At 70.6% G+C, this 57,671-nt stretch carries 49 protein-coding genes, 2 tRNA genes and 2 pseudogenes (1 of these 53 running past the window's edge); 30 read left to right on the plus strand and 23 right to left on the minus strand.

Annotated features, from left to right (window positions below):
• The 4 genes and pseudogenes from ASD90_RS24715 to ASD90_RS11845 form a co-directional block, all read right to left on the minus strand.
• Positions 1–261: PKD domain-containing protein (locus ASD90_RS24715; protein WP_369793609.1), on the minus strand; the 261-nt coding region annotated here is incomplete at its 3' end.
• Between the two features lie 61 nt (positions 262–322).
• Positions 323–709 (minus strand): annotated as a pseudogene (locus ASD90_RS24720) (PKD domain-containing protein); the annotation flags it as partial.
• A gap of 2 nt (positions 710–711) precedes the next feature.
• Positions 712–3,946, minus strand: a pseudogene (locus ASD90_RS24725) (PKD domain-containing protein); the annotation flags it as partial.
• A gap of 228 nt (positions 3,947–4,174) precedes the next feature.
• Positions 4,175–4,633: a MarR family winged helix-turn-helix transcriptional regulator gene (locus ASD90_RS11845; RefSeq protein ID WP_056756477.1), complete on the minus strand. Its 459-nt coding sequence runs from the start codon at positions 4,631–4,633 to the stop codon at positions 4,175–4,177.
• Between the two features lie 62 nt (positions 4,634–4,695).
• Between ASD90_RS11845 and ASD90_RS11850 the strand changes: the two genes are divergently transcribed.
• The 6 genes from ASD90_RS11850 (at position 4,696) to ASD90_RS11875 (ending at position 10,379) form a co-directional block, all read left to right on the plus strand.
• On the plus strand, positions 4,696–5,064 hold the full coding sequence (locus ASD90_RS11850) for a VOC family protein (RefSeq protein ID WP_056756481.1): 369 nt from the start codon (positions 4,696–4,698) through the stop codon (positions 5,062–5,064).
• Between the two features lie 276 nt (positions 5,065–5,340).
• Positions 5,341–6,042: a 5-oxoproline transporter, DUF969 family subunit gene (locus ASD90_RS11855; protein ID WP_056756483.1), complete on the plus strand. Its 702-nt coding sequence runs from the start codon at positions 5,341–5,343 to the stop codon at positions 6,040–6,042.
• Positions 6,035–6,967, plus strand: coding sequence for a DUF979 domain-containing protein (locus tag ASD90_RS11860; RefSeq protein WP_056756485.1), 933 nt, complete (start codon positions 6,035–6,037; stop codon positions 6,965–6,967). Before ASD90_RS11855 ends, ASD90_RS11860 begins: the two co-directional genes overlap by 8 nt.
• Before the next feature lie 25 nt (positions 6,968–6,992).
• The gene (gene pcp, locus ASD90_RS11865; RefSeq protein ID WP_056756488.1) at positions 6,993–7,640 is read left to right on the plus strand and encodes a pyroglutamyl-peptidase I; all 648 of its coding nucleotides are present in this window, start codon (positions 6,993–6,995) and stop codon (positions 7,638–7,640) included.
• Positions 7,641–7,742: 102 nt separating this feature from the next.
• Positions 7,743–9,176, plus strand: a complete 1,434-nt coding sequence (locus tag ASD90_RS11870; RefSeq protein ID WP_056756491.1) for an anaerobic C4-dicarboxylate transporter family protein — start codon at positions 7,743–7,745, stop codon at positions 9,174–9,176.
• Between the two features lie 828 nt (positions 9,177–10,004).
• Positions 10,005–10,379 (plus strand): hypothetical protein, encoded by a 375-nt coding sequence (locus ASD90_RS11875; protein ID WP_056756494.1) that lies wholly within the window; start codon positions 10,005–10,007, stop codon positions 10,377–10,379.
• A 69-nt stretch (positions 10,380–10,448) separates the two neighbouring features.
• Here the strand turns inward: ASD90_RS11875 and ASD90_RS11880 are convergent, their stop codons facing one another.
• The 3 genes from ASD90_RS11880 to ASD90_RS11890 form a co-directional block, all read right to left on the minus strand.
• Complete coding sequence (locus ASD90_RS11880) at positions 10,449–11,129, minus strand: GAF domain-containing protein (protein WP_056756496.1); 681 nt, start codon at positions 11,127–11,129, stop codon at positions 10,449–10,451.
• Positions 11,130–11,293: 164 nt separating this feature from the next.
• Positions 11,294–12,037: a GAF and ANTAR domain-containing protein gene (locus tag ASD90_RS11885; protein ID WP_056756498.1), complete on the minus strand. Its 744-nt coding sequence runs from the start codon at positions 12,035–12,037 to the stop codon at positions 11,294–11,296.
• A 111-nt stretch (positions 12,038–12,148) separates the two neighbouring features.
• On the minus strand, positions 12,149–13,603 hold the full coding sequence (locus ASD90_RS11890) for a DUF2252 domain-containing protein (protein ID WP_082588677.1): 1,455 nt from the start codon (positions 13,601–13,603) through the stop codon (positions 12,149–12,151).
• A gap of 192 nt (positions 13,604–13,795) precedes the next feature.
• On the opposite strand from ASD90_RS11890, the gene ASD90_RS11895 reads away from it, so the two are divergent.
• Positions 13,796–14,467: a 4'-phosphopantetheinyl transferase superfamily protein gene (locus ASD90_RS11895; protein ID WP_056756504.1), complete on the plus strand. Its 672-nt coding sequence runs from the start codon at positions 13,796–13,798 to the stop codon at positions 14,465–14,467.
• Positions 14,468–14,473: 6 nt separating this feature from the next.
• Here the strand turns inward: ASD90_RS11895 and ASD90_RS11900 are convergent, their stop codons facing one another.
• Both ASD90_RS11900 and ASD90_RS11905 read right to left on the minus strand, forming a co-directional pair.
• Positions 14,474–15,835 (minus strand): M1 family metallopeptidase, encoded by a 1,362-nt coding sequence (locus ASD90_RS11900; RefSeq protein ID WP_056757589.1) that lies wholly within the window; start codon positions 15,833–15,835, stop codon positions 14,474–14,476.
• The gene (locus ASD90_RS11905) at positions 15,832–19,869 is read right to left on the minus strand and encodes a Pls/PosA family non-ribosomal peptide synthetase (protein WP_056756507.1); all 4,038 of its coding nucleotides are present in this window, start codon (positions 19,867–19,869) and stop codon (positions 15,832–15,834) included. Before ASD90_RS11905 ends, ASD90_RS11900 begins: the two co-directional genes overlap by 4 nt.
• A 206-nt stretch (positions 19,870–20,075) precedes the next feature.
• Here ASD90_RS11905 and ASD90_RS11910 point away from each other — a divergent pair, with 206 nt between their 5' ends.
• From ASD90_RS11910 to ASD90_RS11925, 4 genes are all read left to right on the plus strand, one after another.
• Complete coding sequence (locus tag ASD90_RS11910) at positions 20,076–21,212, plus strand: aminopeptidase P family protein (RefSeq protein ID WP_056756510.1); 1,137 nt, start codon at positions 20,076–20,078, stop codon at positions 21,210–21,212.
• Positions 21,213–21,414: 202 nt separating this feature from the next.
• Positions 21,415–22,878, plus strand: a complete 1,464-nt coding sequence (locus tag ASD90_RS11915; RefSeq protein WP_082588678.1) for an APC family permease — start codon at positions 21,415–21,417, stop codon at positions 22,876–22,878.
• A complete protein-coding gene (locus tag ASD90_RS11920; RefSeq protein WP_056756513.1) occupies positions 22,875–23,318 on the plus strand; it encodes a hypothetical protein in 444 nt (147 codons plus the stop codon). Before ASD90_RS11915 ends, ASD90_RS11920 begins: the two co-directional genes overlap by 4 nt.
• 6 nt (positions 23,319–23,324) lie before the next feature.
• A complete protein-coding gene (locus tag ASD90_RS11925; protein ID WP_082588679.1) occupies positions 23,325–24,671 on the plus strand; it encodes a dipeptidase in 1,347 nt (448 codons plus the stop codon).
• Positions 24,672–24,727: 56 nt separating this feature from the next.
• Here ASD90_RS11925 and ASD90_RS11930 read toward each other — a convergent pair whose 3' ends face one another.
• On the minus strand, positions 24,728–26,281 hold the full coding sequence (locus ASD90_RS11930) for an MFS transporter (RefSeq protein WP_235506607.1): 1,554 nt from the start codon (positions 26,279–26,281) through the stop codon (positions 24,728–24,730).
• A gap of 187 nt (positions 26,282–26,468) precedes the next feature.
• Between ASD90_RS11930 and ASD90_RS11935 the strand changes: the two genes are divergently transcribed.
• A complete protein-coding gene (locus ASD90_RS11935; protein ID WP_056756520.1) occupies positions 26,469–27,794 on the plus strand; it encodes a threonine/serine exporter ThrE family protein in 1,326 nt (441 codons plus the stop codon).
• A gap of 26 nt (positions 27,795–27,820) precedes the next feature.
• On the opposite strand, the gene ASD90_RS11940 is transcribed toward ASD90_RS11935, so the two are convergent.
• From ASD90_RS11940 to ASD90_RS11975, 8 genes are all read right to left on the minus strand, one after another.
• Positions 27,821–29,116, minus strand: a complete 1,296-nt coding sequence (locus ASD90_RS11940) for a sodium:proton antiporter (RefSeq protein WP_056756522.1) — start codon at positions 29,114–29,116, stop codon at positions 27,821–27,823.
• A 16-nt stretch (positions 29,117–29,132) separates the two neighbouring features.
• Positions 29,133–30,494, minus strand: a complete 1,362-nt coding sequence (locus tag ASD90_RS11945; RefSeq protein WP_056756525.1) for a M20/M25/M40 family metallo-hydrolase — start codon at positions 30,492–30,494, stop codon at positions 29,133–29,135.
• A gap of 42 nt (positions 30,495–30,536) precedes the next feature.
• Positions 30,537–31,892 carry an anaerobic C4-dicarboxylate transporter family protein gene (locus ASD90_RS11950; protein ID WP_056756528.1) on the minus strand — a complete coding sequence of 452 codons (1,356 nt, stop codon included), beginning with the start codon at positions 31,890–31,892 and terminating at the stop codon, positions 30,537–30,539.
• Positions 31,893–31,924: 32 nt separating this feature from the next.
• Positions 31,925–32,347, minus strand: coding sequence for a hypothetical protein (locus ASD90_RS11955; protein WP_056756531.1), 423 nt, complete (start codon positions 32,345–32,347; stop codon positions 31,925–31,927).
• A gap of 6 nt (positions 32,348–32,353) precedes the next feature.
• On the minus strand, positions 32,354–33,493 hold the full coding sequence (locus tag ASD90_RS11960) for a M20/M25/M40 family metallo-hydrolase (protein WP_056756534.1): 1,140 nt from the start codon (positions 33,491–33,493) through the stop codon (positions 32,354–32,356).
• Positions 33,490–33,870 carry an SHOCT domain-containing protein gene (locus ASD90_RS11965; RefSeq protein ID WP_056756537.1) on the minus strand — a complete coding sequence of 127 codons (381 nt, stop codon included), beginning with the start codon at positions 33,868–33,870 and terminating at the stop codon, positions 33,490–33,492. The genes ASD90_RS11960 and ASD90_RS11965 overlap by 4 nt, the downstream gene beginning before the upstream one ends.
• Before the next feature lie 126 nt (positions 33,871–33,996).
• Positions 33,997–34,224, minus strand: a complete 228-nt coding sequence (locus ASD90_RS11970; RefSeq protein WP_157610822.1) for a hypothetical protein — start codon at positions 34,222–34,224, stop codon at positions 33,997–33,999.
• 120 nt (positions 34,225–34,344) lie between these two features.
• Positions 34,345–36,942 carry a LuxR C-terminal-related transcriptional regulator gene (locus ASD90_RS11975; protein WP_056756542.1) on the minus strand — a complete coding sequence of 866 codons (2,598 nt, stop codon included), beginning with the start codon at positions 36,940–36,942 and terminating at the stop codon, positions 34,345–34,347.
• A 156-nt stretch (positions 36,943–37,098) separates the two neighbouring features.
• On the opposite strand from ASD90_RS11975, the gene ASD90_RS11980 reads away from it, so the two are divergent.
• From ASD90_RS11980 to ASD90_RS11990, 3 genes are all read left to right on the plus strand, one after another.
• Positions 37,099–37,320, plus strand: coding sequence for a hypothetical protein (locus ASD90_RS11980; RefSeq protein WP_235506609.1), 222 nt, complete (start codon positions 37,099–37,101; stop codon positions 37,318–37,320).
• Positions 37,321–37,433: 113 nt separating this feature from the next.
• Complete coding sequence (locus tag ASD90_RS11985) at positions 37,434–37,886, plus strand: DUF6325 family protein (protein ID WP_056756548.1); 453 nt, start codon at positions 37,434–37,436, stop codon at positions 37,884–37,886.
• An 82-nt stretch (positions 37,887–37,968) separates the two neighbouring features.
• Positions 37,969–38,265 carry an SHOCT domain-containing protein gene (locus ASD90_RS11990; RefSeq protein WP_056756550.1) on the plus strand — a complete coding sequence of 99 codons (297 nt, stop codon included), beginning with the start codon at positions 37,969–37,971 and terminating at the stop codon, positions 38,263–38,265.
• Between the two features lie 100 nt (positions 38,266–38,365).
• Here ASD90_RS11990 and ASD90_RS11995 read toward each other — a convergent pair whose 3' ends face one another.
• The gene (locus ASD90_RS11995) at positions 38,366–39,196 is read right to left on the minus strand and encodes a class II glutamine amidotransferase (RefSeq protein ID WP_056756552.1); all 831 of its coding nucleotides are present in this window, start codon (positions 39,194–39,196) and stop codon (positions 38,366–38,368) included.
• A gap of 220 nt (positions 39,197–39,416) precedes the next feature.
• Between ASD90_RS11995 and ASD90_RS12000 the strand changes: the two genes are divergently transcribed.
• From ASD90_RS12000 to ligD, 3 genes are all read left to right on the plus strand, one after another.
• Positions 39,417–39,743, plus strand: coding sequence for a putative quinol monooxygenase (locus ASD90_RS12000; protein WP_056756555.1), 327 nt, complete (start codon positions 39,417–39,419; stop codon positions 39,741–39,743).
• A 97-nt stretch (positions 39,744–39,840) separates the two neighbouring features.
• A tRNA-Gly gene (locus ASD90_RS12005) sits at positions 39,841–39,913 on the plus strand.
• Positions 39,914–40,025: 112 nt separating this feature from the next.
• Positions 40,026–41,000 carry a non-homologous end-joining DNA ligase gene (gene ligD / locus ASD90_RS12010; protein ID WP_056756559.1) on the plus strand — a complete coding sequence of 325 codons (975 nt, stop codon included), beginning with the start codon at positions 40,026–40,028 and terminating at the stop codon, positions 40,998–41,000.
• Between the two features lie 9 nt (positions 41,001–41,009).
• On the opposite strand, the gene ASD90_RS23995 is transcribed toward ligD, so the two are convergent.
• Positions 41,010–43,490 (minus strand): CHAT domain-containing protein, encoded by a 2,481-nt coding sequence (locus ASD90_RS23995; RefSeq protein WP_082588680.1) that lies wholly within the window; start codon positions 43,488–43,490, stop codon positions 41,010–41,012.
• Between the two features lie 191 nt (positions 43,491–43,681).
• Here ASD90_RS23995 and ASD90_RS12020 point away from each other — a divergent pair, with 191 nt between their 5' ends.
• From ASD90_RS12020 to ASD90_RS12055, 8 genes are all read left to right on the plus strand, one after another.
• A complete protein-coding gene (locus ASD90_RS12020) occupies positions 43,682–44,164 on the plus strand; it encodes a glutathione peroxidase (protein WP_056756562.1) in 483 nt (160 codons plus the stop codon).
• A gap of 16 nt (positions 44,165–44,180) precedes the next feature.
• Entirely contained in the window at positions 44,181–45,233 is a 1,053-nt protein-coding gene (locus ASD90_RS12025) for a chorismate-binding protein (RefSeq protein ID WP_082588681.1), read from the plus strand.
• A 52-nt stretch (positions 45,234–45,285) separates the two neighbouring features.
• Positions 45,286–46,131: an aminotransferase class IV gene (locus ASD90_RS12030; RefSeq protein ID WP_056756564.1), complete on the plus strand. Its 846-nt coding sequence runs from the start codon at positions 45,286–45,288 to the stop codon at positions 46,129–46,131.
• Entirely contained in the window at positions 46,128–46,607 is a 480-nt protein-coding gene (locus tag ASD90_RS12035; protein ID WP_056756567.1) for a TIGR02611 family protein, read from the plus strand. Before ASD90_RS12030 ends, ASD90_RS12035 begins: the two co-directional genes overlap by 4 nt.
• 125 nt (positions 46,608–46,732) lie before the next feature.
• Positions 46,733–46,806: transfer RNA gene (locus ASD90_RS12040), tRNA-Val, on the plus strand.
• A gap of 182 nt (positions 46,807–46,988) precedes the next feature.
• A complete protein-coding gene (locus ASD90_RS12045) occupies positions 46,989–48,740 on the plus strand; it encodes a SulP family inorganic anion transporter (RefSeq protein ID WP_056756569.1) in 1,752 nt (583 codons plus the stop codon).
• Entirely contained in the window at positions 48,737–50,095 is a 1,359-nt protein-coding gene (locus ASD90_RS12050) for a diacylglycerol kinase family protein (RefSeq protein WP_056756572.1), read from the plus strand. The genes ASD90_RS12045 and ASD90_RS12050 overlap by 4 nt, the downstream gene beginning before the upstream one ends.
• A complete protein-coding gene (locus ASD90_RS12055; protein ID WP_200958614.1) occupies positions 50,092–50,724 on the plus strand; it encodes a phosphatase PAP2 family protein in 633 nt (210 codons plus the stop codon). Before ASD90_RS12050 ends, ASD90_RS12055 begins: the two co-directional genes overlap by 4 nt.
• A gap of 25 nt (positions 50,725–50,749) precedes the next feature.
• Here the strand turns inward: ASD90_RS12055 and ASD90_RS12060 are convergent, their stop codons facing one another.
• Both ASD90_RS12060 and ppk2 read right to left on the minus strand, forming a co-directional pair.
• The gene (locus tag ASD90_RS12060) at positions 50,750–51,352 is read right to left on the minus strand and encodes a phosphatase PAP2 family protein (RefSeq protein ID WP_162260203.1); all 603 of its coding nucleotides are present in this window, start codon (positions 51,350–51,352) and stop codon (positions 50,750–50,752) included.
• Positions 51,353–51,576: 224 nt separating this feature from the next.
• Positions 51,577–52,437, minus strand: a complete 861-nt coding sequence (gene ppk2 / locus ASD90_RS12065) for a polyphosphate kinase 2 (RefSeq protein WP_056756577.1) — start codon at positions 52,435–52,437, stop codon at positions 51,577–51,579.
• 222 nt (positions 52,438–52,659) lie between these two features.
• Here ppk2 and ASD90_RS12070 point away from each other — a divergent pair, with 222 nt between their 5' ends.
• From ASD90_RS12070 to ASD90_RS12085, 4 genes are read left to right on the plus strand one after another with little or no spacing between them, the layout of a single operon-like run.
• On the plus strand, positions 52,660–54,387 hold the full coding sequence (locus ASD90_RS12070; RefSeq protein WP_056756580.1) for a SulP family inorganic anion transporter: 1,728 nt from the start codon (positions 52,660–52,662) through the stop codon (positions 54,385–54,387).
• Between the two features lie 53 nt (positions 54,388–54,440).
• Positions 54,441–56,066, plus strand: a complete 1,626-nt coding sequence (locus ASD90_RS12075; protein WP_162260204.1) for a SulP family inorganic anion transporter — start codon at positions 54,441–54,443, stop codon at positions 56,064–56,066.
• A 49-nt stretch (positions 56,067–56,115) separates the two neighbouring features.
• Entirely contained in the window at positions 56,116–56,463 is a 348-nt protein-coding gene (locus tag ASD90_RS12080; protein ID WP_056756587.1) for a hypothetical protein, read from the plus strand.
• Positions 56,460–56,981: a flavin reductase family protein gene (locus ASD90_RS12085; protein ID WP_056756589.1), complete on the plus strand. Its 522-nt coding sequence runs from the start codon at positions 56,460–56,462 to the stop codon at positions 56,979–56,981. Before ASD90_RS12080 ends, ASD90_RS12085 begins: the two co-directional genes overlap by 4 nt.
• Before the next feature lie 73 nt (positions 56,982–57,054).
• Here the strand turns inward: ASD90_RS12085 and ASD90_RS12090 are convergent, their stop codons facing one another.
• Positions 57,055–57,671, minus strand: partial view of an acyl-CoA dehydrogenase gene (locus tag ASD90_RS12090; RefSeq protein ID WP_157623172.1) — the 3' portion only. It continues 1,387 nt past the right edge of the window; the window shows 617 of its 2,004 coding nt (coding positions 1,388–2,004); its start codon lies off the right edge, out of view; its stop codon occupies positions 57,055–57,057.

A 57,671-nucleotide genomic window follows, 5' to 3' on the forward strand; every position in this document is an offset into this window, starting at 1 on the left:
TGGGTCGCTGGACGCGGACGCGTCCGCGGTGACCGGCAGGGGTGTGGTGCCGCTGGTCGGGTTCATGSTGAGCCGGGCGACCGGAGCCTGGATCGGCGCGGTGGTGGTGACGGTTTGCTGGGCGGTGGCGGTTCKCCCGGAGYTGTTGGTCACGGTGAGGGTGGCCGTGAAGGTGCCGGTGGTGCTGTAGGTGTGGGTGGCSGTSGGGCTGGSTTGGGCGGGCACGGTGGTTCCGTCGCCGAAGTCGAAGGCGTAGGTCAGGCTCTGGCCTTGTGGGTCGCTGGACGCGGACGCGTCCGCGGTGTTGGGCGGGCACGGTGGTTCCGTCGCCGAAGTCGAAGGCGTAGGTCAGGCTCTGGCCTTGTGGGTCGCTGGACGCGGACGCGTCCGCGGTGACCGGCAGGGGTGTGGTGCCGCTGGTCGGGTTCATGGTGAGCCGGGCGACCGGAGCCTGGATCGGCGGCGGGTCGCTCACGGCAATGGTGGTCGCGGCCGTGTCGCTCAGCCCGCTGACGTTCCGGACCGTCAGCGTCACCAGGTACGACCCTGCCGCTGTGTAGGTGTGCGTGGCGGTGGGGCTGGGTTGGGCGGGCGCGGTGGTTCCGTCGCCGAAGTCGAAGGCGTAGGTCAGGCTCTGGCCTTGTGGGTCGCTGGACGCGGACGCGTCCGCGGTGACCGGCAGGGGTGTGGTGCCGCTGGTCGGGTTCATGNCGGTGGTTCCGTCGCCGAAGTCGAAGGCGTAGGTCAGGCTCTGGCCTTGTGGGTCGCTGGACGCGGACGCGTCCGCGGTGACGGGCAGTGGTGCCGTGCCGCCGGTCGGGTTCATGCTCAGCGATGCGGCGGGGGGCTGGACGTTCGGGGCCGTCGTCGCCGTCACCGTGGTGCCGGCGATGCCGGTGAGCCCGCTAGCACTCGCCACCGTGACCGTGGCCGAGAACGTGCCCTGGCTCTGGTACACATGGGTCGCCGTGGGGGAGGTCTGCGCAGGCAGGACCGTCCCATCCCCGAAGTCGAACGCATATGTCAGCGCGGCGCCCTGGGGATCGGTGGAGGCGGACGCGTCCGCCGTCACCGGCAGGGGCGCAACCCCATCGGTCGGTGTGACGGTGAGCACCGCGGTGGGTGGCAGTACGGGTGGCGGTGGGGCGTTGACCGTGACGGTCCCGCTGGCGGTGCCGGTGACGCCGGAGGTGTTCCGCGCGGTGACCCTGACGGTGTAGACCCCGCTGTTGAGGTACGTGTGGCTGACGGTTGGCTGGGCCTGCGGCGTCACGGTGGCGCCGTCACCGAAGTCGAACGCGTAGCTCAGGACCTGCCCCTGAGGGTCGACAGAGGCGCTGGCGTCTGCGGTTACCGCGAGGGGTGCGGTGCCCTGCGACGGGGTGAGGGTCAGGCCGGCGACCGGCGGCTGGATGGGGACGGGCACGATGTCCGGTTGCAGCTCGTAGGCGCCGAGGTCGTCATACAGGCGCGGTCCGGCCGCGAAGGCATTGCTGACGTTGGGGTCTCGCACTCGTGGGTAGCTCAGGATGTCGGTGGTCTGCTCACCCGGCACCCCGCTGTCGGCACGGTCGATGGCGGGCGATCCCTCCTTGAGCTGCAGGTTCCAAGACGGCTTGTCGAGGAACACGGGGTCAGCCTGTATCCCTGCGGCCTCCTGCCCGGACGCCGACTTCATCGCGGTCAGGGTGCTGTACGTCGTTCCCCACGCGTACATCACTCCCGACTTGCTCAGGTAGACCAGGTTGTGGTCCACCAACGTGGAGTTCTGGGCGCCGTCCCATACACCGATGTTGCCGGCGCGGCGAGCGCAGGCGATGCCTGAATACGCTGGGTAGACGGCGTTGTCGACGGCGATGTTGTTGGCGATGCGGTAGCTCCCCGACGTCGCGCCTTCGAGGTTGATGCCGCTCGTGCAGTTGTGGAAAACGGTGTTCCCGACGATCGTGCCGCCGGTCACGTTGAGGTTGTCGATGCCGTGGTCCCCGTTGTTGTAGGTGACGTTCAAGGTGACCAGGTTGTTGTTGGCGCCGGTGTAGAGCTGGACACCCGTGTCCTCGTTGTCGTGGGTGACGTTGCGGGTGATGGTGTTGCCCGGACTGGTGACGTTGATGCCGGTGGCGTTGCGTTGCCACCCCTGCGCGTTGTAGCTCGACTCGTTGCTGCTGATCGTGTTGCCGGTCGACGTGTTGGTCACGTAGATGCCGGTGTCGCTGTTGTGGGTGGTGTCGTTGTTGGACACCACTGAGTTGTTGGTGGCCCGGATGCTGATCCCGGGGGCCGTCGCTCCCTGCACCTGCCGACCGGTGTTGGTGACGGTGTTGCCGGCGACGGTGATGTGGTCGCTCTTGGTGACATAGACCCCGTCACCAGTGGTCGCCGTGAAGGTGAGGTTGGACAAAGTGATGTAGCTCTTGTTCGAGATGTAGGCCCCGTTGGTCACACCATTGCCGATCACTGGGCTGCGGCCCGGCCAGCTGGTGATCGTGACCGGTGCACTGGCCGTGCCTGACACGGACGGCTTGATCGTCTCGGCGTAGCTCCCGTCTCCGATGTAGAGGGCGTTGCCAGGCTGCAAGCGGGCCACCCCCTTGGTGACCGTGCAGAACGGCGCCTCCTTCGATCCGAGCCCCGAGTCGCTGCAGGCCGAGCTCGTCTTGTCCACGTAGAAGTCGCTGGCAACCGGCAGGGCCGGTGGAGTGCCGATGACGAACTCGTCGATGACACTTCCGGCACTGCACGTCAGGTCCTCACCCGGTGTGGACTGGTCGCAGATCGCCTGCAGCTTGATCCCGGTGTCGCCGACGTCGACCCGCAAGTGAGACAGGTGCATGGCCCGGTTCGCGGTCCGCGCGTCTGTGCTGGTCCACGGCTGCTCGAGTGAGGAAGGCGCCCCCACCGTGACATGGGTGACGCCCTGGATGGGCTCGAACCGCTCGTAGTCGTGCGAGTGGCCGTTGATGTTCAGCACGTACTTGCTGTACGCCGCTCCGAAGCCGCCCAGAATGGACGCGATCTGCGTCTCGCCAGCGTGGTAGCCGGTCGAGTACGCGGGACGGTGACCATAGGTGACGATGTACTTGATGTTCGGGTCGTCCTGGGCCTGGCGCATCACCGGTCCGGCCTTGGACTGCCAGTCGGTCCACGCGCCGGTCCACGGCTCCGGGTAGGAGATGAACCGCACGGGCCCGGAGTCGAACCACCCCCAGTCGTCGCCGCAACACGAGATCGCCGGAGACCCGGGGGAGGCGGCGGCATTCGGCAGCAGCAGGCGACCCTTGTAGTTTCGCAGGTCGTCTGATCCCGGCACGTCGTACTCGTGGTTGCCCCAGGCGGGCATGTACGCGGCCCGTACGCTCCAGCGCATCACGTCGTTGAAGTGCGTGTCGACGGCACTTTGACCGCTGCTCCCGCTGTTGGCATACGTGAGGTCGCCCACCATGAGCACGAACGACGGGTCATCCGCGCTGATGTTGTCCAGCGTGGTCCCGAGCTTCCCGAAGTGCGCTGTGTCACCGATGTCCCCGATGGCATCGAACCGGTAGTTCGTCGTCGGCGGGGCATGGAAGGTGTAGTCCGGGCCTCCGCCGATCGAGTAGTGGTACGTGCTGCCGGCACTGAGCCCCCCGATCTCCAGCTGCCAGAACGGACCGGGTGACGACCATGGCATCCAGGCGGGCGCCACTCCCGTGGCGGAGTTTCCGTAGTCCGTCGTCGTCCCCCAGCGCACGTCGTTGGCCTGACCGCGCCAGTCGATGGCGACAGAGTTGGAGCCCGTGAACGTGTAATGCACCTCGTCAGACACTGTGGCGGCCCACGTCGCCGAGGGGCTGCCGCCAACGGCGAGCACCATCGCCGCGACCAAGCTCATCCCGGCACTGCGCAGAGCCAGACGTACCCGGGAGGTCCCCGGGCGCGAAGGCCGGGATGGTGGCCACGGAGTCATGCTTGAAACGCTATGGACTCGACCCTCACTCGTGGCCCGCCGAATGCCCGACCTGCTTCTACGACATTTGGATGACGCCGCAACAACCCGCAACTGAGGTCCGAACGGGCCTCGATGCTCAAGTGTGTTGTCAGGCAGTGCAGGGCCAGGCTCGCCTGCCCGCGGCGAAGTCGTTCGCCGTGCCCGACCACACGACGGCTTCCACCGGGACTGCAGGCGGGCAAGCCCTTAGGCGCCGTCGTTGCCGTCGCGCAGGGCTTGGATCATGCTGCGCAGGATGCGGAAGGCGTCCTGGTGCTCGGTCTCGGTCATACCCCCCAGCATTCGCACCTCGACGGACCGAACCGCCACCGTGGCCTTCTCCAGGCTCCGTCGGCCGCGAGGCGTCAGTCGCGTCGGAAGAGCCTTGCCGACGGGTGCCTCCGCGGGCCGGGTCACGTAGCCCTCCCGTTCAAGGGCTTGGAGAAGCACGTTCATCGACTGGCGGGTCACGAATGCTCCTCGGGCCAGCTCAGAGTTCGACAAGCCCGGGCGCTGAGCCAGCAGCTCGAGGCACGAGTAGCGCGTCACGCTCATCCCGAGCGGCCGCAGCACGTCCTCCATGGCGGCGCGGAGGGCGCTCGACGCCTCTTTCAGCAGGTAGCCCAGTGACGTCTCCAGGTCGACGCCGACCCCGTGTTGACTCATGTCAGTAGTCTGACATACCGTCGTGCGTGTCAGCATCCTGACACGTAGCCAAGGAGGCAGTCTTGCCCGTCACCGGTCCCGATTTCATCTCACTCCAAGCAACCGACCTCAACGCCTCCCGGGAGTTCTACGAGCGGTACCTCGGTCTGGTCCGCTCGCAGGCCGGGCCGCCGCATGCCGTCGTCTTCGAGACCACGCCGATCGCATTCGCACTGCGCGACCTCGTGCCCGGTACCGAACTCGCCTCTGTTGCCCAGCCCGGCGTCGGTGCCGCGATCTGGCTCCACGCCACGGACGTCCAGGCCATCCACGATGCCCTGGACGCCGACGGTCACACCATCGTCTCGGCGCCCATCGACGGCCCTTTCGGCCGCACGTTCACCTTTGCGGACCCCGACGGCTACCACGTCACACTGCACGACCGCGCCTGAGGCCAACCGCCACAAGACGTTCGGGGTTCTCCGGGGAATGGGTTGCCCGTAGAGCCTCTTGGGGCTGACGTGCGCGAGAACGGTTCGGCCCCAGCGGTTCTCGGCAAATCTGGGATCCCGGGATCGCTGGACCTCAACCACCATCTGGCTCGGCTTCTCAACCCGGAAGAGTGAGGTCGAGCCCGTCCTGCCGGTGCCACCGTGGTCGAGCGAGATGGACGTGGTTCGTGGTTTGTGCGGAAGTGCCCGGGCAGGTCAGGAGATCAGGAGTTCGCCATGCCGGAGTGGTTCGTGCTGGTCGGTGTGTTGGTCATCGTCGTCGGTTTCCTTCTGAAGCTGGACGTCATCGCTGTCGTCATCGCCGCCGCACTGGTGACGACACTCGCGGCGGGCGAGTCCTTCCTCGCGTTCTTGGATCTCCTCGGCAAGGCGTTCGTCGACAACCGTGCGGTGTCGTTGTTCCTCCTGACGCTGCCGATGATCGCTCTCTCGGAGCGGTACGGGCTCAAGGAGCAAGCCATCAACCTCATCAGCAAGCTGCATGCGCTCACGCCAGGCAGGTTCCTGACCATCTACACCGTCATCCGGCAGCTCACGGGCATCTTCGGGATCCGGATCAGCGGCATGGTCCAGTTCGTCCGGCCGATCGTGCACCCGATGAGCTCGGCCGCGGCGAAGAGCCGTGGCTCGAGCTCCGAGTCGGACACCGAGCTGGTCAAGGCGGAGAGCGCGCTGTCGGAGAACATCGGGAACTTCTTCGGGCAGAACGGCTTCGTCGCCGCCTCCGGAGTCCTGCTGATCGTCGGCACCCTGACGGAGGCCGGCTACGACGTCACCCCGGAGCTCATCGCGGCCGCGTCGCTGCCGATGATCCTGATCGCCGCCATCGTCGCCGCCGTCCATTTCTGGAACATCGACCGCCGGCTCACCAAACACACCGCGGACGCTGAGGGGAGCGAGGTGGCCGGCGATGAGTGACCTCGGACCGGGGCTCCTCGAAGCCACCTTCGTGCTCATCGGCGTCCTGCTCGCCGTCACCGGCATCCGGGCGTTCCTCGACCACTCGAACCCGCGCCGGGTCACGACGGCAGCGTTCTGGCTGCTGCTCAGCATCACGTTCGCGTTCGGCGCCGTGCTGCCCGACCGGCTCGCCGGCATCATCGTCCTGGCCGTCGGCGCGTTGTCCTTGGCACGAGGTGTCAAGACCGGCACCTTCGACGAGGGCACACCGGAGGACCGGGGAGCGCACGCCCGACGGCTCGGGAACTGGCTGTTCGCGCCGGCGCTGTCCCTGGCCGCGATCGCGGTCCTGATCTCGACGTGGGCGCCGTTCGGTGACCAGTCGGGCTCGATCGCGATCGGCATCGCGTCGGTCCTCGCCCTGGTCATCGCCTGGGTCCTGACCCGTGCTCCGGCCCCGGTGGTCGTGGCGCAGTCCGACCGGATGATCCAGCAGGTCGGCCCGATCGGCATGCTCCCGCAGTTCCTCGCGATGCTCGGTGTCGTCTTCACCAACGGGGGCGTCGGCGAGGTCGTCGCCAACGGCATCGCCAAGATCGTGCCGGAAGGCAACCAGCTGGCCGGCGTCATCGCCTACTGCGTCGGCATGGCCCTGTTCACCATCATCGTCGGCAACACGTTCGCCGCGTTCACGGTGATCACGACCGGCATCGGGATCCCGTTCGTCATCGCGCTCGGGGGCAACCCCGTCATCGTCGGCGCGATCGCCATGACGACCGGCTTCTGCGGCACCCTGGTCACCCCGATGGCGGCCAACTTCAACGCTCTGCCGGTCGGCCTGCTCGAGATGAAGAACACCTACGGCGTCATCAAGGCGCAAGCACCACTGGCAGCAGTCCTGTTCGTCATCCAGGTCGTCCTGATGTACGTCTGGGCGTTCTGACCCAGGGAAGATGGAGGCACGTCTCATGAAGATCCTGGTCACCGGCTTCGAGCCGTTCGGCGGCGAGCCCATCAACCCCTCGTGGGAGGCGGTCCGTCACCTTCCCGACACGATCTCGGGCGCCGAGATCATCAAGGTGCAGATCCCCGTGGTGTTCGGTCGGTCGGCCGACGTCGTCCATGAGGCGATCGTCGAGCACGACCCGGACGTCGTGCTCCACGTCGGGCAGGCCGGCGGCCGGTTCGAGGTGACCCCCGAGCGCGTCGCCATCAACGTCGACGACGGCCGTATCCCGGACAACGACGGGAAACAGCCCATCGACACCCCGATCCGGGAGGACGGACCGGCCGCCTACTTCACCTCGCTGCCCGTCAAGGCGATGGTCACCGCGATGCGGCGGGCGGGGATCCCGGGGCGGGTCTCCAACACGGCCGGCACTTATGTCTGCAACCACATCATGTACCAGTCCCTCTACATGAGCGATCACGAGTTCCCCGGCAAGAGAGCCGGTTTCGTCCACGTGCCCTACTCGCCGCAGCAGGTCGTCAACCAGCCTCCTCAGCCGTCGATGGGAATCGACGACATGACGACGGCTCTGGCCGCGGGTATCGGCGCCATCGTCGAGTACGCCGACAAGCCCGACGAGCGCACCGTCGGCGGGTCCATCCACTAGTCGCAGCCCCGAACCGTCAGCTTCGGTTCCCGGGTTCATCGCGCGTCACAGGTGGACCGCGATCCGCACCCGGGAACGTCGTATCGAGAGGCAGGTCCAAGCATGGACGGCATCATCTTCGTGCTGGAGGCGCTGGTCGTCCTCGGGTGCATCCTCATGGGCACCCGGGTCAGCGGCGTCGGTGTCGGGCTCTGGGGCGGCCTCGGCGTGTTCGTCCTCGTCTTCGTCTTCCGTGAGGCTCCGGGCGAGCCGCCCGCGGCAGCCATCGCCATCATCCTGGCCGTCGTGACGGCCGCCTCGATGATGCAGGCGGCCGGCGGGATCGACTGGATGGTGCTGGTGGCCGCCAGGATCATCGAGAGCCGACCGAAGCAGATCACCCTGATCGCCCCGCTCACGGCCTTCCTCTTCTCGGTCGGGGCGGGGACGAGCAACATCCTCTACCCCCTCCTGCCGGTGATCTACGACGTGTCGTACCGCAACGGCATACGTCCGTCGCGACCGATCAGCGTCAGCGTGGTCCAGTCCGGCGTCGCCCTGGCCGCCAGCCCGGTCTCGGCAGCGATGGCGGCCATGCTGACCCTCACCGACACCCCGACGTACGGCCTGGGGCTCACCCAGATCCTGCTCATCACCTTCCCCGCCTGTGTCATCGGCATCGTCGTGACGTCGCTCGTCGTCAACCGAATGGGCGCCGAGCTCGCCGACGACCCCGAGGTGCAGGAGCGGATCCGCGCCGGGCTCCTGGCCGCACCCGGACAGCCCGGTGCGGCAGCCACAGCCGCAGCGCCCCCGGCGAGCACCGGCGCGGGCGCGACGGATGCCCAGGCCCTTGGGACCGAGGCTCCCCTGGAGCCTGCGTCCGCGCGGCTGACCGCGACCAAGGAAGGGCGCAACGCGGCCATGGCGTTCCTGACGGGCGTGCTGCTGATCGTGGTGCTGGGCCTCTTCCCGGACCTGCGCCCGGCGTTCGACTCGGGCGAGGGTCCCGTCCCGATCGACATGACCACCACGATCGTCATGGTGATGTTCGTCGTCGGTGTCGCGATCCTCTTCCTGGGCAAGCCATCGGTGAAGACGGTGCCCGACCAGTCCGTGTTCAAGGCCGGCATGATGTCGGCCATCGCCCTCTTCGGCATCGCCTGGCTGACCGCGACGTTCATCGCGGCCAACGAGGAGGTCATCGTCGAGACCGTCGGTGGGTGGGTCAACGACTACCGGTTCGTCTTCGCGCTGTCGGTCTTCATCGTCGCCGCCCTCACCACCAGCCAGTCGACCGCCACGCGGACCATGGTCCCGATCGGCCTGGCGGCCGGCCTCCCGCCGGGCATCGTCACCGGCATGTGGGCGGGCGCCATCGGCGGCGTCTACACGCTGCCGACGGGTGGTCCGCAGATCGCGGGCGCGAACTTCGACCTGTCTGGCACCACGAAGCTCGGCACCAAGCTGGTCGACCACAGCTACTTCGTCCCGATGCTGGTCCTGTCGGTGACCACCGTCGTCGTCGGCACCGCCATCGGAGCCGTCTTCTTCTAGGGGAGTCGAACGGCGGTTCGTGCGTCGACGGCAGGGCCCGAACGCATCTCCTCACGCAGGTGACGCACGCCGATCCCTCCCGTTCAGCACCGAGGTTCGTGAGTCGCTGTCGTGCACCGTGTGCTGTTTCGACGGGCGGCAGGACCGACCCGTGGACTACGGGCCCAAGTGGGACACCATGGCCGAGCTGGAGAGCGGCACGCTCGAGAGCGAGAACCACCCCGGTGTCAGGTTCGACGCGAAGCCTGGGAACAGCGCTCTGCCAGGGAGAATCTGCCACCAAGTTCGGACCGCCGTGGCAACGCGATCGGCAGCCTTGAGGCCGTGCCGGCCGTCGGGCGTGGCGTCACCGATGAGGCTTGGTTGAGGAGCTAGTCCGTTGCGTGGCCCGGGGCCAACGGGTCACCGTCACCTGCGGTGCTGGTGGTCCAGCTCTCGAAACGTGCACCGCACGATGCGCACGTGTAGACGGCGAGGGCACCGTCCCCCTGCTTGTACGGAATCGCCTCAGGGCTACGGGTCGCTCCGCAGCTCGGGCACGTGGGGTGAGTGCTGCTGGTCGAGGGGTTTTCCATGAGTCGTCCGTCTGTGTTCGGCGTGGTGCCGATACAGACTCTCCTTCCGCTGGAGGGTCGGATGGGATGGGCCGAGTCCGAGGGTCCTTCTTCGCCCATACCCACGTCAGCAGGTCGTTCACCCCGCCTGCTGGCGGTCATGACAGTCGCCTCACGAGCGGCAGGGCGAAATGCGTGGATCGTCGTAACCGTTAGAGGCACCGAGACCCGGGTACGAGCCTGACGCACAAGCACTCCAACGAAGGGAGAAGCCATGACGATCCACGACTGGGACGCGTGGAACTACCGGGAGAGCACGGGGGTCTCGGACCGTCAGGACGACCTGACGGGCTTCAAGGTCCATGCCGCAGACGGTGACATCGGTCGGATCGACGGCGCCACTCGTGACGTGGGCGCCGGCTACGTCGTCGTTGACACCGGACCCTGGATCTTCGGCCGCAAGGTCATGCTTCCGGCCGGGACCGTGGAGCGCGTCGACTGGGACGAGGGGAGCGTCTACATCGATCGCAGGAAGGACCAGATCAAGGACTCGCCCGAACTGGGAGAGGACGACGTGAGCGATCCTGCGTATCGCGATCGACTGGGGACCTACTACGGAGACACCTACGACGAGCGCAACCCGCTCTGACCGTCTTCGTCCCACGATCGGGCGTGCTGTCGACCTCGGGTCGGCAGCACGCCCACTGTCGCGGTCTGATCACGGGGTCGAGGAGCCGTCACTGTCCCCGATCACCATGTGGGCCAAGGCGATCACGGGTATGCCGGCCTGTGCCGCCGCCTCGTAGAGCTTCGTCTCCGCCATCTGGGCACTCACGCCGCGCTCGTTCACGAGGACCTGCACCGCGGCGCGCACGGTCTCGAGATCATGCAGTCGCCGACGGGCTCGGGTCGCCTCGAGTCGCGTGCTGAAGCTGAGGTCGGCGTTGCTGACTGCGCCGGCCGCCCAGCCGCCGACGATGGTGGCGACCTCCTCGTGCCGACCCTCGAACGTGCTCGCAGTCCGGCCGTAGAGGTTGACGCCTCCGACGACTCTGCCGGCGTCCATGACCGGGATCGACAGCGTGCTGTGGATCCCCGCGGCGGCGCTGCTCTGGGCGAACAGCTGCCACCGGCCCTCGTCGAGCAGCTCGTCGTGGTCGACGGCCACGACCCTGCCCGTCCGTGCGGCCTCCTCACACGGGCCGTCGTCGGCGTACTGTGCCGCGTCGAGACGCGCGGCGTCGAGCTGGGTCGTCACATAGGTCAGCGTCAGCCCACGCCGAACGACCCCGACACTGAAGGCGACGACGTCCGGGACCCTCCTCGTGAGGCGGTCGTTGACCAACGCCAGCTGCTCGCCGATCGACACCTCGCCCTCCATGGCCATGCGGGTCAGCACGTCACGTGTTTCTGCTATCGGCTCCACGTACCGCACGTACCCACCACCCCGGCGCCGCCGTCGTCCGCCGGACAGAGTGCTGGCGTGACGGTCCCCAGGACCGCTGAAGGCCGGGTGTGCTGAGTCGCCGTGGCCTCAAGGCAGGCGGTGTGGTCCAGCACCGGTCATCGCACCTGGGGGAGCGCACCGGTGTCGACGAGCTCCTGGGCGACGTCGACGAGCTTGCGGTTGTTGTGCTGACTGATGCCGCGCAACCGCTCGAAGGCTTCGTCGGTGCAGATCCGGTGACGCTCGACGAGGATCCCGATGGCGGCGCCGATGGTGCGGCTGTTGCGCAGCGCGAGCTCGAGGTGCTCCGCCCGGTCGTCCGTGCGCGCGGCCTCGATCGCGATGGCCGCGTGTTCTGCGACGAGCACGGCCCGGTCCACTGCCTCCGGGTCGAAGGCCCCGGACGCGCGGCTGTAGAGCGTCAGGACGCCGAGAGGTGCCTCGTTCATGCGCAGGGGCACCGACAGCACGGCCCGGACGGGGGTGCGGGCGACCATCTCCCGCGCGTACTCGGGAAAGCGGCACTCCCGGTCGAGGTCGTTGCAGACCACCGGGTCGACCGCATGCAGGGCCACGATGCCGGGACTCGTGCCGGCACGGCCGGCGATGTCGGCCACGGCCGCCATCAGGGTCTCGTCGGTCGAGTCCGAAAGGCGAGCCCGATGGGCGGTGAAGCGTTCCGCGACCGCGACCGCCGCCCAGTCACAGGGCACGAGGTCCAGCGATCTTCTGGCGACCTGTCCGAGGGTCGGCATGAGACCCGAGGTCTCGGCCAGCGCGCGGGCGAGGGTGGTGAGGTCGGACGCTGCCCGTATGCCGTCAGCAGCGCCCGCGGTCGTGTCCGGGCGATACGTGGTCATGACGACATGATGGCACCGGGATGACGCCGTCGGGAGAGAGCGCGCGGGCCCGTTCACCCGAGCCCTGCGCCGCGTTCGGCCCGGATCCCGCTGGCATCACTCGTCCGTCGGTCACATGCCGGTCTGCGCCTCGAGTCGTCCGGACTCGACCGCGTCGACGAGCGCGGCGTAGTCGCGTTCGTTCTGGTCGGCGTAGGCCGACGAGAAGGCGGCGATCGCCCGGTCGAACGTGTCGCTCGTGCCCAGGTAGGACGCGATCGCGATGCGGTCGCCGGAGCGGGCATGGGCGCGGGCCAGGGTCGCGCCACAGACCCGGGCGTACGCCGTCATCGGGCCCGAGCCCATGCTGTCGACGTCGGCGGACCCCTTCCAGTCACGCAGCTGACGGAGGTAGAAGTCGCGCACCTGACCGTCGAAGCCCTTGACGCGCTGCCAGCCGAGGAAGATGTCGCTGGCCGCCTGCATCAACCTCTGGCCGGCGACGACCCGCTGCCCGTGGTTGACGTACTTGCTCTTGCCGACAAACCTCTCGAGGACGGACTCCTGAGCCTCCTTCGCCTGGAGGAAGAGCGGGTCCTGCCCGTCCCGTCCGAGGAGGAGGACGATCCAGGCCCGGGTGCCGACGCTGCCGACACCGACGACCTTGCGCGCGGCGTGGACGTAGTCGAAGGACTCCAGCAGCTCGCGGCGGTCGGTCTCGAGGGTGCGGCGGTACGACCTGATCAGACCGCGCAGCTCGCCCCCGACGTCGTCATGCCCCGTACCCGCCGCCAGCTCCTCGATCGGCACGATGAGGGGGGCGTCGGAGATGATGCGGCGATGCCCGTCGACGTCATGGGTGAGCTTGGTGAAGGCCTGCATGCTGTCTCGCGTGCGAGCCTTGGCCACGTTGGCCTCGGCCTTGGCCTTCTGCTTCTTCGTCACGCTCGTCTTCAGGAGCTCGAGCAGCTGCTCGACCTCGATGTGCGCGTACCAGACGTCGAGGTTGCGCGCGGCGGCGAACTGCTGCATCCGGCTCCGGTACTCGGCGACGCACGCCGTGACGATCGTGCGCCGGTCGGCGGGCGCGAAGCCACGGTCCCGCCCGGCGATCTCGAAGCTGGCCGCGAGGCGTTTGACGTCCCACTCCCACGGGCCGGGCAGCGTCTCGTCGAAGTCGTTCATGTCGAAGAGCAGGCGGCGCTCGGGGGAGGCGAACACGCCGAAGTTCGAGAGGTGCGCGTCACCGCAGATCTGGCTGATGAACCCCGAGCGCGGGGTGGGGGAGAGGTCGTTGGCCATGATCAGGGCAGCGCCGCGGTAGAAGGTGAACGGTGAGACGAGCATGCGTCCGTAGCGCAGCGGGACGAGCTCGGGCACCCTGCTGGTCGCCTGCTCCTCGAGGAGGGCGATCGGGTCCAGCCGGTTCGTCGCCGGCGCCCACCCGGCATGACTGCTTCTCGGCGTCTCGTTGCGGGCGGCCTTGCCGCGGGCCACGCGCTCCTGGGGAGTCAGGTGGGCCACCCTCCGGGCCGGCTGCCCCTCGCGTGCTCCCGATGTCGTCGATGACTGGGTCTCGCTACTCACGGTGTCTCCTCCGGGGCGTGACGCTTCGGGAAGGAATGCGTCGCTGGCTCTCCTCGACGGTGCCACCGCGACGTGGAGCACGCATCACCTCGTGAGGGCGATCTCCGGGCGGCGCCTCCGGGGACGGCCGGTTGCGGGCGCGGGCCGACCCACGGATCCTTGGCGTGTGGACGCCCCGACGGATCGACGGTCATGACGGTCGCGACCGTCGACGTCTGGCTGCGCGAGACACCGCCGGCGAGGGGAGCGGCGGGCATCGGGCCAGAGACGCTCGACGGACTCGACCCGCACGAACGCGAGCGGTGGGCGCGGCTCGCGGACCCGCGCGACGCCACGGCATACCTCGCGCTCCACGTACTCGCCCGTCGGGAGATCGGGCGGCTCGTCGGCCGGCCTCCGGAGTCGCTGCGATTCGACCGCACGTGCCCCGACTGCGGTCGGCAGCACGACGTCCCACGCCTGCTCGACGACCCCGGGATCCACCTGTCGCTGAGTCGCACCCGCTCGGTCGTCGTGCTCGCTCTCAGCCGGTCCGGGCCCGTGGGCGTCGACGTCGACCTCGTCGATGCGACCCGGTTCGGCGGTTACGAGGACGTGGCACTCCATCGTGACGAACGCGGCGACGACACAAGGACATTCGCCGAGGCGACGACGTGGGTGCGCAAGGAGGCCGCCCTCAAGGCACTGGGGGTCGGGCTCCGTGTCGACCCCACCACCTTCGTGACGCCGAGGTCGGGCGTCCCCGCCGCGGTGGTGCCGGGGATGTCGTCCGTAACGGTCGTCGACCTCGACGTGCCGAGGCCGTATGCCGCCGCCGTCGCTCTGGCGTCACCCGCGGGAGCGCTGCGGGTCCGGCGCCACTGACACAGGTCAGCCGCCCGCGACGACCCGGGGGAGGGGAGTGGCCCAGAGCCACCTTTCGAGCAGCTCACGTGCGCGTCCCGCGGCCGCCTCGCCCGATCCAGGCGCCATCTCCCTCACGAAGGTCTCGACGTGCTCGACGAACTCGTCGGTGGACACCGACCCGTGTCGGTGGGTCGCGACCCAGTCGCGCACGAGGTCGAAGAAGGCGACGTCACCGAGCTGCAGCCGCAGGGCGTGCAGGGTCAGGGCGCCACGCTTGTAGACGCGGTCGTCGAACATGAGGTCGGGCCCGGGGTCGGCCAGGACGACGTCCTGCCGAAGCCTGGTGAGCCGGGACCAGTGGGTCGCGGCGTTGACCCGGACGGGCACTCCGTCGGCGTGCTCGGCCCAGAGCCACTCGGCGTAGCAGGCGAACCCCTCGTTGAGCCAGATGTCGGCCCACGTCTCGGGGGTGAGGCTGTTGCCGAACCACTGGTGGGCGAGCTCGTGCGCGACGAGGCGCTCGTGACGGCGGCGCCCGTCGAGCCAGTTCGGACCGAACGTGGCCATGGCGTGGGCCTCGAGGGGGATCTCGAGGTCGTCGGCCGTGACGACGACGGTGTAGTCGTCGAACGGGTATGGCCCGAAGAGCGCCTCGTAGAGGCGGGTCATCTCGGGCAGGCGGCCCAGGTCGTGCAGGACGTCGCGCTCTTGCTGCACGGGAAGCACGACGGTGATCGGCACGTCGGCCGGGGCCAGCGCACGCCGGACGTACCGACCGACGTGCACCGTCGCGAGGTAGGTCGCCATGGGAACGCCCTGCTCGAACACCCGCCGCGTGCGGCTGCCCCGGGTCCGGGCCGCGACGAGGGCGCCCGTCGCCACGACGTCGTAGGGCGAGTCGCACTCGAACGCCAGTCGGTACGTGGCCTTGGTGCGCGGGTGGTCGTTGCACGGGAACCAGGTCGCGGCGCCGTTGGGCTGCGCGGCCACGAGCGCGCCCTCGGAGAGCTCCTCCCAGCCGACGTCGCCCCAGCGCGTCGCGACGGGACCGGGCGTGCCGGCATACGTGATCACGACCTGGGTGCGCTCGCCGCGCGTCAGCGGCCTCGACGGGGTCACCACGACGCGGGGGCCGCGGTGGACCCACTTGGCTGCGGCTCCGCCGACCGACACCTTGAGGACGCGCAGCCCGACGAGGTCGACGACGAGCCGCCGCGCGTCCTCGAGGGCGGTGACGTCGAGGACGGCGCGACCGGCGAGGCGGTTGGTCGACACCTTGTAGTCGAGGTCGAGGTCGTAGTGGGTGACCTCGTAGGCCGGGTCACCACGGTCCGGGGTGTACGGGTCGGTGAGCGCGGGCACCTGCTGGGCGAGACCGCCCGTCATCGTGCGCCGACCTCGAGGTCCCCGGAGGCCGGCCCGGCAGCCGGCCCGGAAGCCGGCCCGGACGCAGGCCCGGACGCCGACGCGGAGGCCGGCCGGGACGCGACGCCGCTCCACGGCGCGATCGGGTTGCCCGTCCAGCGCGTCCCGCTCGGCACGGCCTCACCCCGGAGCACCAGCGAACCGGGCCCCACGGTCGCGGCCGACCCGATGCTGGCCGCAGGCAGGATCACCCCGTTGGGGCCGAGGGTGGCTCCGTCCTCGAGCGTGACCGTGTCCATGCTCATGATTCGATCATGGAAGAGATGGGTCTGGAGGACGCAGCCCCGGTTGACGGTCACACCGTCACCGAGGGTCACGAGGTCCGCCTCGGGCAGCCAGTAGGTCTCACACCAGACACCATGCCCGATCCGGGCCCCCAGGCTTCGCAGCCAGACGTTGATGGCGGGCGTGCCCGTCGCCGTCCAGGCGAACCACGGGCCGGCGACCATCTCGACGAACGTGTCGACGACCTCGTTGCGCCACACGAACGAGCTCCACAGGGGGTGCTCGACGGCGCCGATGCGGCCGACGACGACCCACTTCGCGAGGGTCGTCACCGCGGCGGCGAGGGCTCCGGCTGCCGCGAGGACGACGCCGCCCAGGGCTGCTGCTCCGGCGAGGCCGACGAGGTCGACAAGCCACTGGAGCGCCACGAGGACGCTGACGCCGATGGCGACGGTCACCATGACGGGGATGATCCGGCACAGCTCGACCAGCCCACGGACCACCTTGAGCCGCAACGGAGGTGCGAAGGTCCTCTCGTCGTCGGACCCCTGCGGCGGTCGTCGCAGCCGCACCGGGGGACTGCCCAGCCAGCTCGACCCGGCTTTCGACTTCTGCGGTGCGGCCGAGAGCACCGCGACGAGTCCGTGCTTCGGCACGCGCCGACCCGGGGCCGTCATGCCGCTGTTGCCGAGGAAGGCCCGCTTGCCGATCTTCGCGGGGGCGATGTGCACCCACCCGTGGGCGAGCTCGTAGCTCGCCACCATCGTGTCGTCGGCGAGGAAGGCACCGTCGGCGACCGAGGTCATCGACGGCAGCAGGAGCACGGTCGAGGCCTCGACGTCCCGTCCGACCCGCGCGCCCAGGGCGCGCAGCCACATCGGTGTCACGAGGCTCGCGTAGACGGGGAAGAGCAGCGTCCGGGCCTGGTCGAGCAGGCGCTCGGTCGCCCACACCTGCCACCCGACCCTCCCGCGCACCGGGTAGTAGCCCTCGCGCAAGCCTGTGCCGAGCAGGCGCACCAGCACGATCGTGATGGCGGCGAGCGAGACCACCCCGAGCACGGTCAGGACGGGCACCGCCGCGTATGCCGTCACGACCGCCTCGCGCGAGCCCGTGGCCCGGGCGACCGCCCCGCCGACGAGGAACACGCCCGGGACGAGCGCCAGGAAGGGCAGGACCGACAGGAGGACGCCCGACAGCCCGTAGACGGCGAGCCACGCGGGGGCGTTGGGTGGGCGCGTGGCGGGCCAGCCCGCATGGCTCGAGTCGGACACCCGCTGGGCGGGGGAGCCGGCCACGACCCGACCCGGGCGCACGGACCGCAGGACGGTCGAGCCGGCCTCGACGACCACCCCGCGGCCGATGTGCACGTCGGGACCGATGGTGCTCCGAGCGCCGATGACGGCCTCCCGCCCGATGTGGACCAGGCCGACGTGCACGACGTCGCCGTCGATCCAGTAGCCCGAGAGGTCGACCTCGGGTTCGATGCTGGCACCGGAGCCGATCGTCAGCATGCCGGTGACCGGCGGCACCGAGTGCAGGTCGACGCCCGTGCCGACCGAGGCGCCGAGCATCCTCGCGTAGTAGATGATCCACGGGGCGCCGGCCATCGTGATGGCGCCCATGGCGTCGGCGAAGCGCTCGGCGGCCCAGAGGCGCATCTGGACGCTCCCACCGCGCGGGTAGCTGCCGGGCTGCACGCCGGCGAGCAGGGTGCGAGCGGCCACCGCGGACAGGCCCATCCGCCCGAGCGGGGTGATGAACAGGAGCCAGCCGAACGCCAGCGCCCACCACGAAACGGGCTGCGACCAGTCGGCGAGGTCGGCGAGACGGAGCAGCTCGGTCAGGGTCGCGAGGCCCACGAGCCACTGCAGCCCCTTGACCGTGAGCAGGACGAGCGACACGGCGGTCTGCACGAGCTGGGTGCGGCGCGGGATGCGGCGCACGGTGCGCTCGATCCTCGACCCGTCGGCGGTGTCCATCGTCTCGAGGAGCTCGGCCTGCGCGCCGAGGCGAGGATGGGTGTGGATGTCGGCCACGGTGACCGTGGGGTAGCGCTCGCGCAGCAGCGACACCAGTCGGGCCGACGACAGGCTGCCGCCGCCGTGGTCGAAGAAGTCGGCCTCGACCGAGCGCACCTCGGTGCCGAGCACCGCGGTCCAGTGTTCGGCCAGCCACGCAGCGGTGCCGGCGAGGTCGCTCGGCCCGTCGTCGGCGGTCCCGGGCAGCGGCCACGGCAGGGCCGCGCGGTCGACCTTGCCCGAGGTCCGGGTCGGTAGCGCCTCGACGACGGCGAGCACCGGAACGAGCGCCGACGGCAGCTCCTCGTGCAGTCGCGCGAGAGCAGCAGTGCGGTCGAAGTCGCCGGGGATGACGTGCGGGTCGACCTGACCGCGTTGCTCGGGGACGACGTAGCCGACGAGCACCTGGCTGCCGGCACTCGTGGTCTTGACCGCTGCGGCAGCGCCCGACACCCCGGGCAGGGACTGCAGCGCGGCGTCGACCTCGCCGAGCTCGATCCGCCGGCCGCCGAGCTTGACCTGCTCGTCGGCCCGGCCGACGAAGACGAGGCCCTCCGGGTCGTTCACGACGAGGTCGCCCGAGCGGTAGGCGCGCGTCCATCCCAGGGTCGGCATGGGCGCGTACTTCTCCGCGTCCTTGGCCGGGTCGAGGTAGCGGGCCAGGCCGACCCCGCCGATGATGAGCTGGCCCGTCTCGCCCGTCGCGACCGGACGATCGTCGGGGCCGACGACGGCGAGGTCCCAGCCGTCGAGGGGTAGGCCGATCCGGATCGGGGTCGTACCGTCGAGCCGGGCTCCGCACGCGACGACGGTCGCCTCGGTCGGACCGTAGGTGTTCCACACCTCGCGGTCAGGCGCGACGAGCCGCTCGGCGAGCTCGGGCGGGCACGCCTCGCCGCCGAAGATCAGCAGGCGCACCGGCTCGAGCGCCTCGGCGGGCCAGAGCGCCGCGAGCGTCGGGACGGTGGAGACGACCGTGACGTCCTGGGCCACGAGCCACGGCCCGAGATCCATGCCGGTGCGCACCAGGCTCCGGGGGGCCGGGACCAGGCATGCCCCGTGGCCCCACGCGAGCCACATCTCCTCGCAGGAGGCGTCGAAGGCCACCGAGAGCCCGGCAAGCACCCGGTCACCGGGCCCGATCGGACTGTCCTGCAAGAACATCCGGGCCTCCGCGTCGACAAAAGCGGCTGCCGAACGGTGCGAGACGGCAACGCCCTTGGGCACGCCGGTCGACCCGGAGGTGAAGATCACCCACGCGTCGTCGTCCACCCGCACGTCCGGCAGGGGAGTGGGCTGGTGGCGACCCTCGCGCGCCCCGCGCGGTGCGGGTCGGCGTACGGTCCTCACGGACGACGAGCCCGACGAGGGCACCGAGATCTGGCGACGGGCCCCGACGACGGCTGCCACGGCGGCCTCGGAGAAGACGAGGTCGGCTCGCTCCTGCGGGTCGTCGACGTCGACGGGGACGTAGGCCGCTCCCGCGTGGAGGATGCCGAGCACGGCGACGTAGAGGTCGGTCGTCCCCGAGGGCACCCGGACGCCGACCCGGTCGCCACGGCGTACGCCCGCAGCCTTGAGCTCCTTGGCCATCCGCCGCGCCTGCTCGGTCAGCTCGGTATAGGTCAGGACGGTCACCGTGTCGTCGAGCGCCGGCGCGTCGGGGTGGCACGCGGTGACGTCGGCGAGCACGTCGACGAGCGTCCGGGGCGTGGCGGCGCGGTCGCCGGCCAGCAGGGGGTCCACCACGCGCGCTCCTCGTCAGGGTCGCCGCGGACGCGTCGACCACACTGCCGAACCTAACGCTGCCGGGTGAACGATGGGTGCAGGTTCGACGACGTCGGCGCGTATGTGGCGGTGGCCGGCGAGCGGGGAAGGATGTCATCCCGATCGGGTGAGCAACCCTCTGGTGACGCAGACCTAGCATGGGGGCGCGCTACCCAAGGGAGACAGCCATGAGCCCCGTCGACGTGCAGCCACCATCGCCGTTCACCGTGGACGACTACCTGGCGCGTGGGCGACGCGTCGTGGCAGCCGCTGCAGAGGCCGGCCTCGCCGGCGTCCTCGTGACCCCCGGACCCGACCTCGTCTGGCTCACGGGCTACCAGCCCACGGCGATCACCGAACGGCTCACGGTGCTCGTGCTCGCGCCCGACCAGGAGCCGACGCTGCTGGTCCCGGCCCTCGAACGGCCCGACGCCGAGGCGGCCGAGGGGGTGCGCGGCATGAGGGTGCTGGACTGGGCCGACGCCACCGACCCCTACCGAGCCGCCACGCCGTTGCTGCGAGCAGACGGCACGTACGGCGTCTCCGACTCGGCATGGGCCCTGCACCTGCTCGGTCTCCAGGGTGCCCTGCCACGCACGACGTACCGGTCACTCACCCATGGGCTGCCGATGATGCGGGCGGTCAAGGGAGCCGACGAGCTGGCGCGGCTCACGGTGGCGGGTGCTGCGGCCGACGCGGCCTACGGGGAGATCGTCAAGGTCCGCTTCGCCGGACGCCGAGAGACCGAGGTGGCCGCAGACCTTGCCGGGCTGCTGCGTCACTTCGGGCACGAGCAGGTCGACTTCACGGTGGTGGGGTCAGGTCCCAACGGTGCCAACCCGCACCACGAGGCCGGCGAACGCGTGATCCAGCAGGGCGACGCGGTCGTCCTGGACTTCGGCGGCCTGATGTTCGGCTACGGGTCCGACACCACCCGCACGGTGTGCGTGGGGGAGCCGACCCAGCAGATCCGCGACGTCCACGAGATCGTGCGGCTCGCGCAGGAGGCCGGTGTCGCCGCGGCCCTCCCGGGCGCGAGGTGCCAGGACGTCGACCGCGCGGCGCGAGCCGTCATCACGGGCGCGGGCTACGGCAAGGAGTTCATCCACCGGACCGGTCACGGCATCGGGGTGACGACCCACGAGCCCCCCTACATGGTCGAGGGCGAGGAACAGCCCCTCGTGCCGGGGATGTGCTTCTCGGTCGAGCCCGGGATCTACCTCGCCGGACGCTTCGGGGTGCGCATCGAGGACATCGTGACCGTGACCGAGACGGGCGCCCTGCGACTCAACAACACCGACCACGGGCTCGCCGTCGTCGAGTGAGGTCTGACCCGGTATCAACCCAAAGGAGTGAGGCCCGTGGACGACTTCGCGCAGGAATCTGGAGGTACGTGCAGGGATCTCAGGAGTGGACGGTGGTCGGCATGGAGATGGGCGTGAGGGCGTACGGAGGCAACACGCGAACGATGCACGAGCGCGGCTCGGGCGCAGGACTGCTCACCACGACCAGGCCGGGGGTGCGGTCATGAGTGCCATGGACGCGTCGGCCGACGAGCCCGTCGCCGCCACCACGAGGCGCACCAGGGCACCGGCCACGGCCTACATCTCGTGGATCGCCCTGGCCATGATGACGACCAGCTCCGTCGCCAGCCTCCGGGCGGCCCCGACGATGGCGGTGTACGGCCTGGCGTGCGTCTTCCTGTACATCGTCCCGGCGATCGTCTTCCTGATCCCGACCTCCCTGGTCTCGGCGGAGCTCGCCTCCGGGTGGGACGGTGGCGTCTACAACTGGGTGGCCCGCGGCATCTCCAAGCCGATGGGGTTCCTCGCCGTGTGGTGCCAGTTCGCCATGACGATCTTCTACTACCCCAGCCTGCTGGGCTTCGTCGCGAGCACCTTGGCCTACGTCATCAACCCGGCGCTCGCGTCCAACGGCGTGTGGACCGCCTTGGTCATCGTCGTCGTGTACTGGTCCGCCGTGTGGGTGTCGTCGCGTGGGACCAAGGGCGTCTCCGGCCTCGCGAGTGCCGGGCTCATCATCGGGACGCTGATCCCAGGGGTTGTCCTCGTCACGTTGGGCGCCGTCTTCCTGGGTCAGGGCAACCCGTCCGCCGCCCCGATGACCGCGGACAACCTGCTGCCCGTCTGGGCGGGACTCTCCAGCCTCGTGCTCATCGTCAACAACTTCCTGTCGTACTCCGGCATGGAGATGAACGCCGTGCACGTCGGTTCGCTGAAGAACCCGGCCAAGGAGTTCCCGAAGTCGATGTTCCTCGCGATGGGGCTGGTGCTGACGATCTTCATCCTCCCGGCCCTGGCGATCAGCTGGATCGTGCCCGCCGAGGAGCTGTCGCTCACGGCCGGGGTCATGCAGGCCTTCGACGCGGTCTTCGCCAACTTCGGCGCACAGTGGCTGACCCCGATCGTCGGGATCATGCTGGTGACCGCGTCGCTCGGCGGCATGCTCACCTGGCTCGCCGGCCCGTCGAAGGGTCTGCTGCTCATCTCGCGCCAGGAGGGCTACCTGCCACCGGTGCTGCAGAAGCTGAACAAGAACGGCGTCCAGCAGAACATCCTCGTCGCCCAGGGCATCATCACGACGATCATCGGGCTCGGCTACGCCCTGATCCCGAACGTGTCGAGCGCCTACTGGATCTTCTCGGTCATCACGACGCAGGTCTACCTCATCATGTACCTGCTGATGTTCGTGGCCGCGGTTCGCCTGCGGCGCAACGACCCGGACCACGCGCGCGGCTACCGCGCGCCGATGCTCGGGGCGCTCTGCGGCATCGGTTTCGCCGCCTCGCTCGCGGCGCTGCTCATCGGGTTCGTCCCGCCCTCGCAGTTCGGATCGGGCAGTCCCGCAACGTATCTCGTGATCGTCGCGGCTGGCGCGCTCGGCCTCGGTCTGCTCGTCCCGTTCCTCTTCTACAAGATGCGCAAGCCGTCATGGAAGCAGCCTGAAGGGGCGGAGGTGAGCTCGTCATGAACATCACGGAGAGCGCCACGTACCAGCAGAACCGGACGACCTACATCGTCGCCGGCATCGCGGTCGTGGCCCTGACGGTCATCGCCCTGCTGACCTTCCACTCGGGCAAGACGTCCCAGCAGGCCGACCAGAAGGCCACGCAGCTCATCGCGGCCCTCACGGCTGCCGGAGCCCGTGCGCCGAGCAAGGACCAGGTCGTGCGGCTCCTCGGGGACGACGGTGGTGCGGTGTGCGACGACCCGAACGGGTCCTTGCGCAAGGGCGTCCTCCTCGGCCAGCTCATGAACGGCGCGGCCGGTCCGGGGATGCGACCGATCATCTCGGACAACCGGGTGGTCAAGGGACAGCTCCTCGTCCTCAAGATCTACTGCCCCGACGAGGTGCCGAGCTTCCAGGAGTTCGTCGGCAGTCTCGAGCTCTCCGACACGGTGAAGGGCTGACGACTCGTGGAGCTGCGTGAGCGTGTTGCCGGGCTGATGGGACAGGCCCGATCGGACCTCGCCGAGCTCGTGTCGATCCCGTCCGTCGCCGACCCGCGGCAGTACCCGCCGGAGGAGTGCGCCCGGGCGGCCCAGTGGGTCCTCGACGCCTTCGCTGCGGTCGGCTTCGCCGACGCGCACCTGGCCGAGACCTCGGACGGGAGCCAGGCGGTCGTGGGGTCACGGCCGTGCGCAGACCCCGACGCCGTCACGGTCCTGCTGTACGCCCACTACGACGTGCAGCCACCCCTGGACGAGGACGCGTGGCGCACCCCGCCGTTCGAGCTGACCGAGGTCGACGGCCGGTGGTACGGCCGCGGCACGGCAGACTGCAAGGGCAACATCGTCATGCACCTGACCGCCCTTCGGGCGCTCGGCGACGACGTGCCGGTCAACCTCAAGCTCGTCGTCGAGGGCTCGGAGGAGCAGGGGACCGGTGGCCTCGAGGACTTCGTGCCCAAGCACGCGGACCTGCTCCGCGCCGACGCCGTCCTCGTCTGTGACACGGGCAACGCAGCGGTCGGACGACCGGCTGCCACGGTGAGCCTGCGCGGCATGGTCAACGTCGTCGTCACCGTCGAGGCACTTGCCTCGGAGGTCCATTCCGGCATGTTCGGCGGCGCCGCCCCGGACGCGCTCGCAGCGCTCGTCGCGATGCTGGCGAGCCTGCGCGACGCCGAGGGCAACACGACGGTCTCCGGCCTCGACAACAGCCAGGAGTGGCCGGGGGCCACCTATCCCGAGGACCAGTTCCGCAGCGACGCCGGCGTCGTCGACGGGGCGTCGCTGCTCGGCAAGGGGAGCGTGTCCGACATGCTCTGGGCGCGGCCGTCGCTGACGATCCTCGGCATCGACTGCCCGCCGGTCGTCGGGTCCGCGGCAGCCATCGTGCCCCGGGCTCGTGCCCGCCTCAACCTGCGCATCCCCCCGGGCACCGACCCGGCTGTGGCCGAGAAGGCGCTGACGGACCAGCTCGTCGCCGCTGCCCCCTGGGGCGTGCACGTGAGCGTCGAGACGGAGGCGACGGGATCGCCCTTCTCGGCCCAGACCGACGGACCCGCCTACCGCGCCATCGCGTCCGCGATGGAGGAGGCTTTCGGTACGCCGATGGTGGGCCTGGGCCAGGGCGGCTCGATCCCGCTGTGCAACGTCTTCGCCGAGACCTACCCGGGTGCCGAGCTCATCCTGATGGGCGTGGAGGAGCCGCTGGCCCTCATCCACGCCCCCAACGAGAGCGTGCACCCGCAGGAGATCGCGGACATGGCGCTGGCCGAGGCACTCTTCCTCCGACGGCTGACACGCTCCGACGCCTGACTGGCTCTGAGCTCGCGAGGAGGGACTGAAAACCTCGCGACAAGGGACGTGCGTCCTCAGGCGCCCTTCACCGCAGCACCCGTGGCTGCGGTGCCGGTCGCCGTGGTGCGCAGGGTCATGGCGGTTGATGCCGCGGCGGCAGCCGAGTCGTGGATCGTGCCCTTGGCGGCCTGGTGGCGGCCCATCAGGACGGCCATCAGCACGCCGAGGAAGCTGAAGACGGCCATCACCCAGGACGCGGTCGCGAGGCCCGAGGCGAGGGCATCTCCCGCGGGCTGTCCCTCCGCCGTTCGGTCCGCGATGACGGCTCCGTAGATCGTCGCGGCCAGCGCGGTGGCGACCGCCGCCCCGACGTAGCGCGCCATGTTCGACACCCCGGACGCAGACCCGACCTGCTTCTCCGGCACGCACGCGGTGGACGCCGATGACGCCGGCCCGTTCGACAGACCCATCCCCACCGCGACGGCCAACAGCGGCAGCAGGAAGGCACGGTAGGCCCAGTCGGCGTCGGCGAAGCCGAGGGCGGCGAAACCGACGGCTGTCAGGAGGAACCCGATGGCGACCACCTGGCGACCTCCGAGGCGCGCGGTGAGGCGCGGCACGAGGGCGGCGATGGCGACGAGGCCGACCGTGGCCGGCAGCGTCGCCAGGCCCGCCTGGAGGGTCGTGAAGCCGAGGGCAGCAGGGTCCTGGAAGTAGAGGCTGAGGAGGTACATCAGCGCGTTGATGGTGCCGGCACCGATGAGGATGGCGATCGTCGACCCGACGAGGACGCGGTTGCGCAGCAGACCGAGGTCCAGCATCGGGACGGCCACGCGTCGCTCCACGGCGACGAAGGCGAATCCTGAAGCGACACCGATGGCGACACAGGCGAGCGTCGCGACCGAGCCCCAGCCCCAGTCACCGCCCTTGCTCAGGGCGAGGATCAGCGGAGCGAGGGTCAGCGCGATGAGCAGCGACCCCGCGTAGTCGATCGACCGCGACCGGGTCGTGTCACGCGACTCCGAGACCTGACGGGCCGTGATGAAGATGCAGACGATCGCGATCACGGCGTCGACCCAGAACAGTCCCTGCCAGCCCATCACCGACACCAGCACCCCACCCATAAGGGGGCCGGCAGCGGCCCCGACAGCGGCAGCGGCACCCCAGAGCGACACGGCACGCAGCTGCGCCTGGCCGTCGTTGGCCACGGACAGCAGGCTGAGGCCGCAGGCGAGGATGGTGGCCCCGGCCGCTCCCTGGATGACCCGGCCGGCGATGACGGCGCCGCCGGACGAGGAGAGCGCGATGAAGATGCAGGACACGACGAAGAGCATCAGGCCGAGCTGGAAGACGCGCTTGCGGCCGAAGACGTCACCGAGCGAGCCGGACGTCACGATGACAGCGGCACCCACGAGCGAGTAGCCCGTGACGGCCCACTGCAGCGTCGTGACGTCCATGCCGGTGTCGGCACTGATGGCCGGCAGGAGGATGCTGACCGCCGAGGTGTTGGCGTTCACCACGAAGGTCGACAGGCAGGTGGCGGCCAGCACCCCGCCCGCGCGAGCCGCGGCCTGCGCTGCTGCCTGCCCGGAACTCCCGGACCCGGCTGACGAACTCGTTCCGGCCATGGTTGCGCTCCCTCCGCCAAGCACACGCGCCTGCCGCGCTCCTCGAATCTAGGACGCCCGCCGCGGGCGAGAGTCACCCGTGGAGGATGACTCTGACGACCGCTGCGGCTGTCACGCTGGTGACGTGTCCAGCGATGCTGACCCGGTGTCCGGGGGGCTTGTCACACCGGGTGCACGAGTGCGGTCGGTGAGCCGCCGCTGGTGGTCGCGCGTCGCGGAAGTCGCCCAGGGGCACCTCGCACCTCTCGGCCCCGCCTCGGACCCCGAGCCCGAGAACTTCGAGGCGCCGCCCCCCGAGGCCGTCCTCGACCTCCTTCGGCACCTCGGCGTCGTCATGTCCCGGGCCGGTGACGCGACGGAGCGCGTGACCCAGATCCTCGAGGAGGTGGCGGTGGTGTACGCCGCCACCGGCGTCACGTTCTTCGTCGTGCCGACCGGGGTGTTCGTGCGCATCGACACCGGGGACTCCAGCCGGATGGACTTCGAGGCCGGCAGCAGCGTGCCCCTGCGGCTCGACCAGGTCGACGCCCTCTACCGGCTCATCGACGACATCCGCCACGGCACCGTCGACGCGGGCGTCGCACGTGAGCGTCTCGATGCGCTCGTCGCCGCAGGGCCACGTTTCGGCGGCGGCGTGTCCGTCCTCGCCAGCGGCGTCCTCACCGTCGGCCTCGGCCTCATGCTCAACCCCACGGCCAGCGCCCTGCCGGCGTTGCTGCTCATCGGATTCCTCGTCGGCGGCCTGCGGTGGTGGGCCGACCGTGAGCCCATGCTCTCGCTCGTGCTCCCCGTCGTCACGGCGACGGTGGTCACGGCCGTCGTCTTCCAGTGGGTGGCTCCGGCGCTCGACTCGCCTCCGCTGGAGATCGTCATCCCCGCGCTCGTAACGTTCCTGCCCGGCGCCGCACTGACGATGGCCACCGTGGAGCTCTCGACAGGAGACATGCTGGCTGGTTCGGCTCGGCTCGTCTACGGGCTAGAGCGGCTGTTGGTCCTGAGCTTCGGCATCGCGATGGGGGCCGAGATCGCCGGTCTGCCACCGGCACTGGAGCAGGCTCCTGCCGCTCTCGGGGGATGGGCGCCCTGGGTGGGGGTCCTCGTCTTCGGAGTCGGACAGTTCGTCGCCTCGTCCGCGCCGCATCGGACGCTCGCATGGCTCCTCGTGGTCCTCTACGTCGCCTACGGCGTCCAGGCGCTGTCCGGTCGCGCCTTCGGCACCCTGGGCGCGAGCTTCCTGGCTGCAGCCGTCGTGCTGCCCGTCTGCTACACGATCCAGAGCCGCAGGAGCGGGCCACCGGTGCCGGTGACGTTCCTGCCCACGTTCTGGCTGCTCGTGCCGGGGGCGCTCGGCCTCCAGGGGGTGGCGCGGATCGTCGGAGCCGACCAGGCCGCCGGCCTCGGCGACTTCGTCAACGCGTTGCTGTCGATCGTTGCCATCGCCGTCGGGGTGGTCGTCGGCTCCGGTCTGTCGGAGCGCATCGGCCGCGCCACGTCGACCTGGCGCGGGATCTAGGCAGGGATTCCCGGTGACCCGGAGCGTCACCGTGGCGGCGTGCCTTCTGCGTCCCGCGGCCCGTACGTGGTGTGCCCGCCCACCGACCGGCGCACCGCCAGCGGCTCTGCCGCAGGCTGGGTCTCGACCGTGGGACGGGTGCGCTGGGCCCAGTCGCCGTACCGCTGCGCCCAGGGCCCCGCTGTCAGGCCGTGCAGGACGACACTGAGGAGCACCGTCGTGGCCACTGCGCCGATGAGGGTCTGGACGGCGGGGTCCGCGGCGCCGAGGCTCTGGTAGGTGATGAGCGCGAACACGACGGAGGCGAGTCCGCGCGGCCCGAACCAGCCAACGAAGAGCACGGTGGGTCGTCGCAGTCCCGTGCCGACGAGACACAACGCGACGGGCAGCATCCGCAGTGCGGTGAGGGAGAGCGCCGCGAAGAGCAGGCTCTGCCACCGCACCATCCAGTCGAGGTGGTGCGCGACCGTGATCCCGAAGAGCAGCCACACGGCGAACCCGAGCAGAGCGGAGAGCCGGTCGGTCAGCTCCAGGCCGGCGTGCGTGTGTCTCGACTCCCTCTGGGCGGCGGCATAGGCCGTCCCGGCCAGGAAGGCTGCGACGAAGCCGTTGCCGCCGACCTCGACGGCACCGTAGTAGGCGAGCACCGGCACGGAGAGGGTCGCGACGGGCAGCAGGGCGGACTCGGCCCAGCCGGCCCTCCGCGAACGCTCGATCAGCCGGCCGGACGCATACCCGGCCGCGATGCCGACGAGCCCCCCGATCGCCAGCTCGCGCAGAGCGTGCACGAGGGCATCCTCGGGCGCGCCACCGGCAGCAGCGGCAACGGCGAACAGCACCACGGGAGTGGCCATCCCGTCGTTGAGACCGCTCTCCACGTTGAGGATGCGCCGGACCCGCACCGGCACGACGGGGTTGAGCACGGTGGCCGCGCCGAGCCCGGCGTCGGTGGGAGCCAGGGTCGCCGCGAGCAGCAGCGCCAGCCAGACGCTGGAGCCGGGAAAGATCCCGCGGGCCACCAGGTAGCCGGCCCCGATCGTCAGGGGGAGACCGATGAGGAGCAACCGGCCGGTGAAGACCGAGTCACCGCGCACCTCGCGCGGCTGCAGCTGCGCCGCATCGTGGAAGAGCGTCAGTGCCAGTGTCACCTCGGCGATGGCGCGGCTGGTCTCGGTGTCGGCCCCGCTCGTCAGGACGAGGCCGACACCGATGCCGGAGGCGACGAAGACGATGGGTCCGGTCAGGTGGGCCCGGCCGACCCGCGTCGACTGGCTCACGAAGACGATGACCAGCAGCGCGAAGACCGCTACGACGCCCGTCATGCGCGGGCCCCGTGGTCTACCCGGACCCGACCCCGGCGCCGTCGGCGAGGCGCTGGAGCAGGAGGGCCTGGGCCACGATCATCTTCTCGATCTCGCTGGGGTCGACGCTCTCGTCGGACGCGTGAATCCGTGAGGCCGCGACGTCCTCCGGTCCCCACAGCACGAACTCCGAGCCGGGAGCGGCCTTCTCGAGCGTCCGCAGCAACGGGATGGACCCGCCGCAGCCGGCCTCCCCGGCCGGCCGGCCGAAGGCCTCGGCCAACGCGTCGCGCGCTGCGGCATACCCCGGCCCGTCCGTCTTGCAGAGGAACGGAGGAGCGGCCTTGGTGCGCTGCACCTCGACCTTGGCCCCCCAGGGGGCATGCGTCTCCAGGTGCGCCACGAGGGCGTCGAGCTCGGCGTCCGGCTCGGACCCGGGGACGATGCGCATCGAGATCTTGGCCCTGGCCTCGGGGATCAGCACGTTCGAGGAGGTGGCGATGTTGGTCATGTCGACCCCGATCGCGTTGACCGACGGGCGAGCCCACAGCCGGTCTCCGATCCGGCCGCTGCCGGTGAGCTCGACACCGTCGAGCACGTCAGCGCTCGACCGGAGGTCGTCCTCGGTGAGGTCCGCGCCGTCCCACACCGTCGTCGAGGCGCCGGCGATGGACACGTTGCCGTCGTCGTCGTGCAAGGTCGAGAGGAGTCGGGCCAGGGCCATCATGGCGTCGGGCGCCGGGCCGCCGAAGACGCCGGAGTGCAGCGGGTGCTCGAGCGTGCGCACGGTGACGACGCACGCGACGTCGCCGCGCAGGGCTGTCGTCAGGGCCGGCTCGCCGACACGCAGGTTGCCCATGTCGCAGATGACGAAGAGGTCGCAGGCGAAGAGCTCGGGGTGGGCCTCGACGAACGCCTCGAGGTTGCTCTCGGTCTCCTCCATGCCCTCGAGGATCAGCTTGACCGTGCACGGTGGCTTGCCGTCGAAGACCCGCAGCGTGCCGAGGTGGCTGACGAGCCCGCTGATGTCGTCGGCGGCACCACGTCCGTAGATCCGGCCGTCGTCCTTGTGCGTCGGCGTCCACGGGTCGCTCGTCCACCCCTGCTCGGGTGGAGCCGGCTGCACGTCGTAGTGCGCGTAGAGCACCACGACCGGCGAGCCCTCCGGCCCCTCGATCTCGGCATAGATCGGCGGGTAGCCCGAGGGCACCTCCATCAGCTGGGCGTTGGTGAACCCGACGTCGCGGAACATCTGCAGCGTCGTGGCCCCCATCCGCTCCATGGGCTCCGAGGGATATCCGGGGAACGCGATCGACGGGATCGCCACCAGCTTCTCGAGGTCTTCCACGACCCCGGGCATCAGGGCCCGGGCCTTGTCGGCAATCTCCTTGGCCTGCATGGTCTCTCCTTCGTGGTTGTCAGGGGGCACGGTCAAGCGGGGTCAGAAGAAGACCCCGCCGATCAGCGCGCCGACGGCGATGGTGACCACGGACATGACGAGCATCGGGATGAAGAAGCTGTGGTCGAGCAGCTTCGTGCCGAGCTTGGTCGTGCCGGTGAGGTCGAAGTTGGCCGCGGCGATCTGCGTGCCGTTCGCAGGCAGGGTGTAGACGCCGCTCAGGGCGCCGGCCCACATGCCCGTGACGACACCCACCGGAAGGCCCGCAGCCAGGCCGATGGGGACGATGGTCCGCGTCGCCGTCGACTGGCTCGTCGTCAGGGCGGCGACGAGGAAGACGGCGAGGGCGAAGATGAACTGCCAGCTCGTGACCCATCCGCCGATGGTGCTGACGATGTAGTCCTCGTGGGCCGAGATGAAGGTGGCCGTCAGCCAGGCGATCCCGAAGAGGGCGATCGCCGAGATCATGCCGGCCTTGAACACGGACTGGTCGGGGACCGTCTTCACGTCGGGGCGCCCGAGGAAGAGGATCGCCACGCCGACGACGAACATCACCATGACGATCGTCGTCGTCATGTCGATGGGCACCGCGGCCTCGCCCTCGGCGGCGAACGCGGGTCGCAGCTGCGGGAAGAGGCCGAAGACGACGATGAGGATGACGCCGGCCAGGAACGCGAGCGCGGAGTTGCGCCCCTCCTTGGTGTAGGTCAGCCTCGAGGCGGCGGACTCACCTTCGACGGCGTGCTGGGGTGCGACGAGCTCACCGGAGGCGATCTTGGCCTGCACCTCGGGGTCGTCGTCGAGGTTCTTCCACATCCGGTTGACGACGAGCGAGGTGACCACGATGCCGATGACGCACGACGGGATGGTGATCGCGAGGATCTGCGTCAGCCCGAGGTTGTAGGGCGCCACCTCCGTGAGCGTCAGCATCGCCGCCATCGCCGCCGAGACGGGCGATGCCGCCAGGGCCATGCCCGACTGGACCACGGTCACCGTGAGCGGCCGCGCGGGGCGGATGTGGTTCTTGTACGAGACGTCGTAGATGACCGGCAGCAGCGGGTAGATGATGTTGCTCGTCCCGGCGCCGATGGAGAAGAGGAAGGCGGTCAGTGGGGCGATGATGGTGATCTGCTTGGGGCGCTTCTCGATGACGCCCGCCGCGACGTAGACCATCCAGTCGATGCCACCTGCGGCCTGCATCATCGCGGCTGAGGTCACGACGGCGAGGATGATCGCGAGGGCAGCTGCCGGCGGCTCACCGGGCGGCTCCCGGAAGACGAAGACGAGCACGAAGGTGCCGAGGCCGCCCCAGAGGCCGACCCCGACTCCGCCTGCGCGGGTTCCCATGACGATCGCCCCGAGCACCACGAGTGCCTCGAGCACGAAGCTGACGCTCATGTCGTTTCCTTCCTAGCGAGGTGCACGATCGGTCAGCCGGCCGGGCACTGGGTGGCGAGGGACTCGCTGAGTGCCGCGTACGCCGAGCGGACGTCCTTGAGGGACGTCGTGAGCTGCGGTGCCGCGGCGGTGAACGCCTCGTTGCTCGCGGCGGCCAGAGCCTGCCGGAAGCTGTCGAGGTTCGCGCGCAGGGTGGAGACGGCGGAGTCGAACCGTCCTTCGGTCACGGCCTGGAACTGGTCGAGCTTCGCCAGGGCCGCATCGACCTTGGCGGTGAGTGCGTCGACCTTGGTGCCGTCGGGCTTGAGGGCGCTCATGTCCTGGACGGCGGTCGAGAGGTTCTTGGCGTTGGTGCACAGGTCCTGCACCGCGGGGTCGGTGCCGCACCCGCCGACGACGAGGGTCGCGGAGACCGCAAGGCCCGCCGCGACCCGGCGCACGTACTGGTATCTCATGTCCGCTCACTCCTCCTGGACCGGTTGGGTGACGATCGCGACGAGGGTCTGGCACGCCAGCACCATGTCGTCGATCGCGATGTGCTCGCTCGTGGCGTGCTCGTCGACCATGCCGGTCGGCAGCGCCACGCACGGGATCCCCTTGGCGTTGAAGTAGTTTCCGTCGGTGCCACCACCGGACTTGCGGGGTGAGACCTCGAGCCCCAGCGACCTGATCGCGGCGGCCGCCTCCCGGTAGGGGAGGGCGTCCTCGGCGATCCGGTACGTCTGGTAGATCTCCTCCGCGACGAAGTCCACCGTCGCGCCGTTGGCGTCGGCTGCGTGCTCGCAGGCCGTCCGCATCGCCGCCAGCTGACCGTCGAGCTTGTCCTGGTCGTGGCTGCGGGCCATGCCCTCGAGCACGACCGTGTCGGGGATGATGTTGCGGGCCTCCCCGCCATGGACCGTGCCGATGTTGGCGACCGTCTCCTCGTCGATGCGGCCGAGCGGCATCGACGCGATGGCCTGCGCCGCGACGCGGACGGCGCTCACGCCCTTCTCGGGCTCGACGCCTGCGTGGGCCTTGCGACCGTGGAAGGTGACCGTGAGGTACACCGAGGTCGGTGACCAGTAGGTCACCGACCCCATCACCCCGGCGGTGTCGAGGACGAACCCGTGGGTCGCCGCCAGCCGGCCCACGTCGAGATGACGTGAGCCGACCAGTCCGCGTTCCTCCCCGACGGTCGACACGAACTCGATCGTCGGGAAGGACCAGTCAGGGTTCTCCTTGAGCAGTCTCAGCAGCTCGAGGCAGGCGGCGAGACCGGACTTGTCGTCGGCTCCGAGGATCGTGGAGCCATCGGTCCGGATGATCCCGTCGTCGCCCATGATGGGGACGATCCCTCGGTCCGTGCCGGCCGTGTCCATGTGCGTCGACACGAGGATCGTGCCCGCTCGGGTGCCCGGAAGGACGGCGACGATGTTGCCGATGTCGTCCTTGGTGGTCGTGCACCCCAGCTCGCGGTAGCGCTCCTCGAGGACCCGCCCAATCGACTCCTCGTGGCCCGTGGGGCTGTCCACCGCCACGAGCCCGAGGAACGTGGCCAGCAAGCGGTCACGGTCGACGGCCCCGGCCGGCCGAAGCGCGCCCGGGGCGGTTGGGGTCATGCCAGAGCTCGCGACTTGATCTGTGCGAACTCCTCGGGCGTGATGGCGCCGGCGTCGAGCAGGGCCTTGGCCTGCGTCAGCTCCTCGATGGACGACGTCTTGGGCGCGGCGACGGTGCGGATGTAGTCCTCCTGCGCGGCCATCGCCTCCGAGTTGCGCTTCATGGTGCGCTCGGCCATCCCTCGGCCACGCACGATGACGTAGACGAGCGCGGAGATCAGCGGGAAGAAGATGAGGACGATGACCCACAACGCCTTGGCGACGCCGCCGAGTGACTCGTCGCGGAAGAGGTCCCCGAAGATCTGGAACAGCATCATGAGGTACGCGACGAAGAAGAAGGACCAGACGAGCAGCCAGAAGAAGCTCCAGAAGTCCATGGTGATGACCGCCCTTTCGGTGCCGCCGGTTGTGGCGGCGTTCGTGTGGATTGACCTGCTGTCGAGCCCTACGTTCATCCTCCGGACCGGGCCCAGCATCGCTCTCCGAGAGCGAGATGGGAGCGGTCAGAGGGCCAGTCCGGGGGGGTCGTGAGCACCCGGCTCGTCGAGGAGCCGGGTGGAGGTGACCTCGAGCCCGAGCGCGGTGAGCGCAGTGAGGACCCCGACGAGCTCCTGGCTGTCGTGGACGTGGATGCTCAGAGTGGTACTCGTCCCGTCGCTGTCCGACCAGACGGCATACGGCCACACGTCGCGCTCGTCGACGTCACCGGCCACGACAACGACAGCACGCATGTCGTCCGCCTCTCCCGTCGGGTTCTCAGCCACCTCTTCGTCGCAGCATGTCGCGGCGTCGGTCGACGCGCGTCATCCGCTGAGGTGGAGATGCGGGTTGGCTGGGTCCGTCGAGCCGGCTCAGTAGAGGTCGAGGTCGGCGGCGCGACGGATGGCCGCGCGACGGCTGCCGACGCCGAGCTTCTGGTAGATGTGCGCGATGTGCGTCTTCGTCGTGTGGAGCGAGATGTACTCCGCCTCGGCGATCTCGGCATTGGTGAGGTTGGTGGCGAGGTACTGCAGGATGACCCGCTCGCGGTCCGTCAGGCGCTCACCCCACCCGGGAACGCTGTGCTCGTGCTGTCTCGCCAGACGCGCCAGCACCTGCGTCAGTGCCGCCGGGTGGCTGGTCCCGTGGCGCAGATGGGCCTTGAGCAGGTCAGCCATCCTCTTTCCGCCCGCGACGAAGGGGCCGTAGAGCTGGTCGGGCTCGGCAGCCGCCAGCGCGAGCTCGAGCGACGCGTGGGCGTCGGTCCGCCCCAAGGCGGCCCGGGCCTCCGCCTCGATGCAGCGCGAGAGGCAGGTGATGTGCACGAACGTGCCGCTGACCGGCGCCCGGTCGAGCTCCGCGAGCGCGGCGGCAGGGTCCCCGGCTCGCAGGAGCACCCGCGCACGGTGAGCGGGGGCGAGTCGGTACTCCGGCTCCGTCGGAGCGGAGGACGCCAGCGCGACGGCCTCGCGCGTCCTGCCCTCGGCGACCAGGGCGAGTCCTTCGAGCCCGGCGAGCATCGAGGGCCACCACGGCGGGACGGACGCCGACCGGCTCATGCCGCTGATCTCCGACATGCTGGCTCGAGCGGCCTTGACGTCGCCGAGCGACAGGCAGGTCTTCGCGTGGAAGTTCAGCGCGAGACCGCGCAGCTCCGCGTCGAACGGGAGCACCATCGACAGGCTCCGTTCGAGCTGTGACCGGGCCTGCGTCAGGTTGCCCTTCCAGTAGTCGAACCAGCCGAGATAGGCGATGGCGGGGCTAAGGGTCACCAGTCCGACCCACCCGCGTTCGGCGGCCCGGGCGAGCACGTCGACGGCAAGGTCGTGCACCTCGGTCAGACGACCCTCGGAGATCGCGGGGATGCAGGACTCGGCCAGCGCGGTCAGCTCGAGGGCCACCAGACCCGTGTCGTGCGCGGTGGCGGCCGACGCGCGCAGCATCTCGAGGGGGAGCTCGAGGTGGCTCTGGAGGCGCGCCTCGCCCATGCCCACGAAGACCTGCAGGGCCGCGTGGATCGCCGGGTCGCGCGCGCGCCCGGTCCGAGCCAGCCGCTCCAGGAGAGCCTGACCGGTCTCCACGGCGGCGCCAAGTCCCCGGTCGTAGCCGGTGAGGAAGAGCTCGACGATCGCCGTGCGCTCGTCGAAACCCTCCTCGAGCGGCCCGGGCACGGACGCGGCGGCCTTCCGGGCTGCGGCGACCTCGGCGCGGGCGGCGTCGAGCCTGCCGCCGCGCACGAGGACCAGGGCCTTGGCCAGGTGCGCCTCCCGGTGGTCGGCCAGGGCGTGAGGAAGGTGCTCGATCGCGTGCATGACCGCGTCGACCCGGCCCTCGAGGAAGAGCTCCAGCCAGTGCTCCGAGAAGATGCGCCCGGCGGTCTCTCCGTCGCCGCCGGCCACGGCGTGTCGGATCGCCGTCGGCGCGTCGACAGGGACCCACCAGGCCGCGGCCGCGGCGTGGAGCTGCGCGGCGCGCTCGGGCAGGTCGGTCGCCAGGCGCCGTTGGATGTGGGTGGCGAAGAGGGGGTGCCAGGTGAACCACGGCTCGTCCGTGGGCGCGGTGCCGCGTGAGAGGAAGATGCCCTCGGCGAGACACTGCTCGAGGAGCATCTCCGCGGTGGTCGTCCCCCGGATGCTGTCGATGAGCGAGGGGCAGACCTGCTCGTCGAGACAGCTGTCGAGCACGAAGTCCCTCAGCTCGTCGGACAGGGACGCGAGCACCTCTGTCGCGAGGTAGTCGGCAAGCGCCTGGTCGCGACGCAGCTCCGACGGCACGTTGCGGGGCCGGTCGATCTGGCGGGCCGCCAGGATCGCCATCCGCACGCCGGCCGGCCAGCCACCGGTCGCATCGTGGATGGAGTCGGCGGTCTCCTGGTCGAGGTCGAGTCCGGCTGCCTTGACGGCCAGGGCGGTCTCGTCGGGGCTGAAGGCGAGCTGGTCGTGGGCGAGGTACGAGAGGCGGTCGTCGAGCCGGAGTCGCTGCAGTCTCAGGGGCGGCACGACGCGCGCCCCGATGACGACGCGCATGTTGGCCGGTGCCCACCGCAGGAGGTGGTTGACCACGGCTGCCGATGCCTTCGACCCGGTGAGGTGCTGCGCGTCGTCGAGAGCCAGGATCAGTGGCTCTGCGGTGTCGTAGAGCGCCTCGAGCAGCGAGTCGACGAGGGTGAGCGGCTCAGCGCGCAACGACGACGTGCGCAGCGGAGCGATCGCGGCGGTGAGCTCGTCGATCCCGGCCAGGCTGGCGGCGGACAGGAGGTCCGACACCAGGCGCACCGGGTCCCGGTCGGAGTCGTCGAGAGTCAGCCAGAGGGCGGCCCCCCGGACCTGTTGCCGGCGCATGGTCGCGGCGAGCAGCGTGGACTTGCCGAACCCCGCCATGCCCGCCAGCACGGCCACGGGCCGTTCGTCCAGCAGGGGCACGAGCCGCGGGCGGTCGATGACCCCGGCCGAGGGCAGGGGAAGAGTCATCCGCGCTTGGCGTGGACCGGGCATGAGGGGAGTCCCTGTCTCCGAGAGGTCATCCCCGTTGATGGATGCGGGGGATGACTGACTCTCCGAGAGTAACCATGAGGGGAGCCAGAAAGCATCATTTCCGCGTGTCCGGGATGTGAGGTCACCATGCAGGTGTACGAGATCGTCGTCGACGGAGAGCTGTCCGCGGACCTGGCCGACTCGCTCGGTCCCATCCGGCGAAAAGACGTCGGCGGCGCCACGGTGCTCAGTGTGACCATGGATGCCCCGGACGCCCTGGCGCGCGTGCTGGCTCTCCTCGAGACCCTGGGCATCGGCGTGACCGCCGTGCACCAGGTGGCGGACACCGGGCCGGATCATGATGCGGACGGCTAGCACCGGCCGCGTGCCGGCAGGGGACCGGCAACTCATCCTCCCGGAGCGATGCCGCGGCATCGCTCCGGGACGGAGTCTCGGGGTGTCAGTGGAGAGTCGCCAAGGAGGCAGACATGAGTGTCAACGTCGACGTCGGACCGATCGACTACCTCGCGCTGGAGTTTCCCGGCGCCCGGCTCACGGGTGAGGGGATGGCGGAGCTGATCAGGCTCGTCGACGCCGGCGTCATACGGGTCCTCGACATGAGGGGCCTCGTCCGCGATGCCGACGGGACCGTGACCGCCGTCGCCATCACCGACCTCGACGGGGACGGCACGCTCGACCTCGCGATCTTCGAGGGCGTCGAGTCCGACCTGCTCGACGAGGAGGACCTGGCGGCCGCGGCCGACCTGGTGCAGCCCGGCAACGCCGTGGCCGTGCTCGTCTACGAGAACACGTGGGCGGGCCCCTTCGTCTCGGCCATGCGACGTGCCGGGGCCGAGGTGGTCGCCAGCGTCCGCCTCCCGGCGGACGCGGTCATCGCTCGCCTGGAGGCCCTCGAGGCAGCCGCCGAGGCCGCCGAGTAGTCGGACGGGAACCGCACCCGTCGGTCGAACCGGCGTGCGTGCACGAGGACGAACCGCAGTCGAGAAGAAGAAGGAGAACACGATGGGACTTCTACGTGGAGTGGCCCGGACGGCCGTCGTCGCCGGCACTGCGACAGCGGTGTCCAACCGGGTGTCACGGCGTCAGGCCGGCCGGTGGGCTTCGCAGGAGGAGCAGCAGGTCCAGGAGCAGGCGCCGCCGCAGTATGCCGCGCCGCCTCCGCCCCCGCCGCCCCCGCCCGCGGCGCCCGACCCTGACGCCGACCTGGCCCGTCTGCAGCAGCTCGGCGAGCTGCGCGCCTCCGGGGTGTTGACCGAGCAGGAATTCCAGACCCAGAAGTCCCGGATCCTCGGCTACTGACCAGGCTCACCCTGCCCTCGGCGTCCATCCGGCCCGTGCACTCCGTCAGGGGCTGCACGGGCCGGATCACACCGTCAGCGAGGGCGTCAGGCCACCGTCGTCAGGCGACGTGAGTCGGGCGGATCGGCTCGAAGGGACGGATCTCGTCGTCGCCGGGCTGGATGATGCCGCAGGACGACTCCGGGACCTCCACCCACGCGCCCGGCAGGTCACGGATCGGCTCGGAGACGACGAACCGCGTCTCGTCGCCGAGCGTCCGAAGCATCTCCACCTCCGGGTGGAGGTCCCGCAGCTGGGCCACGTTGGTGGAGTGGAAGAGCGTCCTGCTCTGGTGCTGCGAGGAGTAGCGGAAGGCCCACACGCTCCGACCGTCGCTGGCCGCCATCGTCGCCTGGACGGGATTGCTCATGCCACGTCGCTCGGCGAGGTCCTCGACGAAGCCGATGGCGCGGGCGACGCCGCCCACCGGGTCCTCCCGCAGGCCGAAGGTCAGGGCGAGGAAGAAGAGCGCCTCGGAGTCGGTCGAGCCCTCGACGTCGGGGTAGAGGGAGGGGTCGATCGCGAACATCAGGTCGCGCTTGAGCTCGTGGAAGCCGAAGACGGCCCCGTTGTGCATCCACAGCCAGTCGTCGTGGCGGAAGGGGTGGCAGTTGCTCCGCTGGACCGGCGTGCCCGTGGAGGCCCGCACGTGGGCGAACATCAGGCGAGTGCGGACCTGTGCGGTGAGCTCGCGGAGGTTCTCGTCGTTCCAGGCGGGGTCGACGCTCTTGAAGACCGCCGGCCTGGGGCCCTCGCCGTACCAGCCGATCCCGAACCCGTCGCCGTTGGTGGTCGTGGCCCCCATCCGCGAGTGCAGACTCTGCTCGATGAGCGAGTGCTCCGGCTTGAAGAGAAGGTCCTCGGCGAGGATCGGGTCACCTGAGTACACCATCCAGCGGCACATACCTCCATGGAACGCGCGCGCCCAGAAGGCGGCATCACTCCTCGGGGATGACGACGGCGGCCTCTGGCCCACTCGAAGGCCAGACCCGGTCACCCCCTGTGCCGCAGCCTGACCCCGACGGGCACCATGGGTCGCGTCCCCGCAACGGGCAGGTGGCCCGTCGTCCGCCGATCCGCCCCCAGCACCTCGAGACACCAGGAGTGGTCCCTTGATCTTCATCACCGCGAAGTTCCCCGTGAAGCCCGAGCACGCCGACGACTGGCCGGAGATCTCCCGCGCCTTCACCGAGGCCACCCGAGCCGAGGACGGGTGCCTGTGGTTCGACTGGTCCCGGAGCCTCGACGACCCGACCGAGTACGTCCTCGTCGAGGCCTTCCGCGACGACGCCGCGGGCGGGGCCCACGTGCAGAGCGACCACTTCCGCGAGGCGACCTCGAGCCTGCCCGCGTACCTGGCCGCCACGCCGAAGATCGTCAACACGACGGTCGAGGGCACGCAGTGGTCCGAGCTCGGCGAGATGGCTGTCGGCAAGTAGCCGAACGGCCACTCCGAGAGCGGGTTTCGCACCTGGCCCGACCGTCCGCTATGGTCTACCTCGCACCCACGGAGCCTCGGCTCCGAGGGCCTGGCAGGCGGACGTAGCTCAGTTGGTAGAGCGCAACCTTGCCAAGGTTGAGGTCGCCGGTTCGAGCCCGGTCGTCCGCTCCGCTGGAAGGGCCTGTCGACTCACGTCGACGGGCCCTTCCGCACGTCGAGGGCGTATGCCGCCGGGCCGGTCGGAGCGTCCGGCAGGTCCGCGGTCCGTAGGCTGTCGGCCATGGCTGCGTCGAGCAAGACCCCGCCCGTCGAGATCGAGGTCGGCGACCACATCGTGCGCCTCTCGAGCCCCGACCGCGTCTACTTCTCCGAGCGTGGCGAGACCAAGCGCGACCTCGTCGACTACTACCTCTCCGTCGGCCCGGGGATCGTCAACGCGCTGCGCGAGAGGCCGTGCATGCTGCACCGCTTCCCCAAGGGGGTCGACGGGCCCAAGGTGCACCAGAAGCGGCTGCCTGCCGGGGCCCCGCCCTGGGTCGAGACGGTGCGCCTGCACTTCCCGCGCTACGGCCTGCACGCCGACGAGCTGTGCGTGACGCGCCTCGCCGACGTCATCTGGGCGGTGCAGATGTCGACCGTCGAGTTCCACCCGTGGAACAGCCGGCGCGCCGACACCGAGAGCCCTGACGAGTGGCGCATCGACCTCGACCCGATGCCGGAGTGCGGCTTCGAGAAGGTGCGACGCGCGGCGGCGACGACCCACGAGATCCTCGACGAGCTCGGCGCGGTGGGGTGGCCCAAGACGTCCGGCGGCTCCGGACTGCACGTCTACGTGCGCATCGCGCCCGACTGGGGTTTCAAGGACGTGCGCCGCGGGGCGCTGGCCTTCGCCCGCGAGGTCGAGCGGCGCCTCCCCGATGACGTGACGACGACGTGGTGGCGCAAGGACCGCTCGCCGAAGGACCTCTTCGTCGACTACAACCAGAACGCCCGGGACCACACGATCGCGGCGGCGTACAGCGTCCGGGGCAACCCGCGCGGCACGGTCTCCGCCCCACTCGCCTGGGACGAGATCGCCGATGCCGAGCCGCAGGACTTCACCATCGCGACGATGCCCGAGCGCTTCGCCCGCCTCGGCGACCTGCACGCGGGCATCGACGACGCCGTCTTCGACTTCGGCGCGCTGCTCGAGTGGGCCGACCGCGACGAGCGAGAAGGCAAGGACGTGCCCCCCGAGCCCGACGACGCCTCCTGACCGGGCCGCTCAGTCGCGGGAGATGACGTACGGCGGGGGAGCCTGCGGGTCACCCGCCGTGGGCTTCGGCTCGGTGAGGATCGAGCACGTGCCATCGGTGGGGCAGCCCACGAGACGGTTGCGACCGTCCGGGGTCACGGTGCTCAGCTCGAGCGTGCGCGGCACGGGACTCGTGCGGTAGCCGGACTGCACGACGCTCGACCCTGAGGGGACCCGCACGGCGAAGGCGGGCCGGCCGGTCGAGGTGTCGACGAGCAGCACCTGGCTCTCCTCGGGGCCGGTCGGGGTGCTCCACGCGATCGCGTAGCGTCCGTCGCCGGTGAGGCCCTGGACGTCGAGCCCCCGGCAGTCGAGGTTCCGGGTGGCCTGCGACGGCGTGTCGACCTTGAGCACGGCGAAGCACCCACCGTCGGAACGGCCGACGGCGGTGCGTGTCGAGTCGTTGAACACGACCATCTCCGCCTGCCGCCACTCGGCGGCACGCGACGTCTTCGTGTCCCACCGGAAGGTCGAGCCGCCGTTCGTGAAGAAGACGGCGGACCCGGCGAAGCCCACCACCTCGGCCTCGGGCCCGACGGCCTGCAGCGCCGCGACCTCGGTGCCCTCGTCGTCACGGACGCTGAGGTGCCCGTCGCCGCGGTCGACGTAGGCGAACCGGGTGCCCCGGTTGGCCTCGACGCGGCTGCCGAAGGCGCCGAGGTCCACGAGCGACTCCCCGCCCGTGTCCGTCAGCGACATGCGCACGGTGCCCGCCTGCGACACGGTCACCACCCGGTTGCCGTTCGGCAGCCGCAGCACGTCGATGAGGTCACCCCAGGGCCCGACCTGGCTGCTCCCGGCAGCGCTCAAGTAGTCCCCGCCGACGGCATACGGGAGGACGAGCGCCCCCGTGGGCTGCCCGGTGGTCGGCAGGGTGACCGTGCGGGCACCAGCGACCTCCGACGCGGACGTCGAGGGGGCGCCGGATGCCGGCGTCGTGCCCGATGACGCGATCGGGGGGTCGGTCGGCGGGGAGGGGTTCTGTGCCCGCCAGAGCGCGGTGCCACCGGCGGCCGCGAGGACGACGACGGCGCCCGCCGCGACGAGGAGTGGGACGCGACGCGGCCGGGCCGGAGGGGCAGCCGTGCCGCTGGGTGGCGACGGCGGCGACGGAGGCGACGGCGGATCCGCACCGGGGCCGGTCGGGGGCGGTCGTGTGCCCTCGGGAGCGGTCCCCGGGGCCTCGCCGGGACGCACGCGCTCGAGCAGTGCGGTGACGTCGGCGTAGTCGGGGCGCTCGGCGGCGAGCTGCTCGAGCATCGGGACCGCGGTCAGGGTCGCGTCGGAGGCGAGGGCGCCCTGCGCGGCGTCGTAGAGGGACTGCCACCGCGTCTCGGGCGAGGGCGCGGGCACCGCCCCGGGCGCGAAGGAGAAGGGCTGGCCCCCGCCGGAGCGCAGCAGGACCGCCGTACCCCACTCCGAGGCCTCGTCCGAGGTCGCCATCGCCTTGCGCACCTCGCAGATCGCCGCGTCGATGGGTAGGCCGCGCGTGAGGAAGGAGTAGAACTCGTGGCTGAAGACGAGCGCGGCCCGGTCGGAGATCTCCGTCTGCATCGCGACGACTGCGGGCAGGCCCTGGCGCACGAGGGCCTGGCCGACGCCGGAGAAGGCGTCGCGCCCGGACGACCGGGCACCCTCGCACGCGTTGAGGACGGCGAGCTGCAGGTCCCGGGCGTCGTGCAGCAGCGTGCCGAGCCGGGAGCCGCTCACGCGGTGCGAGGTGCGGTCCTCCCGCTCGAGGACGAGCACGCCCTGCTCGCTCGTGCGGTCCCAGCCCCCGTGCCCGATGAAGTGGAAGACGTGGAACGGGTCGAGCAGGGCCCGCTGCAGCGCCGGTAGCGTCGCCCGGTCGAGCACGACGAGCTCGAGCAGGCCGGCGGCGACGAGGTCGTTGGTCGTCGCCCGCAGCAGCTGCTGCTCCCGCTCGACGGCGAGCTCCGGCATGTCGACCGGGCTGGAGATCATGACGAGGACGCGCAGGGGCGCCTGCACGGTGACCGGTGGGGGAGTGTCGAGCGCGTCGAGGAGCCGGACGACGGGGGTGCGCGTCGAGAGCGTGAGGAAGCGGCCGAGCCCCGTGGAGTAGAGGTACTCCCACGGCACCGCCTCGAGCTCGGGGACCGTGTCGAGCCGCAGTCTCACCCGCACGTCGCGCCCCTGCGTCCGAGCCGCGTCGAGACTCTGACGGAAGGCCGCGCCGACGTCGTCCGCGAAGAGCGCGTCCCCGAGGCGGCCGCCGTAGTCCTTGACGTCGGTGACCCGCGCCGCCGCAGGCACGAGGCGGCGCGTGGCCGCCCGGGGAGGTCCGACGGCGACCATGAACGCCGCGAGCTCGGTCGGCGCGAAGGGCAGCGTGAAGGGCGCGGAGGTGGTCGTCCCGCCCACGCGGACGGCATACCCCTGGTCGCCGTGCTCGATGGTGACGTCGAAGTCGACGTAGTCCTGGGGCACCGGGCACCTCCTCGCGACGAGCGGACGCGGGGGCGACCGGGCGGCTCACCCTCGTCACCAAGAGCGTCCCACCGCCCGGGCTGATACGGCAGCCCACGCTGCCGCGTCACGCTCCGGACGAGCGCCGATTCGTGGTTCGGGCGATCCACGGGTGAGGATCGGAAGGACGCACCACCACCAGAGGAGACACCGTGACCGTCCTGCACGACTTCAAGGCCACCTCCATCGACGGCGGGGAGGTGTCGCTGGGCGAGTACGCCGGTGACGTCGTCCTCGTCGTCAACACCGCGAGCGAGTGCGGCTACACCCCGCAGCTCGGCGGTCTCGAGGAGCTCTACGAGACCTACCGCGCCCAGGGCCTCACGGTCCTCGGCTTCCCGTGCAACCAGTTCGGCGGCCAGGACCCCGGCAGCGACGAGGAGATCGGCGCCTTCTGCCAGAAGAACTACGGCGTCACCTTCCCGATGTTCTCCAAGATCGACGTCAACGGCCCGGACGAGCACCCGGTCTACACGTGGCTCAAGTCCGCGAAGGGCGGCCTGCTCGGCAAGAAGATCAAGTGGAACTTCACCAAGTTCCTCGTCGCCCGCGACGGCACCGTCATCGGCCGGTACTCACCGACGACCGACCCCTCCGACCTCGCCGGTGACATCGAGAAGGCCCTCGCCGGGTAGGCCCTACGATCTGCGGGTGGACCACGCCCGCTTCGCCGACCGGGACGCGCACGGGGTCGTCGACGTCCGCCACGGCCCCGAAGCCCTCGAGGCGATGACGCGCGAGGGCTTCTGGGCCGTCGTGGCCACCTTCGAGGGCGCCGTCACGGCGGTGCGCTTCGCCGAGGTCACCCCGAGCGCGTATGCCGTCGGGCCGGGACCCAGGCCCGCCGCGGGTCCCGCGACGGCGTGGCGGCCGCTCGACCGCCACTGGCACACGTCACTCGACCGGGCGGCATACGTGGGCGCGGTGCGCGAGGTGAGGGAACGCATCGCTGCCGGCACGGTCTACCAGGTCAACGTCTGTCGCGTGCTCAGCCACGAGCTGTCGGCCGACGCCGACCTCGATCGACTCGATGACCTTCTGCGACAAGGCAACCCGGCACCACACGCAGCGCGCGTCCGCTGCGACGCCGCGGGTCTCGACGTCGTCAGCGCGTCGCCGGAGCTCTTCCTCGGGCGTCGGGGCCGGCGTCTCGTGACCCGTCCCATCAAGGGCACCGCGGCGACCGCCGAGCAGATGCTGCCCAAGGACTACGCCGAGAACGTCATGATCGTCGACCTCATGCGCAACGACGTGTCCGGCGTCTGCGAGCCGGGGACCGTCTCGGTCGACGAGCTCTGTGCCGTCGAGGCGCATCCCGGCCTCGTGCACCTCGTCTCCACGGTCAGCGGGCACCTGCGCGACGGCGTCGGCTGGGCCGACGTCTTCGCGGCCGCCTACCCCCCGGGCTCAGTCTCCGGGGCGCCCAAGTCCAGTGCGCTGACCACCATCCGTGACCTCGAGACGGTGGCCCGCGGGCCGTACTGCGGGGCCGTCGGCTGGGTCGACGCCGACGCGCGGGAGGCCGACCTCGCCGTCGGCATCCGCACCTTCTGGGCCGAGCGCGACGACACCGGCCGGCGGTGGCTCCGGTTCGGCACCGGCGCCGGGATCACGTGGCACTCCGACCCCGAGGGGGAGTGGGCCGAGACCGAGCTCAAGGCGGCCCGCCTCATCGGGCTCGCCGCGGGCACTGTGACACCATGAGTGCTCCCGTCGGGCGCCTTCCGGGCGGCCGCCGAGCCCCCAGGAAGGGACCATGAGCACGACCACGCGCGTCTGGGTCAACGGCGACCTCGTCGACCCGACCGGCCCCTCCGTCTCGGCCCTCGACCACTCGGTCACGGTCGGTGACGGCGTCTTCGAGACGGCCAAGATCGCGGCGGGGCGGCCCTTCGCCCTGACCCGCCACCACCGGCGCCTCGAACGCTCCGCGGCCGGGCTCGGGCTGCCGCCGATCGACCTGTCCGTCGTCGACCGGGGTGTCGCCGCGGTCCTCGACGGTCCGACGATCGACTTCGGTCGGCTGCGCTACAGCGTCACCGGTGGTGTCGGGCCGCTCGGGTCCGACCGTGACGACAGCTCCCTGACCTACATCGTCATCGCGGGGCCGCAGCCGCTCCCTCCCGAGAGCGGCAAGCTCACGGTCGTCCCGTGGACGCGCAACGAGCGCTCGGCCGTGGTCGGGCTCAAGACGACGTCGTATGCCGAGAACGTCGTCGCGCTGGCCCGCGCCAAGCAGGAGGGCGCCGTCGAGGCGGTCTTCGGCAACACCCGGGGCGAGCTGTGCGAGTGCACGGGCAGCAACATCTTCGTCGTCGTCGACGCCGTCGTGCTGACGCCTCCGGCCGAGTCGGGGCTGTTGCTCGGCATCACCCGCGAGCTCACGATCGAGTGGGCGCGAGCCGCCGGCATCGAGGTCCGTGAGGAGACGCTGCCGCTCGACGTGCTCCAGAGCGCCGACGAGGTCTTCATCACGAGCTCGACCAAGGACGTCCTGCCGATCCACGCCGTCGACGACCGGACGCTCCCGACCGACCGGCCCGTCACGACCGAGCTGCATCGGGTCTTCCGCAGCAACGCCGAGCGGGACTGCGACCCGTGACCCACGAGGACCACGCGCGCGACGAGGATCGTCCGCCCGTCGACTACTCCGACGCCAACCTCACGCTCGACGCGGCCGAGGACCGCTGGGCCTGGCGTGCGCGGCTGCGGGGCAACCGCGTCACGCACGTCATCTGGCGCACTGCCGTCGGTGTCGTCGGCGGCGTCGTGACGGTCGGCGGCCTCATCATGGTGCCGGCGCCCGGGCCGGGCTGGCTCGTCGTCTTCTTCGGCCTGCTCATCCTCGCCAGCGAGTTCGAGTTCGCGCAGCGGTGGCTCGACTTCGCCAGGCACCACGTCAGCCGCTGGAACGACTGGATCATGGCCCGGGCGATCTGGGTCCGCGGCCTCGTTGCCCTCGGCACCCTGCTCGTCGTGTGGGGCGTCATCTGGGGCTATCTCGCGTGGGCCGGCATCCCGCAGTTCGTGCCGGAGTGGGCCGAGCAGCTGCTGACGCAGGTGCCCGGAGTGGACTGAGGGTCGCCCCGCGGTCGGGGCGACACGTGTCGGCACGGCACCGGAGGGGCGATTACCGCCCCCGCGTCCGCACCGGCTATTGTTTCCCTCCGTCACCCCGACGCCGTGTCGGCACAGGGGTGCCCGGACGTGTAGCTCAGCTGGTTAGAGCGCTCGCTTCACACGCGAGAGGTCAGGGGTTCGAGTCCCTTCACGTCCACCGAACGACGATGGCAGGGCGGGCGGTCCACGCAACGAAGGGTCCGGCGAGCCCGCTGAACAAGGGGACGACACTCCCACCCGCCTGTAGGCTCCACCTGTGAATGCTCTTCAGGGGGGACGAAACCGATCGGGCGCAGGCGGATCCCGCCTCGCCGTGCGCACCCAGATCCTCGGCTGACCGTGGCCGCGCTCGCCGACCGACCTGATGTCGGAGAGCACACGTGGCAGGAGCGCGTCCCGGGTCTGCGTCTGGCGCGCTCCTACGAGCGGTCCTGGCTCCCGAAGGACATCGTCGCCGGCCTGGTCCTCTCTGCGCTGTTGGTGCCGCAGGGAATGGCCTATGCACAGCTTGCCGGGCTGCCGCCCGTCACGGGGTTGTACACCTCGATCCTGTGCCTGATCGGATATGCGGTCTTCGGGCCCTCTCGGGTCCTCGTGCTGGGACCGGACTCGTCGCTGGGTCCCATGATCGCGGCGACGATCCTCCCCCTGCTTCTCGCCGGCGGAGACCCTGCCCGCGCCGTCGCGCTCGCGTCGATGCTGGCGATCATCGTCGGCGTCGTCATGGTGGTCGCGGGGCTGGCGCGGTTCGGCTTCGTCGCTGACCTGCTGTCGAAGCCGACCCAGATCGGCTACATGAACGGACTGGCACTGACGATCATCGTCGGCCAGCTGCCAAAGCTCTTCGGCTTCTCCACCGATGCGAGCGGCCTCGTGGCCGAGGCGAACGCCTTCCTGTCCGGCCTGTTCACGGGCTCGGCCAACCGTACGGCGGCCCTCATCGGCGTCAGCGCCCTGGCCGGCATCCTGCTCCTGAACAGGTTCATCCCCAAGGTCCCGAGCGTGCTCGTGATCGTGGTGCTGACCGCTGTCGTGGTCAAGGTGTTCGACCTTCAGGCCCACGGTGTCGACACGGTCGGTGTTCTCCCACAAGGCCTCCCGATCTTCACGATCCCCCAGGTGGGCTGGGGCGACGTCCCACCCCTCTTCCTCGGGGCGCTGGCCATCGCCGTCGTCGCTCTCGCCGACACGATGTCCACGGCCTCGGCCTTCGCGGCCCGCAAGGGCGAACGCGTCCAGGGAAACCAGGAGATGATCGGCATCGGGGCCGCCAACATCGCCGCTGGAGCCTTCCAGGGCTTTCCGGTCAGCACCAGCGGGTCGCGGACCGCGGTGGCGGAACAGGCCGGCTCACGGTCCCAGGTCACCGGGATCGTCGGCGCCGCGGTGATCGCCGCCGTCCTGCTCTTCGCCAATGCCCTCATGCAGTACGTGCCCCAACCGACGCTCGGGGCCATCGTCATCGCGGCGGCCGTGTCGCTGACCGACGTCGCCGGGACTCGTCGCCTCTGGCTGCAGCGCCGGACGGAGTTCCTCCTGTCCCTCATCGCCCTGCTCGGTGTGGCTCTCCTGGGGGTGCTGCCGGGCATCCTCATCGCGGTCGGTCTGTCCATCCTCAACGTCTTCCGCCGCACCTGGTGGCCGCACCAGGCCGAGCTCGGGCGCGTCGAGGGGGTTGCGGGACTGCACGACACGGAGAGCTACCCGCAGGCCGAGCGGTTGCCCGGGCTGGTCGTCTATCGGTTCGACGCGCCGCTCATCTTCGCCAATGCCCGGCGCTTCGGCGAGACCGTGCGCGCGATGGCCGAGGACGACCCGGCGCTGCGCTGGATCGTGGTCGCCGCTGAGCCGATCACCGACGTCGACACCACGGCCTCGGACATGCTGGAGGAGCTGGACACGTGGCTGAACGAGCGCGGGGTGTCCCTCGTCTTCGCGGAGATGAAGGATCCGGTGCGTGCGAAGATCGAGCGGTACGAGCTGACCCGCACCATCGCCCCTGAGCATTTCCTCCCGACCGTCGACGAGGCGGTCGCAGAGTTCCGGCGCCAGACCGGTGCGAGCTGGCGCTCCCCGAAGGAGCCGACATGACGACGTCCGACCCCGGCGCCAGACGCAGCGCCCTTCGCAGGGTCTCGGCAGCACTCGCGCTGACTGCGTTCGCGGCCGCCTTGCTGTTCCTCGTGGTCGTCTCCATCCGCCGCTGGGACGTCCTGCTGGCCAGCGTGGCGTCGCTCGGGGCGGCGGTGGTGGCCGCGTGGTACGTCGTGTCACGCCGGGGCGCCGTCCGAGCCGCTGCCGCTGCGCTCGGGGCCATCGCCCTCGTCGTCTTCGTCGTGGTGATCCTCGCGAGCCAGAGCGGTCGGGTGCTGGCCGTCGGGCTCGCACTCGCGGCGGTCTCCACCGCAGCAGCCGGCTACGCACTGGCCGCCCCGACCGCGCAGGCCGACGACGCCGAGGCCGCGCCCACGGCGAGGCAGGCGGTCCTCATCATGAACCCGCGGTCCGGCGGGGGGAAGGTCGAGCGGTTCGGCCTCGTCGACCTCTGCAGGCAGCGGGGTGTCGAGCCGTATGTCCTCAAACCCGGCGACGACCTGCGAGAGGTAGCCGAGGCCGCGGTCGCCCGGGGTGCGGATCTGCTGGGGATGGCCGGAGGGGACGGCTCGCTGGCGATCGTCGCCTCGATCGCCAGCCTGCACGGACTGCCCTTCGTCGTCGTGCCCGCGGGGACGCGGAACCACTTCGCGCTCGATCTGGGAATCGACCGCGAGGACGTCCCGGGCGCGCTGGCTGCTTTCGACGACGGCGTCGACACGCGCGTGGACCTGGCCGAGATCAACGGGCGCGTGTTCGTCAACAACGCGTCGATGGGTGTGTACGCCAAGGTCGTGCAGTCGGCGGACTACCGCGACGCGAAGGTGCAGACCGCCTCGGCCCTGCTGCCCGACATGCTGGGACCCGGGGCCAACGCCCTCGACCTGCGCTACATGCTGCCCTCCGGCGCGGAAGCGGTGCCGGGCCAGCTGCTGCTGGTGTCCAACAACCCATACGATCTCGCTCACCTTCGTGGCGGAGGCATGCGAGAGGGCCTCGACGGCGGCGTGCTCGGGGTCGTCTCGCTGCGAGTCGGCTCGGCTGCGGACGCAGAGAAGCTCGCCGCCCTGGAGATGACGGGTCAGGTCCAGCGTTTCTCCGGATGGGACGAATGGACGGCCTCGGAGTTCGAGGTGCACTCGGCCGGGCCCGTGGAGGTCGGCGTCGACGGGGAGGCCCTGGTGCTCGATCCCCCGTTGCGCTTCGCCATCCGACCCGGCGCGGTCACCGTGCGACGTCCACGCGCCGCCCTTCGACGGTCGCGTGCTGCTCGCCCGGCGCCAATCACTGCCAGGTCGACGCTCGCCGCGCTCTGGCAGATCGCGACCGGGCGCGAGGCGGAGGTCGGATGAGCGGTCCGACCCCGCCCGAGCCTGTCGAAGCGCTGCTCGCCGAGCGCCTCGCGGCTCGCGGCTCCCCTCGACTGTCAAGGGTCGTGCGGCTGCTGCGGAGACTGGACACGGCCGACCGCAACACCTATCTGGCCGTGGCAGAGCTGAACACCCCTTGGCTCGACGAGCCGCTACGCCGGGCGTCGGACTTCGCCAACTTCTCCAAACCCTGGCTCCTCGTGGCGGGGGTCCTGGCCGCATTCGGTGGGGAGAGGGGACGCCGTGCCGCTCTCACCGGGGTGGCCGCGATCGGGGTGACGTCCCTGCTGGTCAACCAGCCGATGAAGCTGGCGGCCCGTCGTCGCCCTCGGCGCACCGAGCTGGGCGTTCCCGAGTCCCGGTGGGTGGGCATGCCGTCATCTGCCTCCTTCCCTTCGGGGCACTCCGCGTCAGCGGCGGCATTCTGCGTCGCGACCAGCGCGGTGGTGCCAGAGCTGCGCTGGCCACTGCGAGTGTCTGCGGCAGTCGTGGCGTTCTCGCGCGTGTACACGGGGGTTCACTACCCCGGTGACGTCGTGGTCGGTGCCTCCGTCGGTGCCGGGCTCGGACACCTGGCCTCGACCCTGGGCTCGCGGTTGCGCCACCGATGACCGCAGTTCCAGCGCGAAGCGCCCTTCATCGCGATCCCGGACCGCGGGACTCCGTCACCCGCTCCGTGCTGACCCGCGCCGACGGGTCGACGACGTAGGCGGCGATCAGGCCCACGCCGACCCCGAGGGCGTAGCCGGCAACCACCTCCGTGAGCGTGTGCACCCCGAGCATGAGCCGATCGAGGCCGACGACGAGCGAGACCAGCACTCCGACCACCAGGACGAGTCGGCGACGCGCGCGCTGGCGGAGGAACAGAGCCGACAGCACGCACGCGGTCGTGACGGCCGCGGCGATGTTCGACGCATGGCCGCTCGGCATCGCGCTCGACGCGTACTCGATGATCGGGTGCGCCACCACTGGTCTTCCCAGGTCGACGTAGTGCTTGAGCACGCTGGTCACCAGCGAGGTGCCGGCCATGACCACCACGACGTACGCGGCCGCCCGACCCAGCCTCCTGACCACCAGCACACCGGCCACGACGGCCGTCGCGACCGCGCTGGCCACGGTGCCGAAGGCGTAGGAGATCCCCACCAGCGGGCGCTCGACCCACGGTGAACCGGCACGCCACGCGTCGGGACCGAGCTGCAGGACGTGGTCCCAGCGGTCGAGGATCTCTGGATGACGCAAGGCCAGGGCGCACAGAGCCAAGCAGACCGCGGTGCTCGCCGAGCCCCAGGCCAGGAACAACCGCCGGGTGCGCGTCGTTAACGTGCCTCGGCCCGGTCTCTCGACCGGTGCCGCCCGGTCTGTCTCGCCGACGGTCATCGGGGTGACCTCATGCACGTCGGCTCGGTCGGCCGGCCGCGGACCCGGGCCCCCCACTGCAGTCTCGGGTCGGACAAGGGACGTACTCAGAACGGAGTCGGGATGAAGCGCGGCGGCAGGGCCGGGGCACGGTAGTCGCCCGGCGCCTGACGCTCCGGCAGCTCGACGTCCTTCGACTCCAGCGGCTCGTAGGGCACTTGGCTCAGCAGGTGGCTGATGACGTTCAGCCGGCCGCGCCTCTTGCTGTCCGTGTAGGCGACGTTCCACGGGGCCCACGGGGTGTCGGAGGCTGCGAACATCGCGTCGCGAGCCCGGGAGTAGTCGTACCAGCGGCTGTAGGACTGCAAGTCCATGTCGGAGAGCTTCCACAGCTTGCGCGGGTCATGGATCCTGCTCTCGATCCGGCGGGTCTGCTCGTCGGAACCGACCTCGAGCCAGTACTTGAGCAAGATGATGCCCGAGTCGACGATGGCCTTCTCGACGGCAGGGACCTGCTCCAGAAAGCGGTCGGTCTGGGCGGGCGTGCAGAAGCCCATCACCCGCTCGACCCCGGCTCGGTTGTACCAGCTGCGGTCGAAGATCACGACCTCGCCGGCCGCCGGGAAGTGCTTGATGTACCTCTGGATGTACATCTGTGACTTCTCCCGGTCCGTCGGCGACGGCAACGCGACCACGCGGAAGACCCGCGGGCTCACGCGCTCGACGATGCGCTTGATCGTGCCGCCCTTGCCGGCGGTGTCCCGCCCCTCGAACACGACACACACCTTGGCGCCGGACGCCTTCACCCACTCCTGCATGGCCACGAGCTCCGCCTGCAGCACCGCCAGCTCCGCCTCGTAGGCCTTACGACCCAGCTTCGCCCCGCTCGAGGACGCGTCGCGCTCATTCGCGGCCCGGACAGGCAACACGTCGGCTGGATTCGGCTCCCTGGCCTTCTTCTTGCTCATCGCTGGCCTCCGGCGCTGCGTCATCGCGTCTGGGCTTCATCCGGTCCACGGTCTCGCCTCGCCGCCCTCGTAGGCTACCTCCGATGCCGGCGCGGCGGTCGAGCCTTGGCCAAACCTCGGCGAGCCACCGAGTGTCCGTCCCCGCGGATGGCGTGGTCACCGACGGACAAGTGATCCTCTTCGGGCGATGCGCGTCGTCGTGCGAATCGCTTGGCTGGATCCGTGCAGCCGTTCGACAGGGCCTACAAGGGTCGGGGCGCGTTCGCGTCCGCGACGCGACCGCCGATCACGACGCGGTACGTTCCCTTCGCGCGGTCGCTCGCGTCGTACACGCGGCCGCGGCTGCGCACGGACCTCGTCGCCGGTGTCACGGTCGCGGCGTTGGCGCTCCCGTCGGCGATGGCGTACGCGGAGCTGGCGGGCGTCCCGGTCAGCGCCGGCCTCTACGCCCTGCTGCTCCCGGTGCTGGCCTACGCGGTCCTCGGGTCGGCGCCACGGGTCGTGGTCGGCCCGGAAGGCACCGTGTCGCTGTTGATCGCGACCGTGGTCGCGCCGTTGGCCGTCGGCGGCAGCGCCCAGTACGCCGCGCTGGCCTCGCTGCTCGCGATCATGGTGGGGGTCGTCTTCCTCGCGGCCCGGCTGGCCCGCCTCGGCTGGATCGCCGACTACTTCTCGCAGGCGGTGCTCGTCGGCTACATCACCGGCGTCGCCGTCGTGCTGATCCTCGGCCAGCTCGGCAAGTTGCTGGGCATATCGAGCGACGCGGAGGGGGCCATCCCCGAGACGGTCGACATCGTCGGCCACCTCGGCAGCGCCAACGGCGCCACGGTCCTCGTCGGTCTCGTCTCGTTGGCGCTGCTGGTCGTCGCCGGCCGGATCAGCAAGCGTCTGCCGGGCGCCCTCGCGGTCGTGATCCTGGGCATCGCCGCGTCCTGGGCACTGGACCTCGTCGCCCACGGGGTGTCGGTCACCGGCCCCGTGCCGCAGGGACTGCCGTCGCTCGAGCTGCCGGACGTCTCACGCGCAGACCTCGGCACGCTCGTGGTCGCGGCCCTGGCGGTGTTCCTCGTCGCCTTCTCGGACTCCATCCTCACGGCACGGTCCTTCGCCGCCCGTCACCACGAGATCGTCGACGCCAACCAGGAGCTCCTCGCCTTCGGAGTGGCCCAGATCTCGGCCGGTGTCACGCAGAGCATCCCGGTCGGGACGAGCGGGTCGCGCACCGCGGTCAACGACGACATGGGGGCCACGAGCCAGGTCAGCGGGCTGGCGGCCGCAGGGACGATCGCCGCCATCCTCCTGTTCCTCACCGCGCCGATCGAGTACCTCCCGTCAGCGGTCCTCGGCGCGGTCATCGTGTACGCCGCAGCGAAGCTCATCGACCCGGTGCAGTGGCGCGAGCTGGCTCGCAGCAGCCGGGTCGAGGTCGTCATCGCCGCCATCACGGTCGCGTGCGTCGTGACGATCGGGGTCCTTCAGGCGATCATCGTCGCGGTCCTGCTGTCCGTCGCCGACATCGTCCGTCGGGCGGCTCGACCGGCTGACGCCGTGCTGGGATGGTCCGCCCGCGACGACCGGTACGTGGACGTCGTGGACCAGCCCGACGCGGGCGTCAGTGCGGGTGTGGTCGTCTACCGGATCCAGGACCGGCTGTTCTTTGCCAACGCGCACTACTTCAAGCGCCGGCTGTGGGCCGCCGTGGACGGCGCGCCCAAGCCCGTGCGCCACGTGGTGCTCGACGGCTCGTTCATCAGCGACCTCGACGCCAGCGCGGAGGTCGCGCTGCGCGAGGTGCTCGACGGGCTCCGCGAGCGCAACATCGAGCTCCACGTGGCACGGGCGGCGCAGGAGCTGAGGGAACGTCTGGACTCGGTCGGGCTGCTCGAGGCCATCGGGGCCGACCACTTCCACGGCACGGTGACCGCGGCGGTGCAGGCCTGCACGCCCTAGCGAGCTGGATCTGGACGCTGACGCCACGCGTCGAGTGTGCAATGGTTGGCGGCATGTCCCTGCTGACGGGGTACCGGCGTGAGTGGCTGCGTGGTGACCTGGTCGCAGGGGTGACGGTCACCGCGATCGCGATCCCCGAGTCGCTGGGCTACGCCAGCATCGCGGGGCTGCCGGTGCAGACAGGTCTCTACTGTGCGTTGCTCCCGGCGATCCTCTTCGCCCTCGTGGCCTCGACGAGGCAGCTCGTCGTCGGTGCGGACTCCGCCACCGCGGCGCTCGTGGCCGCCGGCACCGGTGCCGTCGTCGCAGCGGGCTCAGCCGGATACGCCGGCACCGTGGCCGTGCTGGGCCTGCTCACCGCCTGCGTCCTGCTCCTCATGGGCGTCGCGCGCCTCGGCTTCCTCGCGGACCTGATCTCGCAGCCCGTGCTGGCGGGATTCCTGAGCGGGGTCGGTGTCTCGCTCGTCATCGGCAAGCTGCCCGGGATGCTCGGCATCGAGGCGTCCGGCACGACGTGGGACAAGCTCGTCGCCACCGTGACCAACCTCGGTCACGTGAACGCGGCATCCGCCGTGCTCTCCCTGGGCGTCGTGGTCACGATGCTGGTGATGGAGCGGGTCCTGCCCAGGCTCCCCGCAGCGCTCCTGGCGGTCGTGGCCTTCAGCGTGCTCGGGGTCCTCATCGGCGCTCAGGGGCACGGGGTGTCCATGGTCGGCGACGTGCCGGCCGGCCTGCCGAGCCTGACGTTCCCGAGCTTCTCCTCCGATGAGCTCACCCGGCTCGTGGGCAGCGCGGCCGCCATCGCCGTCGTCATCCTGGCGCAGAGCGCTGCGGTGGCCCGCAGCTTCGCCACCAAGAACGGCTACCGCGACGACACCAACCGGGACCTCTACGCGCTCGCCGCCGCCAACACCGGCAGCGCCCTCACCGGTGGCTTCGCGATCAACGGCAGCCCGCCGCGGACGGCAGCAGGTGACGGCGCCGGGAGCCGCAGCCAGCTCGTCAACGTCGTCATGGCACTGGTCATCGGAGTCGTGCTGCTGTTCGCCACCGGACTCTTCGAGTACCTGCCGTCCCCCGTGCTGGACGGTGTCGTGTTCGCCATCGGCGTGGGCCTCGTCAAGGTCGCGCAGCTCCGGGCCATCAAGCGCATCCGGCTGTTCGAGTTCGGCGCCGCGATGCTGGCGCTCGTCGTCGTCGCCTTCGTCGGGGTGGAGCAGGGCATCCTGCTCGCGGTGCTCGTCTCCCTGGTCGACCGGCTCCGGCGCCAGTACCAGCCGCACGACCAGGTCCTGGTCGCGGACGGTGAGGTCGCACCACGGCTGCTCGACCGGGTCGCCCCGGGGAGGCCCATGGACGGCCTCCTCGTCTACCGGTTCGGCACCGGCCTCTTCTTCGAGAACGCGGCCCACTTCGACGTGCGGGTCCGGGAGCTGGTGTCCTCGGCGACCGTCCCGGTGCGGGCGGTCGTGCTGGACGCCGCAGCCATGGACGACATCGACTTCAGCGGGACGGAGGTCCTGCGCCGCCAGGCCGAGGACTTCGCGGCCCGCGACATCCGCCTGTTCGTCGCCGAGCTCTCGTCGGACGCCGAGGGATGCGTCCGGCGGGCCGGACTGGACCAGGTGCTGTCGATCGTCCCGCGTCTCGAGCAGGCCATCGCCGCCGCCTCCTCGTGACCGCACCGTGACGGCGGCGCCGCCGGCCTGCACGCACTAGCGTGGCGGCATGGACGCGACGGTCACCAGCCTCATCATCTATCCCGAGCACGGCGGCCCCGGCCAGGAGCTCGCGTCGGTCGAGATCACGCCGACGGGGCCCGAGGGCAACCGGGCGAAGAAGCACGCCGTCCACCTCGTGTCGGCGACGGACTACGTCGAGTCCCACCCGCGCGCCAACATTGTGCTCGACATCGCGCCAGACCGGCTGGTGTCCTTGGTGGGCAGGGTGATCCGCATCGGCGAGGCCACCCTCGAGGTGACCCGCGCGCCGCACCAGTGCGCCGGCGTCTACGCGGCTGTCGTCGCCCCGGGAGAGGTCGAGCTGGGCAATGCCCTGCTCGTCGCCGACGCATGACGATCCACACCGAGCACCCGTTCGACACCCCTGACGAGGACCGCGACCAGGTCCGGCGCCTCCGGGGACGCGTCGGGGGCACCGTGTCGCTCTGGACGTCCGGAGCGGGCATCGAGCGGGCCGGCCTGACCGTCTCGTCCTACCTCGTCGCCACCGGAGACCCCGGCCGGGTCGTCGGGCTCCTGCACCCCGACGCCGACGTGCTCGACGCGCTCGAGGCCACCGGGACGGCGGTGGTCGCGCTGCTCGGTGCCCGTGACGAGCGCCTCGCCGACGTCTTCGCCGGCGTCATGCCCGCCCCCGGCGGCGCCTTCCGGCTCGCCGAGTGGGAGCAGACCGAGTGGGGGCCACGCGCAACCCACACCACGACGTGGCTGGGCGTGCGCCTCGACCCGGCGAGCCGACACGACGTGGGCTGGTCGGTCCTCGTCGAGGCGACGATCGAGCACGTCGTCGTGGGCGTCGAGGACGCCCCGCTCGTGCACCGGCGCGGTCGCTACCAGCGCGCCACCGAGTGACGGGCGGCTGACCGCGCCGGACGGCTGACCGCGCCGGACGGCATACGACCCCCTGGACGTGTGGTCGGGCCGGTCAGGCGGTGCCCGACATCTCGGTCGTGAGCAGGCCGTCCGGGATGCCGAACGCGTCGACGAGCGTCAGGGCGTGCGGACGCAGCTGCGCGCAGACGTCGTTGACGAGGGCGGTGAGGGCCTTGGCGCGCGCCGGGCTCAGCCGGTCGTGCTCGAGGTACCACGCCTTGTGGCGCTCGATCGTGGACAGGGCGAAGAGGTCACAGACGCGGGCCAGCACCGCCCGGGCCTCCTCGTCGGTGCAGGACTCGACGGAGGCGGCGAACGTCTCGGCGACTGTGCGCTCGACGTGTGCCGTCGCTGCGTCGACGAGGTGGTCCTGAGTCGCGTTGAAGACGGCGAACGCGTCGGCCCCCGGCGCGGTGGCACGGCGCAGGCGCCGGGCCAGGCCCTCGAGGAGGTGTTCCTCGCGCTCGCGCAGCAGGCGCAGCTGCGTGCCGCGGATGCCGAACGTGACGTCCTCCTCGCGCCCGGGCGCGGCGTCGACGAGCCGCTGGATGATGCCCCGCGCCGAGGACCGCTCGATGACGGTGCCCCCGACGAGCCGGGCGCCGAAGCGCACGATGCCGGCCGTGTCGAGGTCGCCGAAGGTCGCCTGGTAGTCCGCGAGGAGCGACT

The organism is Terrabacter sp. Root181, from assembly GCF_001428505.1.
Taxonomy (GTDB): domain Bacteria; phylum Actinomycetota; class Actinomycetes; order Actinomycetales; family Dermatophilaceae; genus Terrabacter.

Bases quoted from the DNA above. Each gene is read 5' to 3' on its own strand.
- ASD90_RS11845 (WP_056756477.1), bottom strand. From the start codon at position 4,633: ATGAGTCAACACGGGGTCGGCGTCGACCTGGAGACGTCACTGGGCTAC.
- ASD90_RS11855 (WP_056756483.1), top strand. From the start codon at position 5,341: ATGCCGGAGTGGTTCGTGCTGGTCGGTGTGTTGGTCATCGTCGTCGGT.
- ASD90_RS11860 (WP_056756485.1), top strand. From the start codon at position 6,035: ATGAGTGACCTCGGACCGGGGCTCCTCGAAGCCACCTTCGTGCTCATC.
- pcp (WP_056756488.1), top strand. From the start codon at position 6,993: ATGAAGATCCTGGTCACCGGCTTCGAGCCGTTCGGCGGCGAGCCCATC.
- ASD90_RS11870 (WP_056756491.1), top strand. From the start codon at position 7,743: ATGGACGGCATCATCTTCGTGCTGGAGGCGCTGGTCGTCCTCGGGTGC.
- ASD90_RS11875 (WP_056756494.1), top strand. From the start codon at position 10,005: ATGACGATCCACGACTGGGACGCGTGGAACTACCGGGAGAGCACGGGG.
- ASD90_RS11885 (WP_056756498.1), bottom strand. From the start codon at position 12,037: ATGACCACGTATCGCCCGGACACGACCGCGGGCGCTGCTGACGGCATA.
- ASD90_RS11895 (WP_056756504.1), top strand. From the start codon at position 13,796: ATGACGGTCGCGACCGTCGACGTCTGGCTGCGCGAGACACCGCCGGCG.
- ASD90_RS11900 (WP_056757589.1), bottom strand. From the start codon at position 15,835: ATGACGGGCGGTCTCGCCCAGCAGGTGCCCGCGCTCACCGACCCGTAC.
- ASD90_RS11910 (WP_056756510.1), top strand. From the start codon at position 20,076: ATGAGCCCCGTCGACGTGCAGCCACCATCGCCGTTCACCGTGGACGAC.
- ASD90_RS11915 (WP_082588678.1), top strand. From the start codon at position 21,415: ATGAGTGCCATGGACGCGTCGGCCGACGAGCCCGTCGCCGCCACCACG.
- ASD90_RS11920 (WP_056756513.1), top strand. From the start codon at position 22,875: ATGAACATCACGGAGAGCGCCACGTACCAGCAGAACCGGACGACCTAC.
- ASD90_RS11930 (WP_235506607.1), bottom strand. From the start codon at position 26,281: ATGGCCGGAACGAGTTCGTCAGCCGGGTCCGGGAGTTCCGGGCAGGCA.
- ASD90_RS11940 (WP_056756522.1), bottom strand. From the start codon at position 29,116: ATGACGGGCGTCGTAGCGGTCTTCGCGCTGCTGGTCATCGTCTTCGTG.
- ASD90_RS11945 (WP_056756525.1), bottom strand. From the start codon at position 30,494: ATGCAGGCCAAGGAGATTGCCGACAAGGCCCGGGCCCTGATGCCCGGG.
- ASD90_RS11950 (WP_056756528.1), bottom strand. From the start codon at position 31,892: ATGAGCGTCAGCTTCGTGCTCGAGGCACTCGTGGTGCTCGGGGCGATC.
- ASD90_RS11955 (WP_056756531.1), bottom strand. From the start codon at position 32,347: ATGAGATACCAGTACGTGCGCCGGGTCGCGGCGGGCCTTGCGGTCTCC.
- ASD90_RS11960 (WP_056756534.1), bottom strand. From the start codon at position 33,493: ATGACCCCAACCGCCCCGGGCGCGCTTCGGCCGGCCGGGGCCGTCGAC.
- ASD90_RS11965 (WP_056756537.1), bottom strand. From the start codon at position 33,870: ATGGACTTCTGGAGCTTCTTCTGGCTGCTCGTCTGGTCCTTCTTCTTC.
- ASD90_RS11970 (WP_157610822.1), bottom strand. From the start codon at position 34,224: ATGCGTGCTGTCGTTGTCGTGGCCGGTGACGTCGACGAGCGCGACGTG.
- ASD90_RS11975 (WP_056756542.1), bottom strand. From the start codon at position 36,942: ATGACTCTTCCCCTGCCCTCGGCCGGGGTCATCGACCGCCCGCGGCTC.
- ASD90_RS11985 (WP_056756548.1), top strand. From the start codon at position 37,434: ATGAGTGTCAACGTCGACGTCGGACCGATCGACTACCTCGCGCTGGAG.
- ASD90_RS11990 (WP_056756550.1), top strand. From the start codon at position 37,969: ATGGGACTTCTACGTGGAGTGGCCCGGACGGCCGTCGTCGCCGGCACT.
- ASD90_RS11995 (WP_056756552.1), bottom strand. From the start codon at position 39,196: ATGGTGTACTCAGGTGACCCGATCCTCGCCGAGGACCTTCTCTTCAAG.
- ligD (WP_056756559.1), top strand. From the start codon at position 40,026: ATGGCTGCGTCGAGCAAGACCCCGCCCGTCGAGATCGAGGTCGGCGAC.
- ASD90_RS12030 (WP_056756564.1), top strand. From the start codon at position 45,286: ATGAGCACGACCACGCGCGTCTGGGTCAACGGCGACCTCGTCGACCCG.
- ASD90_RS12050 (WP_056756572.1), top strand. From the start codon at position 48,737: ATGACGACGTCCGACCCCGGCGCCAGACGCAGCGCCCTTCGCAGGGTC.
- ASD90_RS12055 (WP_200958614.1), top strand. From the start codon at position 50,092: ATGAGCGGTCCGACCCCGCCCGAGCCTGTCGAAGCGCTGCTCGCCGAG.
- ppk2 (WP_056756577.1), bottom strand. From the start codon at position 52,437: ATGAGCAAGAAGAAGGCCAGGGAGCCGAATCCAGCCGACGTGTTGCCT.
- ASD90_RS12075 (WP_162260204.1), top strand. From the start codon at position 54,441: ATGTCCCTGCTGACGGGGTACCGGCGTGAGTGGCTGCGTGGTGACCTG.
- ASD90_RS12080 (WP_056756587.1), top strand. From the start codon at position 56,116: ATGGACGCGACGGTCACCAGCCTCATCATCTATCCCGAGCACGGCGGC.
- ASD90_RS12085 (WP_056756589.1), top strand. From the start codon at position 56,460: ATGACGATCCACACCGAGCACCCGTTCGACACCCCTGACGAGGACCGC.